General features: G+C 67.0%; 44 protein-coding genes (1 of these 44 running past the window's edge). 23 read left to right on the top strand and 21 right to left on the bottom strand.

Features of this window, described 5'->3' with window-relative positions; genetic code table 11:
- Window positions 1–782 precede the first annotated feature (782 nt).
- Window positions 783–1,664, bottom strand: coding sequence for an energy transducer TonB (locus CEK66_RS12810; protein WP_017910261.1), 882 nt, complete (start codon window positions 1,662–1,664; stop codon window positions 783–785).
- Window positions 1,661–2,611 carry a glutathione synthase gene (gshB, locus tag CEK66_RS12815; protein ID WP_017910262.1) on the bottom strand — a complete coding sequence of 317 codons (951 nt, stop codon included), beginning with the start codon at window positions 2,609–2,611 and terminating at the stop codon, window positions 1,661–1,663. Before gshB ends, CEK66_RS12810 begins: the two co-directional genes overlap by 4 nt.
- 242 nt (window positions 2,612–2,853) lie before the next feature.
- Here gshB and pilG point away from each other — a divergent pair, with 242 nt between their 5' ends.
- The 12 genes from pilG to CEK66_RS12875 all read left to right on the top strand — a co-directional run bounded on the left by pilG (window position 2,854) and on the right by CEK66_RS12875 (window position 23,142).
- The gene (gene pilG, locus CEK66_RS12820) at window positions 2,854–3,255 is read left to right on the top strand and encodes a twitching motility response regulator PilG (RefSeq protein ID WP_003472648.1); all 402 of its coding nucleotides are present in this window, start codon (window positions 2,854–2,856) and stop codon (window positions 3,253–3,255) included.
- 17 nt (window positions 3,256–3,272) lie between these two features.
- The gene (locus tag CEK66_RS12825; RefSeq protein ID WP_026143267.1) at window positions 3,273–3,635 is read left to right on the top strand and encodes a response regulator; all 363 of its coding nucleotides are present in this window, start codon (window positions 3,273–3,275) and stop codon (window positions 3,633–3,635) included.
- A gap of 1 nt (window position 3,636) precedes the next feature.
- The gene (locus tag CEK66_RS12830; protein WP_152237175.1) at window positions 3,637–4,167 is read left to right on the top strand and encodes a chemotaxis protein CheW; all 531 of its coding nucleotides are present in this window, start codon (window positions 3,637–3,639) and stop codon (window positions 4,165–4,167) included.
- A gap of 40 nt (window positions 4,168–4,207) precedes the next feature.
- Complete coding sequence (locus CEK66_RS12835; RefSeq protein ID WP_017910265.1) at window positions 4,208–6,244, top strand: methyl-accepting chemotaxis protein; 2,037 nt, start codon at window positions 4,208–4,210, stop codon at window positions 6,242–6,244.
- 111 nt (window positions 6,245–6,355) lie between these two features.
- A complete protein-coding gene (locus tag CEK66_RS12840) occupies window positions 6,356–13,636 on the top strand; it encodes an Hpt domain-containing protein (protein WP_152237176.1) in 7,281 nt (2,426 codons plus the stop codon).
- Window positions 13,623–14,960, top strand: a complete 1,338-nt coding sequence (locus tag CEK66_RS12845) for a chemotaxis protein CheB (RefSeq protein ID WP_152237177.1) — start codon at window positions 13,623–13,625, stop codon at window positions 14,958–14,960. The genes CEK66_RS12840 and CEK66_RS12845 overlap by 14 nt, the downstream gene beginning before the upstream one ends.
- 73 nt (window positions 14,961–15,033) lie before the next feature.
- Complete coding sequence (locus CEK66_RS12850) at window positions 15,034–15,513, top strand: chemotaxis protein CheW (protein WP_152237178.1); 480 nt, start codon at window positions 15,034–15,036, stop codon at window positions 15,511–15,513.
- A 521-nt stretch (window positions 15,514–16,034) separates the two neighbouring features.
- A complete protein-coding gene (locus tag CEK66_RS20640; RefSeq protein WP_226978597.1) occupies window positions 16,035–20,237 on the top strand; it encodes an RHS repeat-associated core domain-containing protein in 4,203 nt (1,400 codons plus the stop codon).
- The gene (locus tag CEK66_RS12860) at window positions 20,227–20,601 is read left to right on the top strand and encodes a hypothetical protein (protein ID WP_152237179.1); all 375 of its coding nucleotides are present in this window, start codon (window positions 20,227–20,229) and stop codon (window positions 20,599–20,601) included. The genes CEK66_RS20640 and CEK66_RS12860 overlap by 11 nt, the downstream gene beginning before the upstream one ends.
- Window positions 20,602–20,613: 12 nt before the next feature.
- Window positions 20,614–21,081: a hypothetical protein gene (locus tag CEK66_RS12865; protein WP_152237180.1), complete on the top strand. Its 468-nt coding sequence runs from the start codon at window positions 20,614–20,616 to the stop codon at window positions 21,079–21,081.
- Between the two features lie 211 nt (window positions 21,082–21,292).
- Window positions 21,293–22,357: a N(4)-(beta-N-acetylglucosaminyl)-L-asparaginase gene (locus CEK66_RS12870; RefSeq protein WP_152237181.1), complete on the top strand. Its 1,065-nt coding sequence runs from the start codon at window positions 21,293–21,295 to the stop codon at window positions 22,355–22,357.
- A 14-nt stretch (window positions 22,358–22,371) separates the two neighbouring features.
- Complete coding sequence (locus tag CEK66_RS12875) at window positions 22,372–23,142, top strand: copper homeostasis protein CutC (protein ID WP_152237216.1); 771 nt, start codon at window positions 22,372–22,374, stop codon at window positions 23,140–23,142.
- A gap of 69 nt (window positions 23,143–23,211) precedes the next feature.
- On the opposite strand, the gene CEK66_RS12880 is transcribed toward CEK66_RS12875, so the two are convergent.
- Complete coding sequence (locus CEK66_RS12880) at window positions 23,212–24,303, bottom strand: sialidase family protein (protein WP_152237182.1); 1,092 nt, start codon at window positions 24,301–24,303, stop codon at window positions 23,212–23,214.
- A 116-nt stretch (window positions 24,304–24,419) separates the two neighbouring features.
- Between CEK66_RS12880 and CEK66_RS12885 the strand changes: the two genes are divergently transcribed.
- The 5 genes from CEK66_RS12885 (at window position 24,420) to CEK66_RS12900 (ending at window position 27,383) form a co-directional block, all read left to right on the top strand.
- Window positions 24,420–24,989, top strand: coding sequence for an alpha-L-fucosidase (locus tag CEK66_RS12885; protein ID WP_226978598.1), 570 nt, complete (start codon window positions 24,420–24,422; stop codon window positions 24,987–24,989).
- Complete coding sequence (locus CEK66_RS20645) at window positions 24,986–25,231, top strand: hypothetical protein (RefSeq protein ID WP_226978599.1); 246 nt, start codon at window positions 24,986–24,988, stop codon at window positions 25,229–25,231. Before CEK66_RS12885 ends, CEK66_RS20645 begins: the two co-directional genes overlap by 4 nt.
- 679 nt (window positions 25,232–25,910) lie before the next feature.
- Window positions 25,911–26,180, top strand: a complete 270-nt coding sequence (locus tag CEK66_RS12890) for a hypothetical protein (protein WP_152237183.1) — start codon at window positions 25,911–25,913, stop codon at window positions 26,178–26,180.
- Between the two features lie 252 nt (window positions 26,181–26,432).
- The gene (locus CEK66_RS12895) at window positions 26,433–26,987 is read left to right on the top strand and encodes a sigma-70 family RNA polymerase sigma factor (RefSeq protein WP_152237184.1); all 555 of its coding nucleotides are present in this window, start codon (window positions 26,433–26,435) and stop codon (window positions 26,985–26,987) included.
- A 162-nt stretch (window positions 26,988–27,149) separates the two neighbouring features.
- Window positions 27,150–27,383, top strand: a complete 234-nt coding sequence (locus tag CEK66_RS12900) for a RebB family R body protein (RefSeq protein WP_010343225.1) — start codon at window positions 27,150–27,152, stop codon at window positions 27,381–27,383.
- A 52-nt stretch (window positions 27,384–27,435) separates the two neighbouring features.
- Here the strand turns inward: CEK66_RS12900 and CEK66_RS12905 are convergent, their stop codons facing one another.
- Window positions 27,436–27,891 (bottom strand): hypothetical protein, encoded by a 456-nt coding sequence (locus tag CEK66_RS12905; protein ID WP_152237185.1) that lies wholly within the window; start codon window positions 27,889–27,891, stop codon window positions 27,436–27,438.
- Here CEK66_RS12905 and CEK66_RS12910 point away from each other — a divergent pair.
- The 5 genes from CEK66_RS12910 to CEK66_RS12930 all read left to right on the top strand — a co-directional run bounded on the left by CEK66_RS12910 (window position 27,875) and on the right by CEK66_RS12930 (window position 31,255).
- Window positions 27,875–28,348: a hypothetical protein gene (locus CEK66_RS12910; protein WP_048492052.1), complete on the top strand. Its 474-nt coding sequence runs from the start codon at window positions 27,875–27,877 to the stop codon at window positions 28,346–28,348. The genes CEK66_RS12905 and CEK66_RS12910 overlap by 17 nt on opposite strands.
- Window positions 28,349–28,389: 41 nt before the next feature.
- Complete coding sequence (locus CEK66_RS12915) at window positions 28,390–28,953, top strand: hypothetical protein (protein WP_152237186.1); 564 nt, start codon at window positions 28,390–28,392, stop codon at window positions 28,951–28,953.
- A gap of 492 nt (window positions 28,954–29,445) precedes the next feature.
- Window positions 29,446–29,772: a RebB family R body protein gene (locus CEK66_RS12920; RefSeq protein ID WP_043091830.1), complete on the top strand. Its 327-nt coding sequence runs from the start codon at window positions 29,446–29,448 to the stop codon at window positions 29,770–29,772.
- Window positions 29,773–29,843: 71 nt separating this feature from the next.
- Window positions 29,844–30,185 (top strand): RebB family R body protein, encoded by a 342-nt coding sequence (locus CEK66_RS12925; protein WP_152237187.1) that lies wholly within the window; start codon window positions 29,844–29,846, stop codon window positions 30,183–30,185.
- Between the two features lie 215 nt (window positions 30,186–30,400).
- Window positions 30,401–31,255 (top strand): Crp/Fnr family transcriptional regulator, encoded by an 855-nt coding sequence (locus CEK66_RS12930; RefSeq protein WP_152237188.1) that lies wholly within the window; start codon window positions 30,401–30,403, stop codon window positions 31,253–31,255.
- Between the two features lie 224 nt (window positions 31,256–31,479).
- Here CEK66_RS12930 and CEK66_RS12935 read toward each other — a convergent pair whose 3' ends face one another.
- Window positions 31,480–31,866 (bottom strand): helix-turn-helix domain-containing protein, encoded by a 387-nt coding sequence (locus tag CEK66_RS12935; protein ID WP_152237189.1) that lies wholly within the window; start codon window positions 31,864–31,866, stop codon window positions 31,480–31,482.
- Window positions 31,867–32,016: 150 nt separating this feature from the next.
- Between CEK66_RS12935 and CEK66_RS12940 the strand changes: the two genes are divergently transcribed.
- Complete coding sequence (locus CEK66_RS12940) at window positions 32,017–33,024, top strand: NAD(P)-dependent alcohol dehydrogenase (protein WP_152237190.1); 1,008 nt, start codon at window positions 32,017–32,019, stop codon at window positions 33,022–33,024.
- A gap of 111 nt (window positions 33,025–33,135) precedes the next feature.
- Here CEK66_RS12940 and CEK66_RS12945 read toward each other — a convergent pair whose 3' ends face one another.
- The 16 genes from CEK66_RS12945 to CEK66_RS13035 form a co-directional block, all read right to left on the bottom strand.
- On the bottom strand, window positions 33,136–34,779 hold the full coding sequence (locus tag CEK66_RS12945; RefSeq protein WP_152237191.1) for an ATP-binding cassette domain-containing protein: 1,644 nt from the start codon (window positions 34,777–34,779) through the stop codon (window positions 33,136–33,138).
- 382 nt (window positions 34,780–35,161) lie between these two features.
- The gene (locus CEK66_RS12950) at window positions 35,162–35,497 is read right to left on the bottom strand and encodes a hypothetical protein (protein WP_226978600.1); all 336 of its coding nucleotides are present in this window, start codon (window positions 35,495–35,497) and stop codon (window positions 35,162–35,164) included.
- Between the two features lie 140 nt (window positions 35,498–35,637).
- On the bottom strand, window positions 35,638–36,168 hold the full coding sequence (locus CEK66_RS12955; protein ID WP_152237193.1) for a hypothetical protein: 531 nt from the start codon (window positions 36,166–36,168) through the stop codon (window positions 35,638–35,640).
- A 134-nt stretch (window positions 36,169–36,302) separates the two neighbouring features.
- Window positions 36,303–36,584 carry a hypothetical protein gene (locus CEK66_RS12960; RefSeq protein ID WP_152237194.1) on the bottom strand — a complete coding sequence of 94 codons (282 nt, stop codon included), beginning with the start codon at window positions 36,582–36,584 and terminating at the stop codon, window positions 36,303–36,305.
- A 354-nt stretch (window positions 36,585–36,938) separates the two neighbouring features.
- Window positions 36,939–37,289: a SymE family type I addiction module toxin gene (locus tag CEK66_RS12965; RefSeq protein ID WP_226978601.1), complete on the bottom strand. Its 351-nt coding sequence runs from the start codon at window positions 37,287–37,289 to the stop codon at window positions 36,939–36,941.
- A gap of 349 nt (window positions 37,290–37,638) precedes the next feature.
- Complete coding sequence (locus tag CEK66_RS12975; RefSeq protein WP_152237195.1) at window positions 37,639–39,174, bottom strand: ATP-binding protein; 1,536 nt, start codon at window positions 39,172–39,174, stop codon at window positions 37,639–37,641.
- Between the two features lie 88 nt (window positions 39,175–39,262).
- Entirely contained in the window at window positions 39,263–39,613 is a 351-nt protein-coding gene (locus CEK66_RS12980; protein ID WP_152237196.1) for a hypothetical protein, read from the bottom strand.
- Between the two features lie 1,132 nt (window positions 39,614–40,745).
- Window positions 40,746–42,596 (bottom strand): beta-galactosidase family protein, encoded by a 1,851-nt coding sequence (locus CEK66_RS12990; protein WP_152237197.1) that lies wholly within the window; start codon window positions 42,594–42,596, stop codon window positions 40,746–40,748.
- A 134-nt stretch (window positions 42,597–42,730) separates the two neighbouring features.
- On the bottom strand, window positions 42,731–45,073 hold the full coding sequence (locus CEK66_RS12995; RefSeq protein ID WP_152237198.1) for a GH92 family glycosyl hydrolase: 2,343 nt from the start codon (window positions 45,071–45,073) through the stop codon (window positions 42,731–42,733).
- 130 nt (window positions 45,074–45,203) lie between these two features.
- Complete coding sequence (locus tag CEK66_RS13000; RefSeq protein ID WP_152237199.1) at window positions 45,204–46,646, bottom strand: glycoside hydrolase family 125 protein; 1,443 nt, start codon at window positions 46,644–46,646, stop codon at window positions 45,204–45,206.
- Between the two features lie 170 nt (window positions 46,647–46,816).
- The gene (locus CEK66_RS13005) at window positions 46,817–48,259 is read right to left on the bottom strand and encodes a 6-phospho-beta-glucosidase (protein ID WP_152237200.1); all 1,443 of its coding nucleotides are present in this window, start codon (window positions 48,257–48,259) and stop codon (window positions 46,817–46,819) included.
- On the bottom strand, window positions 48,234–49,169 hold the full coding sequence (locus CEK66_RS13010; protein WP_152237201.1) for a carbohydrate kinase family protein: 936 nt from the start codon (window positions 49,167–49,169) through the stop codon (window positions 48,234–48,236). Before CEK66_RS13010 ends, CEK66_RS13005 begins: the two co-directional genes overlap by 26 nt.
- On the bottom strand, window positions 49,166–50,542 hold the full coding sequence (locus CEK66_RS13015) for an APC family permease (protein WP_152237218.1): 1,377 nt from the start codon (window positions 50,540–50,542) through the stop codon (window positions 49,166–49,168). Before CEK66_RS13015 ends, CEK66_RS13010 begins: the two co-directional genes overlap by 4 nt.
- The gene (locus tag CEK66_RS13020) at window positions 50,539–52,458 is read right to left on the bottom strand and encodes a beta-galactosidase (protein ID WP_152237202.1); all 1,920 of its coding nucleotides are present in this window, start codon (window positions 52,456–52,458) and stop codon (window positions 50,539–50,541) included. Before CEK66_RS13020 ends, CEK66_RS13015 begins: the two co-directional genes overlap by 4 nt.
- A 466-nt stretch (window positions 52,459–52,924) precedes the next feature.
- Window positions 52,925–55,897, bottom strand: a complete 2,973-nt coding sequence (locus CEK66_RS13030; protein ID WP_152237204.1) for a TonB-dependent receptor — start codon at window positions 55,895–55,897, stop codon at window positions 52,925–52,927.
- 632 nt (window positions 55,898–56,529) lie between these two features.
- On the bottom strand, window positions 56,530–57,671 hold the 3' end of the coding sequence (locus tag CEK66_RS13035) for a glycoside hydrolase family 3 C-terminal domain-containing protein (protein WP_226978602.1). Its footprint extends 1,387 nt past the window's final position; the window shows 1,142 of its 2,529 coding nt (coding positions 1,388–2,529); its start codon lies beyond the right edge, outside the window; it ends in the stop codon at window positions 56,530–56,532.

Raw genomic sequence — 57,671 nt, forward strand, 5'->3', positions numbered from 1 at the left:
TGTCGGGCTTCATGGCGGCCGTACCCTCACCCCAACCCCTCTCCCGAGGGGAGAGGGGCTAGTGCGCTTCCTTCTCCCCTCGGGAGAAGGTGCCCCGAAGGGGCGGATGAGGGTACGGGCGAAGCCTCGTGCGCCCAAACACCGCGAGACGCTGCACGCCGTACCCTCACCCCAACCCCTCTCCCGAGGGGAGAGGGGCTAGTGCGCTTCCTTCTCCCCTCGGGAGAAGGTGCCCCGAAGGGGCGGATGAGGGTACGGGCGAAGCCTCGACCTGTTGCGACCGGCAGGCGTTGTGGGCGGTCGTACCCTCACCCCAACCCCTCTCCCGGTGGGAGAGGGGCCATCGCTCTCCCTTCTCCCATCGGGAGAAGGTGCCCCGAAGGGGCGGATGAGGGTGCGGGCGAAGCCTCGACCTGTTGCGACCGGCAGGCGTTGCGGGCGGCCGGACCCTCACCCCAACCCCTCTCCCGGTGGGAGAGGGGCCATCGCTCTCCCTTCTCCCATCGGGAGAAGGTGCCCCGAAGGGGCGGATGAGGGTACGGGCGAAGCCTTGACCTGTTGCGACCGGCAGGCGTTGCGGGCGGCCGTACCCTCACCCCAACCCCTCTCCCGGTGGGAGAGGGGCCAGCGCTCTCCCTTCTCCCATCGGGAGAAGGTGCCCCGAAGGGGCGGATGAGGGTACGGGGCGAAGCTTCGACCTATTGCGACCGGCAGGCGTTGCGGGCGGTCGTACCCTCACCCCAACCCCTCTCCCGGGGGGAGAGGGGCGATCTGCGTGCCGCTCAGCGGTCGTCGACCAGGCTGCCGCCGGGCAGGAACACCCAGGTGCGGGTCACCTGCAGGATGTCGACGTTGTCGTCGGTGCGCGGCAGTGGGGGGAACGGCTGCGCCAGTTGCACGATCCGCAGCGCGGCGGCGTCGAGCATCGGCACGCCGCTGGAGCGCAGGATGCGGCTGCTCTCCAGGCTGCCGTCGCGGCGCACGCCGACGCTGATCACCACCTGGCCGCCGAGCCGGCGTCGCCGCGCTTCGTCGGGATAGTTGAGGTTGCCGACGCGCTCGGCGCGGTCGACCCAGGCGCGCAGATAGTTTGCGTAGGCGTATTCGCGGGTGCTGGCGGAGACGAACTTGCGGTTGGGGCGCTTGGCGTACTGCTCCGAGCGCAGGTGCACCTCTGCGGCCAGCCGTGCCATCTCGGCATCGCGCTGTTCGCGCTGCGCGTCCACCGGCCGCTGCGGGTCGTCGGTGCGCGGCTGGGTCTGCGCCACCGGCAGCGGCTGCTCGCCGCGCGCGCTGCTGACCACGCGCGGGGTCGGTTCCGGTGCCGCGGCCGCGGTCTGCGCACGCAACGCCTGCGGCGCCAACCCGTCCTGGCGTTGTGGCACCACGCCGGGCTGGCTGTCGCGCGGACGTTGCGGCGTGTCGTGGTCGCCGCCGCCCTGCTGGTTGGCCTGGGCCAGGAAGTCGGCCTGTTTCGGTGTCAGCGGTGTGCTGGTCTGGCTGAAGATCACGTCCAGCGTCGGCACCAACGGTGCGTCGTCGTCGATCGCGAAGCCCACGCCCAGGATCAGCAACCCGTGCACGATCAGCGACAGCACCAGGGTGGCGCTGAGCCGTTCGCGCTCGCCGATGCGCGGCGCGGGCGTCGCGGCGGCCGCGCTCATCGCGCCGGATAGGCCTCGATGGCGTCGAACAGCAGCCCGGCGATGTTGAGCCCGAACTGCGCGTCCAGCTCGCGCACGCAGGTGGGGCTGGTCACGTTGACCTCGGTGAGGTAGTCGCCGATCACGTCCAGGCCGACGAAGCGCATGCCGCGCCGTTTCATCTCCGGGCCGACCTGGGCGGCGATCCAGCGGTCGCGCTCGCTCAGCGGGCGGCCTTCGCCGCGGCCGCCGGCGGCCAGGTTGCCGCGGAACTCGTCGCCCTGCGGAATCCGCGCCAGGCAGTAGTCCACCGCCACGCCATCGACCAGCAGGATGCGCTTGTCGCCAGCGCTGATGTCCGGGATGAAGCGCTGCGCCAGGGCCAGCTTGCGGCCGCCGTCGGTCAGCGTCTCCAGGATCACGTTGAGGTTGGGGTCGCCGGTGCCGCTGCGGAAGATCGACCGCCCGCCCATGCCGTCCAGCGGCTTGAGCACCGCCTGGCCATGCTCCAGCACGAAGGCCTTGAGCGTGGCGGCGTCGCGGCTGACCAGCGTCGGCGGACAGCACTGCGGGAACAGCAGGGCGGCCAGCTTTTCGTTGAAGTCGCGCAGGCCCTGCGGGTCGTTGACCACCTGCGCGCCGGCGCGCTGGGCCACACTGAGCACGTGGGTGTCGTACAGGAACTCCGCATCGAACGGCGGATCCTTGCGCATCAGCACGACCTGGCCGGGACCGAAGGTCAGTTCGGCGAACGCGTCCAGCTCGAACCAGCCGGCCTTGTCGTCGCGCACCCGCAGCGGCGCGGCCTGGGCGGTTGCGCAGCCATCGCGCAGGGTCAACCCGCCGGGGCGCACATAGTGCAGCCGGTGCCCGCGGCGCTGCGCTTCCAGCAGCATCGCGAAGGTCGTGTCTTTGGCGATCTTGATGCTGGCGATGGGGTCCATCACCACGATGACATCGAACGGCATGGGGGCACCTGAGAGACTGAGCGGAAGATGGTAGCGGGTCGGCGGGGGCGCCGCGCATCGGGGGTCGGGCGCGGCTGCGCGGTGTCGCACGTTATCCGCCAAACTGTGACATAGTTTGTGCTGTTACGTGGTTCAACGCAGACCGGCAGCGGCGGCCTTGACAGTCGCAGCGGGTCTTGGGATACATGGCGTTTCGCAGCGAAGCCGGATCCGATGAAGCGTCGCGCGCTTGGGGGCAAGTGATGAGTGAAAACACGACTGCGGGTGGGGAACTCGCAGGCTTGCGGGTCATGGTGATCGACGATTCGAAAACGATCCGTCGTACTGCCGAAACGTTGCTGAAGCGCGAAGGGTGCGAAGTGGTGACGGCGACCGACGGCTTCGAGGCGCTGGCCAAGATCGCCGACCAGCAGCCGCAGATCATCTTCGTGGACATCATGATGCCGCGGCTGGACGGCTATCAGACCTGCGCGCTGATCAAGGGCAACCAGCTGTTCAAGGCCACGCCGGTGATCATGCTGTCCTCCAAGGACGGCCTGTTCGACAAGGCGCGCGGGCGCATCGTCGGGTCCGAGCAGTACCTCACCAAACCCTTTACACGCGAAGAGCTGCTGGGCGCGATCCGTACATACGTCAACGCCTGACCAGGGGGAAAGGCAGCATGGCCCGTATCTTGTTGATCGAGGACTCACCGACCGACCGGGCGGTGTTCACGCAATGGCTGGAAAAAGCCGGGCACCAGGTCCTGTCCACCGACAACGCGGAGGACGGGATCAAGCTGGTACGCGAGCAGGCGCCGAACCTGGTGCTGATGGACGTGGTGCTGCCGGGGATGAGCGGCTTCCAGGCCACCCGCGCGCTGTCGCGCGATGAGGCCACCCGGCACATCCCGGTGCTGATCATCAGCACCAAGAGCATGGAGACCGACAAGGTCTGGGGCATGCGCCAGGGCGCCACCGACTACATCGTCAAGCCGCCGCGGGAAGACGAGCTGATCGCCCGCATCAATCAACTGGTGGGCTGACATGCGCTCGCCCTTCGACATCCTCGAGGCCTACGAGCGGCGCAGCCTGGCGCACGCCGTGCAGATGCCCGAACGCGCCTTCGACGACGACGTCTGGCGCGGGGTCGGCTACCGCGTCGGCAAGCGCCACCTGGTCTCGGATTTCCGCGAAGTGGTGGAGATCGTGCGCATGCCGCCGGTCACCCCGGTGCCGGGCGCGCAGCCGTGGCTGTTGGGCGTGGGCAACCTGCGCGGCAACCTGTTCCCGGTGGTCGACCTGAAGCATTTCCTGGAAGGCGAGCGCACCGCGCTGCAGGAAGGCCAGCGCGTGCTGATCATGCGCCAGAGCGGCGGCGACGTGGCCTTGACCATCGACGAGCTGTTCGGCCAGCGCAGCTTCACCGAGACGCAGGCGGTGGAGCCGGGCGATCTGGCCCAGGGCCGCTACGCGCACTTCATCGACCGCGCCTTCCGCGGCGACGCCCAGGACTGGGGCGTGTTCTCGCTGTCGCTGCTGTCGCGCACTCCCGAATTCCGGCAAGCCGCCGCCTGAGCGCGCGCGCTGCCTCCGCATCGAAGACCGAGGTCGCATCATGAGTACTGCTCCGGACGCCCGCAAGGCCAGCAAGCTCGGCAGCGTGGGCACGAGTTTCTGGCTGGGCCTGCTGGCGTTGTCGCTGGTCGTGTTCGGCGCCAACACCGGCGTGGCCACCTGGCAGGGCAACCGCCTGGCCGGCGCCAGCACCGGCGCGGCCGACCTGCAGGTGCTGTCGCAACAGCTGGCCAACCAGGCCCGCGACGCAGTGTCCGGCAACGCCGAGACCTTCAAGCAATTCAAGCAGACCAAGGCGAAGGTGGAGAGCACCGTCGCCGAGCTCAACGCACGCTACGCCAACGAAGCCGGCGTGTCCGCGCCGCTGCAGACCCTCAACGGCACCTGGGCGCCGCTGGCCAAGAACGCGCAGCAGGTGGTGGACAGCGAACCGGCGGTGCTGGCGCTGGCCGGCAACGCCGACCGCTTCGTCGGCGGCGTACCGCAGCTGCAGGCGCAGTTGAACGAGGTGGTGCGCGCGATGACGGTCGGCGGCGCGCCCGCCGCGCAGATCTACAACACCCTGCAGCAGGTGGTGGTGGCCGGTACCATGGCCCGCCGCGTCACCGAAATGCGCGCCGGCGGCCGCGGCGCGGCCAGCGCCGGCGACGCGCTGGCGCGCGACGCGGTGGTGTTCGGGCAGATGCTCGAGGGCCTGCGCAACGGCAACGAGGAACTGGGCATCGCCCCAGTGCGCAACGCTGCCGCGCTGGCTGCACTGGAGCAGTCGCAGGCGCAGTGGGCGGAGATGAAGAAGGACCTGGACGCGCTGCAAGCCAGCTCGCGCAGCCTGTTCGCCGCGCAGTCCGCCGCCGCGGCGCTGACCGCCGGCTCGGGCAAGATGCTGGAGGACAGCAAGAAGCTGTTCGACGCGTTCTCCGCGTTCGGCTCGACCCGCGACACCCGCCTGTTCCCGAACTTCTGGCTGGGCGTGATCTCCGGCCTGCTGGCGCTGCTGTCGATCGTCGGCTTCGTCTGGACCACGGTGCGCAGCCGCAGCCGCGAGCAGGAAATCCGCCTGCAGACGCAGGTGGAATACAACAGCCGCAACCAGCAGGCGATCATGCGCCTGCTCGACGAAATCAGCTCGCTCGGCGAAGGCGACCTGACCGTCAAGGCCTCGGTCACCGAGGACATGACCGGCGCCATCGCCGACGCGATCAACTACGCCGTCGACGAACTGCGCCACCTGGTGACCACCATCAACGACACCTCGGCCAAGGTCGCCGTGTCCACCGAGGAAACCCAGGCCACCGCGCGCCAGCTGGCCGAGGCGGCGGGGCACCAGGCCGAGCAGATCGGCTCGGCTTCCGTGCGCATCAACGAAATCGCCGCCAGCATCGAGCAGGTCTCGCGCAACTCCACCGAGTCGGCGGAAGTGGCGCAGCGCTCGGTGGTGATCGCGGCCGAAGGCGCCGGCGTGGTCCGCGAGACCATCCAGGGCATGGACCAGATCCGCGACCAGATCCAGGAGACCTCCAAGCGCATCAAGCGCCTGGGCGAGTCGACCCAGGAGATCGGGTCGATCGTGGAACTGATCAACGACATTTCCGAGCAGACCAACATCCTGGCGCTCAACGCCGCGGTGCAGGCCGCCTCGGCCGGCGAGGCCGGCCGCGGTTTCGCGCTGGTCGCCGACGAAGTGCAGCGCCTGGCCGAACGTACCTCCGGCGCCACCCGCCGCATCGAAGGCCTGGTGCAGACCATTCAGGCCGATACCAACGAAGCGGTCAGCTCGATGGAGCAGACCACCTCCGAAGTGGTGTCCGGCGCGCGCCTGGCCGAGGACGCCGGCACCGCGCTGACCGAGATCGAACGCGTGTCCAACGCGCTCAACACCCTCATCAAGAACATCTCCATCGCCGCGCACCAGCAGTCGGCGGCGGCGATCGACATCACCCAGACGATGGACGTGATCCGGCAGATCACCGGACAGACCTCGCAAGGCGCGGGACAGACCGCCGAATCGATCGGCCGCCTGGCGCAACTGGCGGCGGACCTGCGGCGCTCGGTCGCCGACTTCAAGCTGCCGGCGTAAGCGGGCCGGAACCGGGTGGAAGGAAGCGCACATGACGTACCGTGAACAACTCCCGCATCCCGTCGCCGCGCTCGCGCGGCACGGCGCGTGCCCTGCCGCGGAGGCGCGGCGATGAGCGCGCTGCGCGATGCGATGAGCCATGCCGCGCTGGGCTGGGTCAAGCCGGAACTGGACGAGACCCTGCGCCAGGTCCGCGGCGAGATCGAGGCCTTCGTCGAGGAACCGGCCGACACCGGCCGCATGCGTTTCTGCGCCGGCTACCTGCACCAGGTGCAGGGCACCTTGCGCATGGTCGAGCTGTACGCGCCGGCGATGGTCGCCGAGGAACTGGAACTGCTGGCCACGGCGGTGCAGAACGGCCAGGCGGCCGACCGCGACGAGGCCTGCGCCACGCTGATGCGCGGCACCGTGCTGCTGCCGGACTACCTGGAACGCCTGCAGGACGGCCATCGCGACATTCCGATCGTGCTGCTGCCCTTGCTCAACGAGATCCGCGCCGCGCGCGGCGAAGCCGGCCTCAGCGAGGGCGCGCTGTTCGCGCTGGCGCCTGACGCGGCCGCCGCCACCGAGGCCGAACTGGACCATGCGCGTGGCAGTCTCGCCGGGCGCAACCGCGAGCTGCTCGACACCGTCGGCACCGCGATCAAGGAAGAACTGCTGCGGGTCAAGGACGCGCTGGACCTGCATCTGCGCACCGGCGGCGACGTCGCCGCGCTGCAGACCCAGGTCGACGAACTGGGCAGCGTCGCCGATACCCTGGGCGTGATGGGCCTGGGCGTGGCGCGCAGTGTGGTGGTGCAGCAGCGCGACGCGCTGCGCAGCATCGTCGATGGCGCCCGCGCGGCCGACGAAGGCCTGCTGCTGGATATCGCCGGTGCGCTGCTGTACGTGGACGCCTCGCTCGACGACCAGGTCGCCTATCTCGGCGCCGGCGGCGACGTGCACGACGACGCCAGCGCCGCCGAGGCGCGGCGCACGGTGGAAGTGCTGGCGCACGAGGCCATCGCCAATTTCGGCAGCGCCCGCGAGCACTTCGTCGCCTTCATCGAGACCAACTGGGACCATGCGCGCCTGGACGAGGTGCCGCGCCTGCTCGCTGAGGTCGCCGGTGCCCTGCGCATGCTGGAACTGCCGCAGCCGGCCGATTACCTGGAAGGCGTGCGCCGTTACGTCGGCACCGAGCTGATCGGCAAGCGCCGTGTGCCCAGCGGCCGCCAGCTCGACACCCTGGCCGACGCGATGGCCAGCCTCGAGTACTACCTGGAAGCGCTGCGCGAGCGCCGCCCCGGGCGCGAGGAGATCCTCGACATCACCCGCAGCAGCCTGGAAGCGCTGCGCTACTGGCCGCTGCCCGACACCGCGCCGGCTGCGCCGGGTGTGTTGCCGAGCGCAAGCGACTCTGCTGAGTCGACCAAGGCCGCCCCGCCGGTGGTTGCCGATCGCATGGCCGAACCTGCGTCGCCACCGTCCATCGCCGCACCGGCCGTGCCGGCCTGGGATCTGGCGCCGGCCGAGGCCGCGCCGGAGACGACGTCGCGCACGCAGGACACGCCTTCCGCACCGCAGGCACCGCAGGCACCGCAGTGGAGCCTGGCGACGGACGAGCCCGACACCGCCACCGAACATGCCCTCGCGCCAGCTGACGCTGGCGCTGGCGCTGGCGCTGCGGGCGACGCGCACGAGCAGGAGCCTGTCGCGCCATCGCAGGCGCTCAGCTTCGATCCGGTCGCGGCCGAACAGGACAGCTGGGCCGGCACCGCCGAGCCGCTGCACATCAGCCTCGATTCCCTGGTGCTGGAGCAGGACGCACTGCGGCCGCAGACGCCGTCCACGCTCGCCCAGGAAGACGATGCCGCAGCCGCTTCCGCGCCGTCCGCCTCCGATGTCGCCGATTTCGATCCGGTGGCCGCCGAGTATCCGGAGCAGGCGCAGGCCGATGTGCCGGCTGCGTTCGCTGGCCTGGACGAACACGACGATCCCAACCTGATCATCGTCGACACGCCGACTGCTGCAGAACACGCCGACGCCTCCACGCCGCCGCTAGTCATCGAACTGGAAGACGCGCCGGCGTTCGCCGACGCGCCTGGCGGGTCCGCCGACGAGGTGCATACGCTCGACTGGCACGCCGCCCCGGACGCGCAGGACGAGCAGGCCGCGTCCGCGCTGTCGCCGGATGCGGCCGCGCTGGCCGACGCTGGCGCCCATATCGCACACGGCGAACGCCTCGACGCGGCAGGGGAGGGCGAGCCAACAGACGCCGACGCCGAAGACGCCGCCCACGCGATCCCGTCGGAGGCCGCGGAGGCCACCGACGCCGCACGCGAGACCGAGTCGCACGCGCCCATGGATGACTCGGCGCAGACCGATGCCGGCCTTGCCGCCATCGGCGAGGCCGCGCACACCGATGCCGTGGCCGATGCGCCATCGGCGCCGGAGCATGCCGCGCTGGAATCCGAGGAGCATGCGACGCCCGAGCCGGTACAGGCACACGCTGCACCGGTGTCGGACGCCGAAGCCGCGTTCCTGGCCGACCTGGAAGCTGCTGCCGCGCAGTTCGACGTGACCGCATCCGCCCACAGCGGCGAGCCTGCGGCCGCAGCACCCGCCAGCGCGGAGGCGAGTGCCGCGCCTGCCGCCGCTCCGCCTGCCGCCGAGACCGGCTTCATCGACGGCGATGGCGAGATCGACGAAGAGATCCGCGCGGTGTTCCTCGAGGAATTCGACGAGGAACTGGTCAATCTCGGTGCGCTGCTGCCGGCCTGGCGCGCCGCGCCTGCCCACACCGAAAGCCTGCGGCCGATCCGCCGCGTGTTCCACACCCTGAAGGGCAGCGGCCGCCTGGTTGGCGCGCGCGTGCTCGGCGAGTTCAGCTGGAAGATCGAGAGCATGCTCAACCGCGTGCTCGACGGCTCGCGCCCGGCCAGTCCGGCGGTGGTGGCCATGGTCGAGCAGGCCTACGCGGTGCTGCCGCAGCTCAATGCCGCGCTGCGCGGCAACGGCACGGTGCAGGCCGATCTGGACGCGATCCAGACGGTGGCCGAACGCATTGCCGCCGGCGAGGAGGCGTTCTATTTCGCCACCCCGCAGGCAGCCGTCGCGCCGCGCGCGGGGACGCCGGCCTCGGTGGACAGCGTGCTGCGCGAGATCCTCGAAGCCGAGGTCGCCACCCATCTGGAGACCGTGCACGCCTGGCTGCAGCACGCACCGCAGCCGGCGACCGAAGCGCTGCTGCGCGCGGTGCACACCATGAGCGGCGCGTTCGCGATGACCGACGTGCCGGAGATCACTGCGGTCACCGGCCCGGCCGAGAGCTACGTCAAGCGCGCCTTGGCGTCCGGCAGCGTTCCGAGCGCCGACGGCGTGCGTGCGCTCGAGGACGCGGCGCGCGCCATCGCCGCCACCATCGCGGAACTGCAGGCACCGTCGCCGGTGATTCCGCCGTTCACCGAGCTGTCGCAGCGCCTGCGCGCGCTGGTGGAGACCCTGCCGGAAGTGCAGTGGCCGCCGATCGCGCACGACGAGGACGACGAAGACCTGTCCGCGTCGGCACCGGCCGAGGCTGGCCTGGATGAGCAGGCCGTGCAGGCGGTGGAACTCACCGCGGCCGACGATCTGTCGGCGTTCCTTGGCGATGCCGCGCATCTGCACGAAGCGCTGCCGGTGGATGACGTTGCCGGGCAGTCCGACGCGGTCGACGCCGACCAGCATCGCATCGATGTCCACACCGACGCCGCGTCCGCGCAGTCCTCGGACGGGGCGGCGGCGTCCACGCCGGCAGACAGCGACGCCACCACCGACACGGATGTGGGCACGCTGGCGTCGGCGAGCGAGGACGAGCCGCTTGCTGTTGAGCCGGCGGCCGCACAGGACCATGCGCAGTCCCATGACGCAGCGCCGGGCGACGAGGCGGCCGCACCGCATGACGAACGCGATGCCGACGAACAGGCGGCCCTTGCGCAGGACGGCCAGCTCGACGAGTTGACGGTCGAGGCGCCGCTGAGCGCCGAGCAGGTGTCGGACCCGGTTCCAGAAGCGTTGGATCCGGCGGCGCAGGACGCGACGGTCGATGCGGTCATCGCCGATGCTGCGACCGATACCCCGATGGACGCGCAGGAACTGCAGGCGCCGGAGCATGCTGGCGAGGCGCAGGGCTCCGAGGCTCACGCAATCGAAGCGCAGGACGGGGAAGCCCGGGATGCGTCCGTGCATGCGCCGGAGTCGCAGGTGTCGGATCATTCGGCGGCCGACCGCGACGCCGACGCCGACGCGACCGAAGCGCAGGCAACGGATCATTCGGCAGCGGACCACGCTGTCGAAGACCATGCGACCGACGCGCAGGCGAGCGACAGCCAGGACGCGTCCGCACACGGACAGGATGCGCAGGCATCGGAGCACGATGCGACGCATGGCGACGCCGATGCGCCCATTGACGACACCGCTGAAGCGCACGAGCAGCAGCTCAACGAGGACGCCCCTGCGATCGGCCTGCGCCAGCACCCGTTGGCGCCGTCGAGCGGCTGGCGCCACGATGGCGTGGCCTCGGCCAACGACGATACCGGGTCCGCCGCCGAGCACGGCGACGCGACGCCGGATGCCGCAGCGCATCCGGAGGACGCAACGCACGAGGGCGATGCGGCGTCTCTCGCCACCGACACGGTGGGCGAACACACCGACGCCGAAGCGGATGCGGAACACGTCGCGCCGACCGGTGATGCGGGTGATGGCGCGCCGCACGACGACGCCGCCGAAGCGGAGCACGCCGCACACGCGACGCCGTCCGACGGCGAAGCGGCGTCGGACGCGCATCACGCCGCGTTCGACGAAGCGCACCATGCGCCCGAGGACGCCGTCGGTCAGAACGACACGACCAAGGCGGCCGATGCCGACACGGCGTCCGCCGGCGATATCCACGAAGAACACCACCAGCACGCGCCGGAGGCCACCGCATCCGCGCCGGCCGACACCGACGCCGCGCAGGCCGCGGCCGATGCCGCGCGGACCGATCTGTCGGCCGTCGATCTGGGGCCGCTGGACTTCGCCGACCTCGATCGCGAGCTGGTCGATATCTTCGTCGACGAAGGCAAGGACCTGCTCGACCACTGCGATCGCCTGATCGCCGAGCTGCGTGCCGCGCCGCAGGACCGCGACGTGCTCGGCGGCCTGCAGCGCGACCTGCATACGCTGAAGGGCGGCGCGCGCATGGCCGGCATCAACGCCATCGGCGACCTCGGCCATGGCATCGAGTCCTTGCTGGAGGCGGTTGCCGCCCATCGCACCGAGCTCGACCGCCAGGACGTGCAGTTGCTGGAGCGCGGCTTCGATCGCCTGCACCAGTTGTTGACCCTGACCGGCAACCACCGCGCGGTGGCGATGCCGCAGGACCTGATCGGCGCGTTCGACGCGCGCACGCACGGGCAACGGCTCGCCGCCGCCAGCGATGCCGAGACTACCGTCGCGGCGCCGCTTGCGGCGGCCGACGGCGCGCTGGCTGCCGCGGCACTGGCCGCCGTGGCGGCGCCGTTGTCGGCACCGCTGCCGGTGGAGGGCACGCCCGACGAAGAGGCGACGATCGCGCGGCCCATGCAGGAACAGGTACGCGTGCGTGCCGACCTGCTCGATCGCCTGGTCAACCACGCCGGCGAAGTGGCGATCTACCGCTCGCGTCTGGAGCAGCAGTTGGGCGCGTTCCGCGGCGCGATGGCCGAACTGGACCGCACCAACGCGCGTCTGCGCGACCAGCTGCGGCGCCTGGATCTGGAAACCGAGGCGCAGATCGTCGCCCGCTACCAGCGCGAACAGGACCAGACCGAGCAGAGCTTCGATCCGCTGGAACTGGACCGCTTCTCCACGCTGCAACAGCTCAGCCGCGCGCTCAACGAGTCCGCGGCCGACCTGGGCGGCCTGCAGGGTGTGCTCGACGACCTGGCGCGGCAGTACGACGGTCTGCTGCAGCAGCAGTCGCGCGTCAGTTCGGAATTGCAGGACGGGCTGATGCGTGCGCGCATGGTGCCGTTCGACGGCCTGGTGCCGCGGCTGCGGCGCGTGGTGCGCCAGGCCGCCAGCGAAACCGGCAAGCAGGTGCACCTGAGCCTGGAAGGCACCCACGGCGAACTCGACCGCAACGTGCTCGACCGCATGGTCGCGCCGCTGGAACACATGCTGCGCAACTCGGTCGCGCATGGCCTGGAGGCGCCGGAGCAACGGCGTGCCGCGGGCAAGGCGGAGGAGGGCAACATCGCCATCCGCCTGCGCCGCGAGGGATCGGAAATCGTGCTGGAAGTGGCCGACGACGGCGCCGGACTCGATCGCGAGGCGATCCGCCGCCGCGCCGAGCAGCGCGGGCTGATCGCCGCCGACGCGGTGCTGTCCGACGACGAACTGGATGCCCTGATCTTCGCGCCCGGGTTCAGCACCTACGACCAGGTCAGCCAGCTGGCCGGCCGCGGCGTCGGCATGGACGTGGTGCGCAACGAAGTGCGCCAGCTCGGCGGCTCGGTGGACATCCACTCGGTGCGCGGCCAGGGCGTCACCTTCACCCTGCGCCTGCCGCAGACCCTGGCGGTCACCCAGGCGGTGTTCGTGCAGATCGGCGAGACCACCTTCGCGGTGCCGGTGGCCTCGGTCAGCGGCATCGGCCGCATCGGCCGCGAGCGCTTCGAGGCCGGCACCGGCGGCTACCGTTACAGCGGCGAGGAATACGCGCTGCACGACCTCGGCTCGCTGGTCGGGCAGGCGCCGGCACGGGCCGAAGGCCAGGCGCAGGTGCCGCTGCTGCTGGTGCGCGCGGGCGACCTGCGTGCGGCGGTGGCGATCGACCAAGTGCTCGGCAACCGCGAAATCGTGGTCAAGCCGGTCGGCCTGCAGATCGCCTCGGTGCCCGGCATCTACGGCGCCACCATCACCGGCGACGGCCGCGTGGTGGTGATCCTCGACATCGCCCCGTTGGTGCGCCGCTTCCTGGCGCAGCCGCAGCGGCCGGTGGTGGAGGCCGCGCCGACCGAACAGCGCCGCGTGCCGCTGGTGATGGTGGTCGACGACTCGCTGACCATGCGCAAGGTCACCGGCCGCGTGCTGGAGCGGCACAACTTCGACGTGGTGTCCGCGCGCGACGGCGTCGAGGCGCTGGAGCGCCTGGAAGAGCGCGTGCCCGACCTGATGCTGCTGGACATCGAGATGCCGCGCATGGACGGCTACGAACTGGCGACGGCGATGCGTGCCGATCCGCGTTACGCCGCCGTGCCGATCGTGATGATCACCTCGCGCAGCGGCGAGAAGCACCGCCAGCGCGCCTTCGAACTGGGCGTGCAGCGCTATCTCGGCAAGCCTTACCAAGAGTTGGATCTGATGCGCAACGTCTACGACCTGCTGGGGATCGCCCGTGTTCGCGAATGACGGCGACGCCACCTCCACGCCGATCGCATTGCTGGCCCGTCCCGGCAAGGCGCGCGAGCGCCTGCGCGAAGCGCTGCACCTCGTCGGCGCGGCGATCGTGCTGGAGGACGACCCGGGCGCGATCGACGCGCAGACCCTGGCCGATGCCGCCCCCAGCGCGGTGCTGATAGCGCTGGAGCCGGCGATCGAGGACGCACTGGAGCGGCTGGATGCGGCGCTGGCGCTGCCCGGCGTCACCGTGATCTTCGACGAGGCCGAGCTGGCCGCGCGCCGCGAGGGTTGGGAAGCGCAGCGCTGGGCGCGGCATCTGGCGGCCAAGCTGCAAGGCCATCAGGACGTGCTGCCGCCCGGCCGCGAGACCGAGACCGGCCTGCAGCCGGAGCCGGGCCTGCCGGCGACGCCGGCGCAGCTGCACGAGGACGCGCCGATCGGCCTGCATGTCGACGAAGCTGCCGGCTTTGCTGAGGCCGCGCCGGAAGACGGCATGTATGCCTGGCAGCCGCCGGCGGACGTCGCGCCCGGTTTCGAGGAGCTGCAGTTCGCGCGCGCCGAGGCCGCTGCCAGCGAAGCGTCTGCCGCGCCGGCTGCACCGCAGGCCGAGGCCACACCGGCTGCGCCCACAACCGCACCCGCGGCGCTGCCGGCCAGTGCCTGGTCGCTGGTCGACGACGATGCGCCCCTGCTTGCCGCTGCGCCGCGCGCGTCGCAACCCATCCCGCAGTTCGCCACCGAAGGTCTGTCGCTGGTCGCGCTGGAGTCCGAAGAACCCGCGGCCACGAGCGGCGCCGGTGCAGGCGCCGCCGCGCGCGGTGCGGTGCTGGTGATGGCCGGCATCGGCGGCCCCGACGCGATCCGCCGCCTGCTCGCCGCACTGCCGGAGAACTTCCCGCTGCCGCTGCTGGTGCAGTTGCGCCTGGACGGCGGCCGCTACGGCAACCTGGTCAAGCAGATCGCCCGCGTGTCCGCGCTGCCGGTGCTGCTGGCCGAGGCCGGCGAGCCGGTCGTTCCCGGCAACGTCTACATCCTGCCCGACGACGTCGGCGTGCACGGCACGGCCGGCCTGCGCTTCGTCGCCCAGGACGCCGGGGCCTCCGTGGTCGCCGGCCTGCCGGCCGCGCACAGCGCGGTGCTGCTGCTCAGCGGCAGCGACCCGCAACAGGTGGAGGCCGTGCTGGCGCTGGCCGCGCAGGGCGCCTGGGTGGCCGGGCAATCCGGCGACGGCTGCTACGACCCCGCCGCCGGCGCTCACCTGATCCTGCAGGGCCATCCTGGCGGTGATCCGGCGCAACTGGCCCAGGCCTTGACCGCGCGGTGGAGCGGCTGAGCGAGGCGGCACACGCCATTCACCGCCGCGCCCGCACCGCGCGTTTTTTCCGCTTTCAGGACGAAGTCACTCCATGAGCAGCTACGCCAGCAACGACGAAATCCGCGGTGTCCTCATCCTGGCCGGCAGCGAGCGCGTGCTGCTGCCCAACGCCACCATTGCCGAAGTGATGTCGCGCGTGCCGGTCGAACCGCTGCCCGACGCCCCGCACTGGCTGCTCGGCCAGATCGCCTGGTACGGCTGGAAAGTGCCGCTGGTCTCCTTCGCCCGCCTGACCGGCCTGGGCGCCGAGATCGTGGCCGCCAACAACAAGATCGTCGTGCTCAAGGCCCTGGGCGGCAACCCCGACCTGCCGTACGTGGCACTGCTCACCCAATCCTTCCCGCAACTGATCTCCGTCCCCCGCGACGGCCTGCTCGCCGACGCCTCCGAAGAAACCCTCCCGCCCGGCGTGCACATGCGCGTGCTGCTGGGCGAGCAGAGCGCGTTGCTGCCGGATCTGGAGGCGATTGAGGGGATGGTGGCGGAGCGGTTTGCTGTTGCGGGTGTGTAAGAAGATTTCGCTTTGCCTCGAAATGCAGTTAAGTTTTGAAAGAAACAAAACTTGAATGATTAAATTTGGCGAAGTTAACATTTATTTATTTTATGCCAGGGTGCTTCATGTCGAGCTTTTTGGTTTTTCTTGAGCGATTTCGTTGTCTCGAGCGCAAGAGCAGCTGGATGGTGAAATTTGCTTTTTCCCTCTTAGTTGTATTTGCATTCAGCGGCATCGCAAAGGCTGATGGCCCTGATGCAAGCTGCGCCAGCAGAACGGATGACTGTTCATATGCTCGAGCGAGTGCGGTTACGGACGGTTGGGTGAAATATTATAGTGACCCGGACCGCTACCCGCCTAGCATCCAGCCTTATGTTGTTGAAATTCCTGCGCCTCCCGGCGATGAATTCGCTTCGCAATGTGTTCGATGGAAAAATTATGGCGATAGTTGTTGGTGGATTTCTTATTACAGGGCTCGGACATTTCCTCCGTATCCTGGGGATGTCTGCAATAGTCCTGTGACAAAATGCACTCGTGCAATGGCTATGGCTTTTGCTGAAAGGGCGGTCGACTATCACCAGCAAAGAATGCCACAGGTGGGTGCATATTTTAAGGAATACAAGGAGAATGGTAAGGTTGTAGGGTATTGCTCCCAATGGAGCAATCCAGATGGATGCTTCTATCTAGCTTATTTTTCTATAGGCAATCCAGATTATGATCCATCATTAAATCAGGGTCCGCCATCATGTCAGTCGCCAGCGTTGAGTTGCGGTAATCCAATCAATGTGGGTACAGGAAATAAATATCAGGTAGAGACTGATTGGTTCGGAGGCAATCAGCCAGAGTTCGTGCGTTACTACAACAGTGACCGAGCTGGTTCGGCAAATAGCGACCTGGGCGCTTTTTGGACGCATACTTATAGCCGGAGCATTGAAAATTTCAATGAAGATGGTCTGTCCAAGGCTAGGGTTTACCGGCCTGACGGTAAGATTGAAGAATTTTCTCTTTCTGCGGAGAAGTGGCTGCCTGTTTCGGGTGTTTTGAGCACGCTCGTTTCTAGTGTCGATACATCAGGGAGTATAACTGGTTGGACATATACGGCGTCCGTGAATGCTGATGTCGAGAAATACGACGAATTTGGTAGATTGATCGAGATTTCCAAGAAAAATGGCCGTCATTTGGCGGTTGATTACGCATTTCCAGGTGGCGATCAGCTTGGAAAGAGAATATTGCAAGTTAGGTCTGACAATGGAAGGCAGCTTTCGTTTCAGTACGATACGCGTGGGATGATTCTGAGCATCAGCGACGCATCTGGGGAATCTGCCCTTTACTCTTATGATAGTTCAAATTTTCTTGCGTCCGTTGCCAGATCTGAAGGCGTGATTGGCTACGAATACAATAATCCTGACTATACCGGCGGGGTCGATCTTCCAGGTGCATTGACTGGCATCTTTGACGCGTCTGGAGCCAGGTTTGCAACTTATTCCTACGATGGGGCGGGTAGGGCTGTTTCTACTCAGCACGCCGCTGGCACTGATAAATTCTCTGTTCAATATGGCAGTGATGGGGTTGTGTCGGTACAAACAGTGCTGGGTGCCTCGGAGAAAAGAATTGTTACCTCTCTAAATGGCGTGAAGAAAGTAACGTCTTTGACTGTGGATTGCACGGGCTGCCCACAGCGTAATGAGACATATACATACGATGATCTCGGAAATCTTGACAGGGTCTCGCGTCTTGGTGGCAATTTTGTCGATTATGATTACGACTCGCGCGGAGTGTTGACTAAGAGGGCTGAAGGGGCGGCGACCACTGGCGAAGAATTGCGAACCTCGATCTACCAGATCGATGCCAATCTTGGTTTGCCGTTCACCTATCAACTCATGGAGCGCGGAAAGCTTCTTCTGACAAAAAATTGGACTTACAACGCGCGCGGTCAAGTGATCTCGGCGTCGGGCACCGATCCGACCACTGGTGCTACACGAACCTCTACTTCAAGTTATTGCGAACAGGCTGATATCGACGCGGGCGATTGCCCGTTGTTGGGGCTAGTGACCTCGGTCGATGGCGCGCGCGCCGACGTCAACGACATCACCCGTTTCACTTATTACCCCACCGACGACAGCACCTGCGCCACCTCCCCGACCACCTGCCCGCACCGCAAGGGCGACCTGTGGAAGGTGACCAACGCGCTGGGTCAGGTCACCGAATACTTGGCCTACGACGGCGCCGGCCGCATGCTGTCGGCGAAGGACGCCAATGGCGTGATCACCGACTATTCGTATCACCCACGCGGCTGGCTGACCGCCAGCAAGGTGCGCGGAGCCGACGACAGCAGCGAGAGCGACGACCGCATCACCGCGATCGACTACTGGCCGACCGGGCTGGTCAAGCAGGTGACCCAGCCCGATGGCGCGTTCACCCGCTTCACCTACGACGCGGCGCATCGGCTGACCGATATCGCCGACAGCGCCGGCAACACCATCCACTACACCCTGGACAATGCCGGCAACCGGCTCAAGGAAGACACCAAGGACGCATCGGGCGCGCTCAAGCGCACGCTTTCGCGCGTGTACAACCAGCTCGGCCAACTGGCGACGCAGGCCACCGCCCAAGGCGATCCGACCGACTTCGGCTACGACGGCAACGGCAACACCAAGACCATCACCGACGCGCTCGGGCATGCCACCCAGAACGACTACGACCCGCTCAACCGCCTGGCGCGCACGCTGCAGGACGTGGGCGGCATCGCCGCAGAAACCAAGTTCGGCTACGACGCCCTGGACAACCTGATCAAGGTCACCGACCCCAAGGGCCTGGACACCACCTACGCCTACAACGGCCTGGGCGACCTGACCAAGCTCACCAGCCCGGACACCGGCAGCACCACGTACACCTACGACAGCGCCGGCAACCGCGCGACGCAGACCGATGCGCGCAACATCAAGACCAGCTACGGCTATGACGCGCTGAACCGCCTGACCCAGGTCACCTATCCGACCACCAGCCTCAACGTCAGCTATACCTACGACGTCAGTCAGACGACCTGCGCCAGCGGCGAGACCTACGCCGTGGGCCGCCTGACCCGGATGCAGGACGGCAGCGGCAGCACCGACTACTGCTACGATCGCTTCGGCGAGTTGGTGCGCAAGGTGCAGACCACCAACGGCAAGGTGTTCGTGGTGCGCTACGCTTACACCAAGGCCGGGCAGTTGAGCCGCCTGACTTACCCGGATGGGGCGGTGGTGGACTACGTGCGCAACGCCCAGGGCCAGACCACCGAGGTCGGCGTGACCCCACCCGGCGGCTCCCGTCAGGTGCTGCTGAACCAGGCCACCTACTATCCGTTCGGCCCGGTGGCCGGGTGGACCTACGGCAACGGCCGTCCGATGCAGCGCGTGCTGGACCAGGACTATCGCCCGTTGGCGGTCAACGACACCCGCAGCGATGGCCTGGCGGTGGGCTTCGCTTTCGACCCGGTCGGCAACCTCAGCGCGCTGACCACACCCGGCAACACCGCGCCGGTCATCAAACTGGATTACGACCCGCTGGGCCGGCTGACCGCGTTCAAGGACGGCCCGACCGATACGGTGATCGACGGCTATACCTACGACGCCACCGGCAACCGCCTCAGCGCCAAGGTCAACACCACTACCCAGACCTACAGCTATCCGACCACCAGCCATCGCCTCAGCAGTGTGGCCGGTACCGCACGCGGCTATGACGCAGCCGGCAACACCACCGCGGTCGGTGGCACGGCCGTGCAGTACGTGTATGGCGCCAATGGCCGGCTGACACAGGTCAAGCGCAGCGGCACCACCGTGGCGAACTATGCCTACAACGGCCGTGGCGAGCAGGTGCGGCGGGTTGGCAAGACCAACACCTATACGCTGTATGACGAGAGCGGCCACTGGCTGGGCGACTACGACAACAACGGCGCCGTCGTACAGCAGGCGATCTGGCTGGACGACCTACCGGTGGGCGTGCTGGCCAAGACCACGCTGCGCTACGTGCAGCCGGACCACTTGGGCACGCCGCGCGCGGTGATCGACCCGGTCCGCGACGTGGCGATCTGGCGCTGGGATCTGAAGGGCGAAGCCTTTGGCGCCACCTCGCCGGACCAGGATCCGGACAAGGATGGCACTGCCTTCGTGTTCGACATGCGCTTTCCTGGGCAGCGCTACGATGCGTTGAGTGGGCTCAATCAGAACTACTTCCGTGACTACGAGGCCGGTACGGGGCGGTATGTGCAGAGTGATCCGATTGGATTTTTGGGTGGAGTAAGCCTATACGGGTATTCGCTCCAAAATCCCGCTGCTGAAATTGATATATATGGTCTGCAAGCCTACTCGCCGGGAATGACTCCGCCAAATAATATCCCCGGCGGCCCGTGGACGCCAGCTCCTGGGCAGCCGCCTGGAACATTTTTTGGTCCAAAAAATGGCGCCGACCGAGCAATATGTAGATATGTGCCGGATGGAAATAATGGTGGCCCCAAAACCGCGCCAAAGGCGTACTGGAAAACCAAGACTCCAGGCACGTCTTGGCAACGTTATAAGCTTAACGGGATACCTCAGACTGCACAGCAGGCTCATCCTGCACCCGCAACCAAAATCCCATGGATTCGCTTGCTCGGAATCACGTCTAGGTGGGGTATGGGTGCATTCTTTGCAACTTATTCGGATTCGCTTAATGCTACCGAAGAGCAAGATATAGCGATAAGGAACGAAGATAATGAAAGATGAGTTCGAAATTAGACAAGGTTCGCGGGATGACTCGGGGATCTCTGTTGAAGAATCATTGTTGCAATGCCTTTTGTATTTTGATGAGGTTGTATCTTCTTTCTGTCTTGGTGTTGACTATTTGCACAAAATATTTGGTGATCATCCGGGTGTAGCTTGGGAAGTTAAGCAGGAATTTCTATCCGGTAAACCACTCATTGCATGGGAGGGAATTCCAAAATCAAAACGTGAAGCGATAAAAAAAATAGTCGTGGCGGCCGAAGGTATTCCGGATGCAGCTGTTGATGGGGTTTCGGATTTTAGCTACGCTGCATGGAATGATGTCCGTAATGCGGCTGTTGAATATCAAGCCTTCAATGACTCCTGAGGTGCACAGTATATGGTGCGCGCTGCCAGGATCTCTATTTTATTTTTCTCGTTAATTATTTATGTTTCAGGATGTGTGAATAATTCTTCAAAATTCTATGCGTCTCATGCTGATGCGGTGGCGAATAATACTATCGCAAAAGGATGGGTTCCGGATTTTTTGCCGCAGGATGCTACCGATATCTATGAACGGCATAGTGTTGATGCTGGCGGGGTTGCAGTTATCTTTTCTGCGCCTAGTGACAACTTCCTCAAGGGTTTTTCTACACTCGACCATTCGTATTTTTCATCTGCTGAAGAAGCTTTTTCTTTGGTGCCCTCGCCTGCAAAGTATACTCTGGGGACGAATAGTTATTATTATAGATGTAGCGGAGAGGGGCTCGGTCTGCTGAAGGCGCATGATGGAAAAAAATTCTATTATATTGAGCCGGTTTCTAGTGGGGGGCTTGAAGTTTTATGCAAAGTGCGAACTAGGTTGTAGTGGCTGGATGATTGACCTCTAGCGTTGACACTCTTCTAAGTGCGCGATGAGCTTGATAACGCTCAGACATGCTTCGATGCAATCCTGGCGGAGCAAGCGGCCAAGCCAACTCTGTAACGCCGAGCAGGCCGTTTAATCCCATCCCACTCTGCCGCATGATGTAAGGCCACGCGCCCCCCTCCCGCGCGCCCTCCCAACGCCGGAGCCTTCCATGCCGCAACGCCGTCACTTCCTGAAAACCGCCGCCTTCGGCGCCCTGGCCGCCGGGTTGGGCAGTGTGCTTCCTGGCGCGCGCGCCGCCGTGGCCAAGGCGCAGGCCAAGGCCGGCGTCGGCCCCTTGCCACACGGCGCAGCACGGGTGATCTCCACTTGGGACTTCGGCGTCGCCGCGAACCAAGCTGCTTGGCAGGTGCTGTCGCGCGGCGGCGCGGCGCTGGATGCGGTGGAGGCTGGGGTGCGGGTGCCGGAGGCGGATCCGGACAATCACACGGTGGGGCTGGGCGGGTATCCGGACCGCGATGGGCGGGTCACGCTGGATGCCTGCATCATGGATCACACCGGTGGCTGCGGGTCGGTCGCGGCGCTGGAGGACATCGTGCATGCGATCTCGGTGGCGCGGCGGGTGATGGAGAAGACGCCGCATGTGATGCTGGTCGGCGATGGCGCGCTGCAGTTCGCGCTGGCGCAGGGCTTCGAGCGCACCAAGCTGCTGACGCCCGAATCGGAGCAGGCGTGGAAGGAGTGGCTGAAGACCTCCCACTACGCGCCCGAGGCCAATATCGAGAACCGTGCGTATCGCCGTGGCACGCTGCCCGGCGGCAAGGACAACCACGACACCATCGGCATGCTGGCGCTGGATGCGCACGGCAATCTGTCCGGTGCCTGCACCACCAGCGGCATGGCCTGGAAGATGCACGGGCGGGTCGGCGACAGCCCGATCATCGGGGCGGGGCTGTACGTGGACAACGAGGTGGGCGGGGCGACCTCCACCGGCGTCGGCGAGGAGGTGATCCGCAACGTCGGCAGCTTCGCGGTGGTGGAGATGATGCGGCAGGGCAAGAGCCCGGCCGAGGCCTGCCGCGAGGTGGTGATGCGCATCGTGCGGCGCAAGCCGCAGCTCACCCGCGACCTGCAGGTGGGGTTCCTGGCGATGAACAAGCGCGGCGAGGTCGGTGCGTTCGCGATCCAGCCCGGTTTCAGTTATGCGGTCTGCGATGCGCAGCGGCAGGATCTGCTGCTGCCTGGGCGGAGCCATTTCGCGGCGCCGGCGGCATGAGCGGGAGCGTGCCGATGGGCTTGGAAGTGGCCGCCGATGCGATCGGCTCGGCGCTGGCCGCGCAGGATGGCGGGGCGATGCGGGTGGAGTTGTGCGGCGGCCTGGATGGCGGCGGGCTGACGCCGTCGTTCGGTACGCTGGCGGCGGTGCGCGATCGGTTGCGCATTCCGCTGTACGTGCTGATCCGTCCGCGGGTCGGCGATTTCGTGTTCGACGCGGCGGAAGTGGAGGCGATGCGGCGCGACGTGGAGCAGTGCGTGCGCCTGGGATGTGACGGCGTGGTGCTCGGCGCGCTGACCGCGGACGGCGAGGTGGACACGGCAACGATGCGCGAGCTGATCGCCGCGGCCGGGCCGCTCGGCGTCACCTTCCATCGCGCCTTCGATGTCAGTGCCGATCCGCGGCGTGCGTTGGAGGACGTGATCGCGCTGGGCTGCGAGCGGCTCCTGACCTCCGGTGCGCGCGAGACCGCGGAAGAGGGCGCCGACCTGATTGCCGAGCTGGTGCAGCAGGCCGGCACGCGCCTGAGCGTGATGCCGGGGTCTGGCGTTACCGAAGTCAACCTGGCGCAGTTGCGCGCGCGCACCGGTGCGCGCGAGTTCCATGGCTCGGCGCGCGGGCCGCTGGCGTCGCGGGCGACGTCGCCGCATCCGCATGTGCGCAGCCTGGGAGGCGATCGCATGCAGACCGATGTGGCGCGGGTGCGGCGGATGGTGGCGTTGCTGGAAGAGCCGGGACCGGGGACCCGGGGCCCGGGACCCGGAACGCCGCATCCCGCAGCCTGATCTGTCTCTGCTACGGCAGCGCTTTGCTCTTGCTTTCCCGGGTCCCCGGTCCCGGGCCCCTAGCAAGATTCACCCGCCGCCGGCAGGCGCCGCTGACCCCGTGCCCAGCCGCTTCGGATCCAGCACCACATGCTTGATGCGCGTGCGCTTCCAGGTGTAGCTGATGTGCACCTTGCCGTCGCGGGTCTGGATCACCGCGGGGTAGGAGAACTCGTCCTTGGGGCTGTCTTCCAGGGTCAGCACGCGGGTCCAGTGCTGGCCGTCGTCGGACAGGGCCACGGCGAGCACGCCGCGGCCGTCCCACCAGTCCTTGCCGGCCTCGGTCGGGTTGTAGACCAGTAGCGAGCGGCCGTCGGCCAGGACCACGGCGTCGGTGCCGGAATTGGGATTGGCCAGGTCGAGCAGGGTCATCGGTTCCCAGGTGCGGCCCTGGTCGCGCGACCAGGTGCTGAACACGTGGTTCTGCTGGCTGCGGCCCACCGCCTGCAGGCGGCCGTCCTTGTGCAGCAGCACACTGGGCTGGATCGCGCCGATCCTGGCCGGGTCGTTCATCGCCGGGCCGCGGGTCCAGTGCGCGCCGTTGTCGTCGGACCATTCCATGTGCGCCACCCAGCCGGCGTCCTCGCTGCTGCTGGGGCTGAGGATGCGTCCGCTTGGCAACTGCACCGGCTTGTTCTTGATCGGGCCGAGGATGCCGTCTGGCAGGCGCTCGGGTGTGGACCAGTGGTGGCCGCCGTCGCTGGACGTGGTCTGCATGCCCCACCAGCGCTTCGGGTCCGGACCTACTTTGTAGAACAGCCGCAGCGGCCCTTGCGCAGGCTGGAACAGCACCGGATTCCAGGTCGGCAACGGCTTGCCCTGCGGCTGCGCGCCGTCGGCCACCCGCTGCGCCGGTTGCCAGCCGTGCGCGTCGCGACGCGCGACCCAAATGGCGACGTCGTCGGCGCCCTCGTGGCGGCCTCCGAACCAGGCCGCAAGCAGGCCGTCGCGGGTTTCCACCAGGGTCGAGGCGTGGCACTGCGCGGTCGGCGCCTGCGCGTTGACGAATTCGCTGTAGACGATGGGCGAGGGCGGTGCCTGTGGCGGGGCGACGGCGGCCGGGCCGGCGATGGCGCGCACCGCAAACAGCGACAGCAGGGGAAACAGCGAAGGCGACATCATGTGGTACGGTCCTGGCCCGCAAATGGGGATACCTATTTATCATCAATTAAATACCACATGCTGACACCACCGGTAGCGCCGCCTGTCTGCCCGACCGACGATTGCGCGGAATCGCAATGCCGGACCGTCCGCTCTCTCCGCTCCGCCGGCTGGCCGCATTCGGCCTGAATGTTCTGGCCGCGCCGCCGCTGCTCGCCGAGAACTTCGCCGACACCGCGTTGTTCGAGTACGGCGACGTGCGCTGGGTCGGCAACGGGGCGGGCGTGATCGAGGGCGAGAACTGGAACGCTATCGATCGCCACGGCGACCTGCGCTGGCGTCCGGTCGAGGTGGATACGCCGCTGCACAAGCTGCAGTGGTTCTGGCACCCGAACAGCGACCAGACGCTGAAGAGCGTCGACGAGCTGGTGCAGATATGGGAAGACAGCGTCGGCCGCGGCGGGCAACTGGTGCTGGGCATCGCCCCGGGCAAGCGTGGCCTGCCGCCCGAAGCCGACGTCAAGCGGCTGGAGGAAATGGGCCAGGCGCTGCAGGCGCGCTACGGCGCCGATCGCAACCTGGTGCGCGGCCGGCTCAAGAGCGACGACAGTATCGCCGCGGCGGTGGACGGCGACCGCGATACTTTTTGGCGCGCGCCGGACGGCTCGCACCACGCCACCCTGGAACTGCATTCAAGCAGCCGGTGACCTTCGACACTGCGTTGTCGATGGAATGGCTCAACGACGGCCAACTGGTGCAGAAATACGCGGTGGAAGTGTTCCGCGACGGCGCCTGGGTCAAGGTGGCGCAGGCGATCGGCCACATGAAGATCGATCACTTCCCTGCGGTCACCGTCTCGCGCGTGCGCCTGAACATCCTGTCCAGCGTCGACGCCGCACAGATCCGCGAGTTCCAGTTGTTCAACGTGGGTGCTGCCGCTGCGCGCTGATCCCTGCCTGCGGCCTGCAACCGAAGCCGTGCCGGGCGATGCCGGGTGCGGCTTTTTTCATTGGCGCGATGCGCTGCCTTTGCGGCGAGAGCGTCGTCGTGCAGGACAGTGGTTCCGGACGCGGCGGCGACGCACCTCCCCTCTCCCCCCGGGAGAGGGGTTGGGGGTGAGGGTACGGCAGCACCTGGTCCTGAAGCACGAGCGCAGCCGCGCCGATCTGCAGGCGTGCACCGCGTGCGCATGCCGCGTTTTGTAGTTCGTCGCCAGTTACGACCATTGGCTGCAGCTTGCGCTCGCAGAAGAACAACAGGTCCGAATGCAGCAGCGCCTGCGTGGAGCCGGGTGCGGCGGAGGGGCCACGTCGCGCTCGCCTGATCCGGAAGCCACCGAGTGGCGCGCGTCTTTCCGACGATCGCCTGCACTGCACAACTTCGTTCGATGGTGTGACATCGCATGCTATCGCCGGCGCAGCTGCAGCGCGGCGGCCTTCGAAGCGGCCTCGGCGAGAAGAGGACACACCCGCTGGATCGCGCAAGCAGCGGCATGCGGCGCCATCCGCGTTCACGGCACCGCCGCCGCCACGTTTACACGGTCGTCGCCCTCCATCCGAGCTTTGCGCCGTCTCGCTGACGCGGCGTGGCCAGGTGGCCGGGGTGTTCCGTCATCGTGGAGCAAGGCCATGCCCGACAGCGCAGAGGCATCCGGATTCCGCTCGGTGCGGTTCGAACGGCGCAGGCGGCTGCGACGGTGGGAGCGCCTGCGTCAGGGCCTCTGCGTCACCCTGGCGTGCCTCGCGGTGGCCCTGGCGCCATCGTGGGATGCCCGCAGCGCGCCGCCAGCACGGGTGCCGCCACCTCGGGCAGCGGATGCCACGGCGGACATCCAGCAGGCGCCGCACGCGCTGCGCGACAACACGGTGCCGGAGGCGCAGGTCGCGCTGCTGCGCTGAGCCGATTGCAGGACACGAACCGGGCCCGCTGTCTGTGCAGCGGGCCCGTTTTTTTGCGCGACTGGCGCACACAACCGCCGCACAACCGCTTTTTCCGTATGCGTGCGTAGACAAAGCACAGGCGCACGCCACCTGCCGCGCGGTTGTGCGTGCCTCGTCGCCGCCGTTGTCACCCAGGGAACAGCTATTGCCGCCGACCCACACAGAGACTCGCCGCACAAGGGGATTTCGGAGCATGCGATGGAGATGGCAATGGAAAAGGCAGGCGTGACCGCCGCGCGATTCGCCGAGGCCGACGAGATGTTCACCCGCGCCTGGCGCGCCACCTTGCCGGATCTGCGGCGGCGCGCGCTACGTCTGGCCAACGGGCGCGCGGACGCGGCCGAGGACCTGCTCTCGGATACCGCGGTGAAGGCGCTACTGTTCATGCGCCGCTCGCCGGAAGCGATGACCGACCCGCAGGGATTCCTGTTCGTGGTGCTGCGCCACGTGTTCCTGGACCTGGTGCGGCGCCGCCGCGGCGGCGGCGAGCCGCTGGACCGCCCCTCCGAGGCTAAGGAAGTGGACGCCGTGGCCGATCAAGCAATGACCGCCCTGCAACGCGCCGAACTGGAGGAGCAGATGGAGCGCGTGGTGACGGCGGTGGCGGCGCTGAGTCGGGAGCAGCGCCGGCTGTTCGCCTATCGCTTCGTCGAGGAGTTGCCGTATCCGGCCATCGCCAACTTGCTGCACATCAACCAGCCGCTGGCGCGCAAGCGTGTGGAACTGCTGCGCAAGCGGCTGCGGCTGGCGCTGGTGGCCGAATGAGCCGGCCGGCTGCCGCGGTTTCACAAGCCGCCCACGGCGGCGTTTTCCCTCCACGCCGGGCCGCACAGGGCCGCGGCATCGCGGGCGCCGCGGCGGGGCGCGGCACAGGCCACCCCCGTCGCGGCGCCTCCCCGGCAGGCGACATACCAAGGAACCAGGCTCATGGCAGACAACACGCTCGTCAATTCGCAGATCACCGACGCGGTCACCCAGACCAACGTCAAGGTGGTGGCCGAGGCGCCCGCCCAGGCGATCGCCTCGCTGTACCAGGTCTCCAGCCACTCCACCGGGCTGGCGCTGCAGAACGCGGTGCACAGCCAGCAGGCGCTGAACCAGGTCTCCAACGCCGTGGTGTCCAAGGCGGTGGCCCTGATCATGGCGATCGGCGAGAAGTGATGCAGTGCCGTGGCCCGCGCCGCGGCGGCTGACGCGGGCACCGATCCATCCATCAGGAGAGTGGCATGTGGCCTTTCGCAAGCAAGAAGACCCCGGGATCCCCGACGGCCGCCGCGACGCCGGCCGGCACGGCATCGGCGCCTGCATCCGCCGCGGCTGCGGCGCAGACGCCTGACGTGCCCGCGACGGCACCGTCGACGGCGCCGGTGACCACGGATGCATCGCCATCGGCAGCGGCCGGTGACACCACGGCTGCCGCACCGGCTGCGGCGAGTTCCGCGTCGGCAACGGCGCCGGCGCGCAGCGAGGCCGGCGAGGGTGACAGCGCGCCCGCCGCTGCAGCAGGCGCAGCGGCGCCCAGCGCCGCCGCTTCCGCCGCGTCCGCCGCCGACGCCGCGCCAGCGACAGGTGGCGATGGCGCAGGCGCCTCGCCGCCGTCCGCACCGCCCGCCGCGCCGGTGTCGCCGCCACCGCCACCGCCACCGCCGTCCATGCTGAAGACGCTCAACACGCACATGCTCGCGCAGGCCTCGGCGGCGCGGCCGGCCAGCGACGCGCTCAACAGCAAGATCGTGCAGGCGGTGCAGCTCAGCAACGCCGAGACCATGGCCTATGCGCCGTCGCAGATCGTGGTCGGCTCGAACATGCTGATCAGCCAGGCCTCGGGCCTGATCGCGCAATCGGCGGCGGTGTACTTCGACGGCGTCAGCAAGATGGCGCTGGCCAGCCAGGGCGTGCTGCTCAAGCAGATGACCGAGAACCTGGCCGAGAACAAGCTGGAGCAAGCCGCCGAGGATGCGCTGGGCGTGCTGGCCACCGACGTGCTGGTCGGTGCCGCTGCGGCGGTCGCGGCCGCCGCCGGCGCGCTGGAGGCCGAATCGGCCGGCTTCGCCATCGACAAGATCGACCAGAGCATCGCCAAGTACGCGGACCTGATGCGCGGCCGCAAGTCCGCGTCCACGTAGGCCGTTCGCACCACCGGTTTCACCACGCACAGGGGAGCACCATGCAAGACAACCAAGCATCCGATTTCGCCACGCTGCGCCAGTTCGCCGAGAGCTGGTTGTGTCGCCCACTACTTCCTCTCGAGGAGGAGCAACTGCGGCGCTTCGCGTCGGAAACGGCCGCACCGCCGGCCGTGCCTGCCGCCGAAACGGCTGGCGCTTCGCCGTCGTTGATCGATGCCGAGCGCGAGCGCGTGAAAGGCCTGATCCAGCAGATGCAGCAGACGATGCAGAACAGCCGGGGGGCGCTGAACGGCGCCACCGCGGCCAGCGAAGCGGCGGTGCTCAAGGCGATCGAGTCCGCCAACGCGCTCGATCAACTGCGACCGGGGCAGTTGCGGCCACCGCAGAGCGGCGAGGGCGGCAGCAACCACATGGTGATGGCGCAGATCGCCGATCGCCTGGCCAATCTCGTGCAGGCCGAAGTGCGCGCGTGCTTCGAGCGCGAGTTCGGCAGCCTGGCGCAGCAGATGCAGGCGGTGGTCGAGGCGGCGCGCGCGCAGGGACTCATCGCGGATGCGCCGGCGGCGGAGCCGGGAGCGCCATCGCCGCCTCCCGCTGCCTGAGCCGTTCCGTCGCACGGCGGCGTCTTCGCGTGTCCCCGCGAAGTTGCGCCGCCGTGCGCGTGTCGTTGCACGCGCACGCGTGCGTGGCACAGCATCGCGGCCGTGGCGTGCGGTCGCGTGCGTGGTGCGTTCGGTACGCGCATGGTGTGCTTGCGGCGCGCGCCAAGGGCTGCGTCGTGCCGATGCAGGGCGCGAGTGGCTGTGTGCCATCAGTGAGACAGCCTGATGCCACGTCGAGGACAGGAGCGCGTTCGCCTGCTGTGCTGGTGGAGCGCATTGCATGGCGGCGGATGTCGCGAGAGAACACACCCCACAGCAGTCGCAACACGCATCGGCCGAGGTCGCGGCGCATCGTGGCTGATGTTCCCTCGTCGCGCGCACATCGCGGCGAGGTTGGCGAGACAAACGCCGCACACGGTTTCACAGGTTCTGCACTGTCCCGTTTTCAGAGATCGTACGGCGTGGGCCGTACCCCAACCCAGGAGCGAACACATGGCATTTCCCACCGCGGTCAACGACCAGATCACCGATGCGGTCACCCAGTCCAACGTCAAGGTCATCGGCGAAGCGCCGGCCTTCGCGATGGCGTCGATCTACCAGAGCATGGCGCACTCGACCGGCATCCTGTTCGAGAACGCCGTCTCCGCGCAGCAGCAGCAGAACACCCTGGCGCAGGCGGCGGCCAACCAGGGCGTCATGCAGATCTACAGCCTGGACACCACCGCCGCTGCCGGCGCCACCGAGAAGGTCGCGCAGACCGGCGTCTCCGACAACCTCACCAGCCTGCTGACCGTGCTCAACGCGTTCAAGCAGTCCTGAGCCACGCGCGCTAACGCCGCTGCAGGGCAGCGGCGCTAGCCACGCCCTTCCTTCCCAACGAGGACCGTTCCATGGCCTATCCCACCGCAGTCAACAACCAGATCACCGACGCCGTCACCCAGTCCAACGTCAAGGTCATCGGCGAGGCGCCGGCCTTCGCGATGGGCTCGATCTACCAGAGCCTGGCGCACTCCAGCGGCATCCTGTACGAGAACGCGGTCGCCTCGCAGCAGCAGCAGAACACGCTGGCGCAGGCGGCGAACAACCAGGGCGTCATGCAGATCTACAGCCTGGATACCACCGCCGCCGCGGGCGCGTCGGAGAAGATCGCCCAGACCGGCGTGTCGGACAACCTGACCAGCCTGATGACCGTGCTGCAGGCCTTCCGCAGCGGCAAGCCGGCCGGCCTCTGAGTCGCGCACCGGTCCGGAACGGCGAACCCGTCGGGTCTCGCCGTTCCTCGTTGCGACGGTCGATGCCATCATTCGCTTCACCCCGCAGGCCGCGCGTTGCGCGCGCCTCGCCTGCACCATTGCCCACCCGTGCCTGGCGTACGCACCGGTCCTCCATCCTGGCCTGGCGCGTTCGACGCCCGGCGTCGTACGTCCTGCGTCCGAGAAGAGGGAGTATGGAGGTTCCAGCCAGCGTCCAACCGGAGGCGATCGAGCGTATCGTGCGCGACCACGATGGCGACGCTGCCTGCGCGGACAACGCCGGCCAGGCGCATCGGCGCCTGCTCGAGTGCGCGCCGCTGTTCCAGGGCCTGCCGGACTCGGTGCTGGACGACCTGCTGGCCCATGCCAGCGAATGCGCACTCGGCGCGGGCAGCGTGCTGTTCTTCAAGCACGACCCCAGCAGCTTCGTCGGCGTGGTCGTGCGCGGTCGCGTGTACAAGGTGCTGTACGGCCCGGACGGGCAGGAACTGATCGTCGGCGCGGTCGAGCCCGGCGGGCTGGTCGACGAGGCCGCGCTGCTGGAACCGCACGGGCGCAGCTTCACCGCCATCGCCTTCGGCGCCAGCGTGGTGCTGAAATTGCCGCGGCGCCACTTCAACGTCCTGCTGGACCCGCCGCTGCTGCAGCAGCGCATCCACGCCCTGCTGCGCCTGCGCCTGCGGCAGACCCTGGACAGCCTGGAAAGCATCTGCCTGCACCGCCTGGAAGTGCGCCTGGCGCGCTACGTGCTGCGCCAGCTCGAACTGCAGGCGTCGCAACACGGGAGCGATGGCGCGATCGCCCTGCCGCCGAACCAGAGCATCCTCGCCGCCATGCTCAACGCCAGCCGCTCCAAGCTCAACGCCCAGTTGCAGCGCTGGGTGCGCAGCGGCCTGGTCAGCCGCCGCCGCCACCTGTTGCGCGTGCACGATCGCGGCGCGCTGTATGCCAAGGCCAACCTGCAGGGGCCGGCGATGCCGTCACCGGACGGCGAGGACCTGCCATCGCGCGCTGCGTATGCGGCGTGGACGGATCGCCGCGCCGAGTGACGTGCGTGCTGCAGCGTAGGGATTGCGTGCATGCATCTGCCGATGCGCGCCGCACTTGCTCTCAACTGATCGAACGTTCTGTCCGCGCCTCGCAACGCGGTGGCTGGCAGACGCCACGCACCCCGGTCAGGAGTGCGCATTGATTCCGATGGCTGCCGATCTCGACATGCAAGAAGGCCGCGATGCGGCTGCTCGCCAGCTTTGCTAGGTGTGCATGCGTAGCGTCACGTCGCCATTGCCTCGCTATGCGCGCATTCCGCAGCGTCAGCCGGCGCGCGCGACTGCTCGCGGGTGCGATACGACTCGCCCCATTCGCGCAAACTGATCAGCACCGGTGCGAGGGAGTGGCCAAGCGGCGTCAGCGCATATTCGACCTTGGGCGGCACCTGCGGATAGACGTGGCGCACGATGACGCCGTCCTCCTCAAGCTCGCGCAACTGCAGGGTCAGCATGCGCTGCGTGGCGTTGGGCACCAGGCGCGTCAATTCCATGAAGCGCTTCTTGCCGGAGAGCAGGTGGAACAGGATCACCGGCTTCCACACCCCGCCGATCACCGACAGCGTGACTTCGACCGCGCAGCCGCTCTTGCCATCCAGACGTTTCAGACGCATGGTCGTTGTACCTACAAAATTGATAGTACCTGCGAAAATTGTACGTTCTTGCGATGCAGGAAGTGCATCCCGACAATGCCTGCAATGCGGTTTCGCTGCAACTGATGCGGCGCTGCCCCTCGCCACTTTTTCGCTAAGGATGTCGTGCCCATGAAAGCCATCACCCTGCACCAGCCCGCTGGCCTCGAGAACCTCCGCCTCGTCGATTTGCCCGATCCCGGCCAGCCGGGCGCCGGCGAACTCCGCGTGCGCGTGCATGCCAGCTCGCTCAACTTCCACGACCTGGGCGTGGTGACCGGGCGCATGCCCAGTGCTGACGGCCGCATCCCGATGTCCGATGGTGCCGGCGTGGTCGAGGCGGTGGGCGAGGGCGTGGACGAGTTCGCCGTGGGCGATGCGGTCGTTTCGACCTTCTTCCCGACCTGGCTGGAGGGCGGCCCGACCATCGCCGATTTCGCCACCGTACCCGGCGATGGCGTCGACGGCTATGCACGCGAATACGTCGTTCGTCCCGCGCACTGGTTCACGCACGCCCCGCGCGGCTACAGCCACGCCGAGGCGGCAACGTTGACGACCGCGGGGCTCACCGCTTGGCGCGCACTGGTGGTGGACGCGCACCTGAAGGCCGGCGACACCGTGCTGGTGCTCGGCACCGGTGGCGTGTCGATCTTCGCCCTGCAGTTCGCCAAGCACATGGGCGCCAGTGTGATCGCCACTTCGTCCTCCGACGAAAAACTCGCGCGTGCGCAGGCGCTGGGCGCCGATTTCACCATCAACTACCGCCGCGACACCGACTGGGCGGCCAAGGTGCTCGACTACACCAACGGCCGCGGCGTCGACGTGGTGATCGAAGTGGGCGGACCGGACACGCTGGGCCAGTCCATCCGCGCCTGCCGCATCGGCGGCCACATCGCCTTGATCGGCGTATTGACCGGCATTGCCGGCCAGGTGCCGACCGTGGCGCTGATGCAACGCCACCAGACCCTGCAGGGCCTGATCGTCGGCAGCCGCCACCACCAGCGCGACATGGTCCGCGCCCTCGAGGCGACCGGCATCAAGCCGGTGGTCGACCAGACCTTCGCGCTGGAAGACATCGCCGATGCGTTTGCGCATCAGGCGGCGGGGAAGCATTTTGGGAAGTTGTGCTTGTCGATTTAGGCGACCCTTGGCCGCTTGCGCTCACCACGCGCCACTCGCATGCATGTCTCTGTAGGAGCGGCTTCAGCCGCGACGGATGCTTCCGGTGAAGCCCATTGCGGCTGGATACACTCATGCGGTGGGCCCGTAACGCCATCCCTGGGCGCTCCAGCGCATCGTATGTGTCGGTGCCAGTGCTTCAACGAATGCGTCGTCGTGCGAGACGACGACCAGCGCGCCCGTATAGCCGCGCAACGCAGCCTCCATCGCCTGCACAGAGGCCAAGTCGAGGTGATTGGTGGGTTCATCCAATAGCAACAGCTGCGCAGGCGTCCCTCGCCACGCTGCGCAGGCAAGGGCGGCCTTCAGCCGCTCCCCGCCGCTTAGCAGCCCGCTGGGCTGGGTCGCGCGCTGCGCGTCCAGCTGCAGCAGCGCGAGCCGGCTACGCAGCTCTCCCTCTGCCAGCGGTGTGTCGAGCAGGCCCAACTGCTCCACCACCGAGCGCTCGGGATCCAGCAGAGCCAGCGCCTGATCGAGGTAGGCAACCGGAACGTGCGTTCGACATAGGCCTGTCACCGGCGCCAATGTGCCGGCGAGCAAGCGCAGCAGCGTCGACTTGCCGCATCCGTTCGGGCCCGTCAAGGCGATCCGAACCGGACCGCGGGCGCTCCAGGTCACGGTGGCGGCCGGGTCGCCAACGGCGAGCCAGGGCAGGCGCGCACGATCGAGCGTCCACAGCCGCCGGTGCGCGACAGGCGCGCTGCCGGGCAGCGATAGCAGGACGGGCGGCGTGTCTTCCACGCGTGCCGCCGCATCGCCGACGCGGGCGGATAGCGCTTGTTTCGCCTCGCGTTGTTGCTGGCGAACATGCCCCATCGCTTCCACCGCCGCCTGCTTCAGTCCGACCTTCGCCGCGGTGGTGAGGTTTGCCGTTTCCGCATAGCGGCGCGTCCCGGCCGCATGCCGTTGAATCGTGTCATGCGCGCGTTCCAGTCGGCGGCGCGCACGGTCGCGTTCGGTCCGTGCATGCTCCAGCGCGGCGCGGGCTGCCGCCTGCTCGGCCTCGCGTTGCGCCACGTGCAGCGCCAGAGTGCCGCCGGTCGTGCGCAGCCCGTACGGCGTCACTTCGACGATCCGGCGCATGTCCGCCAGCAACGCCCGGTCGTGGCTGACCAGCACCAGCCCGCCGCGCCAGGCTGCGAGCTGACGTTGCAGCCAGAGCCGTCCATCGCGATCCAGGTGATTGCTGGGTTCGTCGAGCACCAGCAGCCCGGCAGCGGACAGGAAGGCGCCGATCAGCGCGACGCGCGCCCGCTGGCCACCGCTGAGTGTCCGTGCGGGGCGTGCTGGATCGAGCGGCCCCAAGCCCGCGGCCATGAAGGCGTCCTGCAGCCGCTCTGCCAGATCCCAGCGCTCGCCGATGCGGTCGAAGTCGGCTTCGTTGGCGCAACCGGCCGCAAGGCGCGACAACGCCGCCAGTTGTGCAGAGAGCCCGGTCACCTGCGCGACGTTGGTCCCGTCACTGGGAGCATCGATTGGCTGTTGCGCAACGTAGGCGACGGTGGTGTGCCGCACCACCGCGCCACCAGTGGGCGTACGCTGGCCAGCGATCAGTTGCGCGAGGATGCTCTTGCCGGCGCCATTGCGGCCGACGATGCCGGTTGGCGTGCCGTCGATGACGAGATCGAGCGATTCGAATAGGGGCGTGCCGTCGGCAAAGCGAACAGCGACCTGTTGCAAGGCGACAAGCGTCGCCCGTGACGTGGTGGCGGCCATATGACCCTCCGAAAATGCATGACAACTTCCGCGCCGTGCGTGGCACGACAGCGGCGACATTTCTGGAAGGCTTACAGATCCACGGCGGCGGGCATCCTCAGGGTGCGTGCGCCGGACTGTAGCAAAGCGTTTCGAGGAGCCACAAGCGAGAGGTGCCGTTCTATTCACGCTGCAGTCGCCGCTGTGCAGCTCCTGAGGGGCAAAGCCGCTCTCCTGCGACCATGCGATTTACTGATATCCACATGAAGCGAAAACTGCGGGGGAGTCCTTGGGCGATCGAGGCTGGAGGAGTAAGTGGACAGCACCGCCTGCCGTTCGATGACTTATGTTGAATGTGATCTGCGCCGAACAGTCAGCTGCTACCTTTCTGCTTTGCGCTTCGTCATGGTTTCGCTAGTGCAGCGCCGCACTTCCGGCATTCCGTGCGCGCCTGCCGATGGCCTTGTGGCGCGTTGAGCGCGGCACAGGCGTCGCAGAAGCGTATCAAGTGAATGGTCTGCCAGAGCCCGTATGCCATGAAGCAGACGGCAGCGGCCAGGAAAAGAGGCGGCGCGTCAGCCACCCAGAAGAAGACCAGCAGCATCATATCCGTGGCGATGCTGCCAACAATGAACACCCGCCGCTTCAGCGGCGTATTCTTGTTGAAGTTGAAGAACGCCAGCGCCACAAGCCCAATCGCGGCCCAGAACCCGAAGAGGTAGGGATAGAGTTCGTTCAACTGTTGGGGTGTGAGGTGCATGGATGTCCTGTCCGGATGCAGATGTGCTGGTCGAAGTCTAGGGCCTGGCGAAATCGGGCGCGCGACAGCCTGCGATGCCCTGGTGTCATCGCGTGGAGGCCGCTGGCCCGGGCGCGCAATCAGACCCCTGCATCGCGCTGCGAAAGTGCGGCACCGCAGGACGAGCAGAAACGATCCGCGTGGTTCACGTGGTGGCCCGACGGGCACTTGGCGACGCTGAGCAGCCACGGCTTGCGGTACACGGAATACAGCATCGAGAAGGCCATGCCATAGAAGAACATCCAATGCCCGGAGAATCCGCGCAGGAGGGTGGGGGGCACGCCTGGCGCTTTCGGTTGGTCGCCCGTCAGGTGGGCGACGATTAAGAAGTTCACGCTGGCGTAGGCGAACAGGCCGTAAGTGGCGTAGCGCATCCAGCGTGGAGATCCCGCCAGCAAGCGCTTCCAGCGATGGCGGGATTTCAGGGTGTGGTTGAGCCGCAGGGAAAGCAGCACGGTCGGTAACCAGACGACGAAGACGCCGAAGTGCATGGCGAAGACGGCCTCTCCGCCTGGCGGCACATACCCGGCAAGCGCCATCACGTGGACGATGAGGCTGAGGACGAAGCCGAGGGCGGCGAGCACCAACAGGGGAAGCAAGAGCGCGATCATGTGGTGGCTGCGATGCGATGTGGGTGTGGTGCGTTAGGGAGGCGGCCCTGGCTCATTCACCTGAGCGGCCGAGCCGCCGATGACTTTACGCCACAAGCCGAGCGCCGCGTGGCCGTTTTTTTGCTAGATGGCGGCTAGACATCGCACCAGATTTCGGATTTCGGCGGGATATCATCGATATCTATTTCGGCGGGCAAGAGGATGCCGAAATTGCGAGGATTGTGGGGTGACCAAGCATTTCTAAAGACCTCAAAGCCTAAGGCAATAGATTGAATGTCTGAGAGATTTGGTCGTTTGATTGTAATGGTCGCACCTACTGGGATTGCTAGGGAGTCGTCGTGCGTTATGCCGGTTAACGCAGTGCCCTTGCCCTCGATTGAAAAGCGATCAATGACGATAAAAATGATTTGGAACATGACCTGTCATTGATGTTCGAGAGAGGAGGGGTGTAGAACTGGTGTGTAGCTTAGCTATTCCGCGCCTTCTTTGTGAGATGCGAGCTATCTAGCATTGTCCCGGCCGGCCAGCGCGCAGACCACTATCGCCGCTGCGTGCTGGACGCGATCGACCCGGACGAGACAGTGGCCATCCGCCTCAACTTGCAGCGGCAACACGTGCTGGGCAACGACTGCTTTCGAGAGGCGGTTGAAGGCTAGCTTGGCCATCGAACTGGCCCTGCACATAGGGGCCGGCCGCGGAAGGTCAGAGCGGTAGTAGAAGCAGAAGAGGGAAGTGCACGCTGCCCCAGTTTTCCGTTGGCGACGGCCGTATCAGTCCTTGCTGGCCAAGCTCACCACCAGTTCGCCGTCGCGCACCTGCACGCGCAGCGTACTGCCGATGGTGAAGCCCAGTTCTTCCATCCAGCGGCCGCCCAGGCGCAGCGCGGGCGTGCGCTTGCCGTTGGCGGAGTGGCCGCAGCCGACGGTGCACTGCTGTGGCGGGCGTGGGCGGCGGGGCGGGCGCGAGGCGCGGGCAAGATCGGCGGCATTGGCGGCGGCGACCTGTTCGGGCGTCAGCATGGGGGTGAGCGACGACTCGACGATCGTCCACTGCGGGCAGTGGCGATGCTTGTGCGACTTGCGCTTGCAGGGAGCGGCGGGGCGGGGTGACGGTTGACGCATGGCACAGCCTCCTTGGCAGACAGAAACCCGCGCCGAAAGGCGACGGGATGTCGGGAGGTTAGAAACCGCACGTAGCCGGCGGGCTTATTTCCCCGAAGGGTGTTGTATTCGCCGCCCTCCCGACGCAGACAGCGCGTCGGAGTGTGCCTGCGAACAGGCACAAAAAACCCACCGGTTTGACGGAGGTGGGTGCCGCTACGTGAGGAGTTTCTACGCTCCTTGGAGAAGATGGTGCTACCGTTTTTTAGGTATGTCAACTGGTTTTGGGTTGCAGACTATAGTGCGATTTCTAAGTGAACCTGACGCCGTTATGGTGGATTAGCTCTCATCTTCCGTTTTATTTTCTTAGCTAATGACCGCAGTCCGACTGAGCCTTGATGAAGGCGCGCATGGCTGATATCGAATTGTAGAGGTCGGTGGGGGAAAATCGCGGGTTGTGTGGATTTTCAGGGTGATGAATTTGGTGGCGAATGAAATCAGTGCTACTGATCTGCTCCGTTAACGTAGAGCCATTTCTCTGTAAGCGAATGTAGTTGACGAGTGGCCTAGTGGCCCGGAATGCGGGGAGATCACCAGACGACTCGATATGCGCATATAGCTCGTCGTGGTACTCGCACGTCGGTTCGCCGAATGCCGAGAAGCTGACTTCATTGAGACTTGGGTAGGGCAATTCACTGGGCAGAACGCGAGATACGCGCTCCTGTGGCCCGTGGGACACAAGTCTTAGGCATTCAAAGCTCAGGTGTTTGACAATTTCTGGGCTATGCGTGGTCAGGAGAACCTGGGTTGCCGGTGCAGTTGAAAGCGCCTTCAGTGCGGCTGTCAGACCGCGCTGGTGTTCGGGGTGCTGCGAGGTTTCTGGCTCTTCGATTGCATAGATGACATGCCGATTTCCTGCCTCTGCCAGTCTTCGCTCAGCCTCAGCACGAAAGAAGCTAATCAAGACAAGGCGTTTGACTCCACTGCCTCGCTTATTGATTGGTATGCCGTGCTCGCCTGAAATTCCAACGCTTTTAAAAACATCTGGCCATTTGAGCGCGTCCGAGTCAGGTATTTGTGGTTCTAGTGAAGCAGCGAGTTGGGGGTTCAGTTCATGTAGCTTCTCGAGCGTCCGACTTGCAACCTCCTCCAAGCGTAGGCGAACTTTATCTGCAACCTCCCGAAGGTGTGTGCGTATAGTTGGATCTCCGAGTATTTCCCGAACAGCTACTCGCATTGGATCCTGTACTTCATCGTCGGACTCGGTGTTTTTGCGGTCCGACTGAAACAGAGTAAACAATGGCATCTTCGCCTTAATCTGGTCCCAGATCGCCTTCGTGTCTTCCTTGGCGATTTCAATCTCGCACTCGCTGAGTGCGAGGCCGGCGTGGCCGGCCCAGATCGCCTTTCTAAGCTCGGCGCTCCGTGTCTTGTCAGAGCAAGAGAAGCCGTTATCTTCCACAGCCTTACGCAGTTCAGTGATCTTCTTTTGGTGCAGATCGCGGCATCCCTCAGCAGTGGGATGGTTGGCGCGTATAAAGACGCGCTCTCTCCCGGATGGAGAGAATCGCTTGACGACGTGCAAAGTGCCATCTGCCGTAGTCAGGTACTCACCCGCTAAGGTCGTGAAATTCGTGGAATCGATAACAATCTCGGCAGGGAGTTCGGCGAACTCGACGCTGACCTCGATTTGGTCTTCGCCGCGAGCGAGGCAAGACTTGTTGATGTCCTCTTTGTCAATCTTTATGCACCCCTTACCTTCGTTGAAGAAGAAATCTAGGGCCTCGAGAATTGTCGATTTCCCAATGTCGTTTCGACCAACTAATACGCACAGATCGTCGAGCTCCACAACAACCGGCTCGGCGTATCCGCGAAAGCGATTCACAGTAACAGTTTTGATCTTCATGCGCTGCGAAATTCCTATCACCAGCTTACGCGAGAGTTGAGCGGCGCGCGGCTTTCGGTGCGACCGCTAGGGCGAGTGACTAGTCTGATTACTCCCCAACTAGCTCGCGGATCTTTTGAACGATTGCTGCGTAGTCAGGGCCTTGTACCGCAAAGCGGTCTGCTAGTGACTTATCTGTTTGTTGACCTGGCGTAAGAACGTTGTCGATCATTTGACCGACAGGCGTGCCACGTTTGTACAGTCGTACTTGTTCGTGCTGATAATTCGGGAGCTCTACCGGGACGTGGCCAAGACCGATGCCGGCGAGGGTTTGGCTAATCTCAGCGCGCACATTGACACCTAGCTTTGCCACACCGTGAGCGTCACGTAGAACATCCATTGTGAATGTGTGTACGCTCCCGTTCTTTTCGACTTCTTCCTTAATCTGTTCCCAATTCATATCGCGATCCTTGATGGTTTATGCGCGCGCTTTGTTTTTCTTTGCCGTGCATTGCTTCGAAAGCGTTGAAGGGTTCACCCTAAATAATGCTAGAGAAAAGATGTGCGGAATAAACATGTGGTGATAAAATAAAAATGACCAGGGGGTATTCATGTGAAGCGCATATTTATTCCGCCCCCTTTGTTGGCCGACGTTATTGAGGGCGTGTCCTGATGTCTGGCCTCGGCGCTTAACTCTTTTTCTTCGGGTTGTGAATTGGTAGCGTTGGATGTTTAGGGGCTGTGGGCGGATCTACGCGACGCCTTCTGTCGTCTTGGCCATCTTCTCGTTTCGGCTTTGGTCCTGGTTTGATGTTGAGCATAAAAAATCCTATTTCATTGATGTGTGAGTATTTTATTCAGTCTGACGGCGGTGCATTAAAGAAATTCACGAATAACGCGGTCAGATCACTTATCAGTCGATCTGGATGCTTTGCATGTGCGGTAGGGCCTGATGCGAAGCACCGAGTGCTGGCTTGGACCGTGTAACGAGTCAGGTGCACTTAGGAAGTCAACATGACGCGCTTCTAGTAATGAAGTCGCGCCGCGAGGCGGCGTCGGTTTTTGTTGCGTGTTTCTTAGCGGGTGTGGCAGTCCCTAGAGCACCAGAAGCAACCATCTACATTGTTGTAGTATCGCTTTGCAGCAACTATTGCATCTTTACAGTTAAAAAATGCTCCTAGATACGTTCTGTTAGGTGGGAGATATGTGCATGTATCCTTGTGTACCTCATGCTCTCCCGTTGGCTGAGGATTGTTATTCACGTAGTAAGAGGTCATCTCTTTGTCCCCGTGGATTGATTATGGTTAATTGATGGCAAGCGCTTGTATAAAGGCAGCTGGCAGAAATAATCCGCCACCTTGTGGTAATGAACGCTTTTGCTTCTGTCTAATGAATTCCCACTTTCGCGTATCCCTGCGCCTGATCCTAAAGCCAAGCCTCGGTGCCCTTCCGCACAAGATCGACGCTATCACTTGTTGACGGCCGTCACAAGTTAAAGGCCGCTCGGCGAACCGCCGGCGGCCTTAATTTGTAGACAAGTTGTTTGACCCCGCGCCATCCGGATTTACCGGACGGCGCGCTCCGCGAGTAACTCAATTACTGGGCGTACTCCAAACCTGCCCCTTAACCCCTCGCACGCTCGCATCCGCCGCACCATCCAAATCAAACACGATCACGCTGTTCTCGCCCTTTCGCTGCCAAGGCGCCGGAAAATACAACGCCCGCTGCGGCCCGATATTCCAGTGCCTTCCCAGGTTATGGCCGTTGGCCCAGGCGAAGCCTTTGCCGAAGGCGCGCATGTCCAGGAACGTATCGGCAGGCGTGCCGATCTTCACCGTGCCGCGGTGGAAGGCGGGGCCGTCGACCTTGGCGGTGGTCCAGCCGGTGAGCTTGCTCGGGTCGTCCATCGGCAGGGGGAAGGTCTGCCAGCCGGTGAGTGGCTTGCCGTCGAGCAGCACGGGGTCGACCAGGCCGGCGTGGCCGTCGGCCAGGTGGGCGCCGTAGTTGATGCGGCCGGTGTTCTCCACCAGCACGTCGAGGGTGTGGGGGCCGGCGGGGATGTCCACGTCCACGGCCACTTGCTGCAGGCGGCGCTCGGCGCTGCCTGCCAGCTTCCGGTCGACGTAGACGCTGGCGTAGTCGCGCACGTCGCCCAGGTACAGGCTGCCCTTGCGCGGGCCGGTGACGGTGGTGCGGTAGAGGATGTAGCCGTAGGCCTGGCCGTAGCGCTCCATCGGCTGCGGGGTGTCGGTGGTGGCGGCCGGGGCGGGCAGGTTGTCCCAGAGCGAAGCGGATTCGCGCAGCGGCGTGGCGGGGAGTTCGGCGAAGCGGATCGGCTTGGGTAGCGCCGGCGGGGCGATGCCGGTGACGCGCTGGATGGCGTCGCGGAACAGGGTGAACTTGGGAGTGGGGCGGCCGGCTTCGTCGAGCACGGCGTCGTAGTCGTAGCTGGTGGTCTGCGGGGCGTAGTGGTCGCTGGGGTTCTTCTGGAAGTTGGCGCCATTCATGAAGCCGAAGCTGGTGCCGCCGACGAACATGTAGAGGTTCGCGGAGTGGCCCTGGCGCAGGATCCATTCGAATTCGCTGGCCTGCTTGGTGGCATCGGTGGCCGCGTGCTTCTCGCCCCACTGGTCGAACCAGCCGGCCCAGTATTCGCCGACCATCTGCGGTTGCCCGGGGCGGAACTTGGCCAGGGTCTCGAAGGCGTTCTTGGCGTCGCCGGGGGCGAAGTTCACCACGGCCAGGGTGTCGGGCAGGGTGCCGTTGGCGAGTACGTCGGGGCCGTCGGCGGTGAACAGCAGGGCCTTATCGAAGCCGGCCTGGACGAACATGGCGCGGTTGCGGCGCATGTAGGCGTGGTCGTCGCCGTAGGAGCCGTATTCGTTCTCCACCTGCACGGCGACGATGGGGCCGCCGTTGCCGTTGAGCCGCGGTTTGACCTGGGCGGCGAGGGCGTCCAGGTAGGCCTGGCTGGCGGCGAGGAAGCGCGGGTCCTGGCTGCGCACGCGCATGCCGGGCTCGGCGAACAGCCAGGCGGGATAGCCGCCTGCTTCCCACTCGGCGCACACGTAGGGGCCGGGTCGCAGGATCACGTTGAGGCCCTGCTTGGCGGCTTCGTCGACGAAGGCGGCGATGTCGTTGTTGCCGCTGAAGTCGAACTGGCCCGGCCGCGGTTCCACCAGGTTCCAGAACACGTAGGTCTCCACCGTGTTCAGGCCCATCGCGCGCGCTTTCTGCAGGCGGTCTTTCCAATAAGCGCGCGGGATGCGCTGGAAGTGGATGGCGCCGGAAATGACCTGGTACGGCTTGCCGTCACGGATGAAGTGATCGCCCTGGGTGGCGAAGGCGGGCCAGGCGGTGCCACTGTCGGCCGCGCGCACGTGGGTGGCGGGCAGGGCGAACGCCAGGGCGAGGGCGAGAGCGGCGAGGGTCTTACGCGGCATGGGGGATTCTCGAAAAAAGCGATGCGATTGCGACAGTAGGACGACCGGAGCGCGCGCCGCAGTGCATCGGGTCACGCACAGGCGCGGATGTGGGGAACCACCAATCCCGATTCCCCAATCCCGATTCCCGGCCGTCAGCTAAACGATGGCGGCAGATCGTCCCTGCCCGCACCGAACGCGGTATTGGGCTTGGGCCCCATCTCCAGTTCCAGCGTGCCGCCGGCGGCGAGGTCGGCATGGCGCAGCCAGCTGCGGGTGTAGGGCTTGCCGTTCCAGCGGGCGCTCTGGATGTAGACGTTGGCCGCGCTGTTGCCGTGGGCGACGATGCGCAGGGTGCGGCCGTTGCCCACGTCCAGTTCGGCGCGCTTGAACAGCGGGCTGCCCAGCACGTAGTTGGCGCTGACCGGGTCCACCGCGTACAGGCCCAGTGCGCTGAGCACGAACCAGGCGCTCATCTGCCCGCAGTCCTCGTTGCCGGACAGGCCGTTGCGCGCGTCGTGGTACTGCTCGCGCAGCAGGCGCCGCACCATCGCCTGGGTCTTGTACGGCTGCCCGGCGTAGGCGTAGAGGTAGGCGACGTGGTGGCTGGGTTCGTTGCCGTGCGCGTACTGGCCGACCATGCCGTCGATGTCCGGCGGCGCGTCTGCCGGCAGTTCGGAGCTGGTGGTGAACAGTTCGTCGAGCTTGGCGACGAAGTGGTCGCGGCCGCCGAACAGGTCCATGTAGCCGTACAGGTCGTGCTGGTTGAGGAAGGTGGCCTGCCAGGCGTTGGACTCGGTGAAGTCGCGCCACTGCGCGCTGTGGCCCATCGCACGCGGATCGAACGGGGTGGCCCACTGGCCGTCGCTCAGGCGCGGCTGCACGAAGTTACTCTCGCGGTTGAACACGTTGCGGTACTGGCGCGAGCGTTCGCGCAGGTGCTTGGCATCGTCGTCGGCGCCGACCGCCTGCGCCAGGTGCGCCACCGCCCAGTCGTCGTAGGCGAATTCCAGGGTGCGGCTGACCGATTCGTCGACCTTGTCGCAGGGGATGTAGCCCATCTTCCGGTACAGCGCCAGGCCGTGCACGTCGTCGTCCATCGCGCGCTTGCGCCAGGCCGGGTAGGCGGCCTTCCAGTCGATGCCGGTGAAGCCCTTGGCGTGCGCCTCGGCCAGCACCACGGCGGAGTGGTAGCCGATCATGCAGTCGGTCTCCACGCCCTGCAGCGGCCAGATGGCGACGCCCTGCGGGCATTCGTGGGCGCCGCGCACCAGGCACTGCACCAGGTCGGGCACGCGCTCGGGCTGCACCAGGGTCAGCAAGGGATGCAGGGCGCGGTAGGTGTCCCACAGCGAGTAGGTGCTGTAGTTGTGGTAGCCGGCCGGCGCCTGGTGCACCTGCAGGTCCATGCCGCGATAGCGGCCGTCGGTATCGCTGAACAGGGTCGGCGCGATCAGGCTGTGGTACAGCGCGGTGTAGAAGATGCGGCGCTGCGCTTCGTCGTCGCTGTCGATGCGCACACGGCCCAGTTCCTTTTCCCATTCCGCCACGGCGGCGGCGTGCACGCGGGCGAAGTCGAAGTCGGGCAACTCCGCATCCAGATTGGCCAGGGCGTTCTCGGCGCTGACCGCGGAAATGCCGACCTTGACCAGCAGCGGCGCGTCGGCGGCATCGGGGTAGTGCAGGGCCAGTTTCAGCCGGTTGCCGTCGGCGCTGCGCGCGCTCGCGGCCAGCGGCTGGTCGTCGGCATACAGCTGCGCGCTGGCGAACGGCCGCGACAGGCGCATGGCGAAGTAGATGTAGCGGCCCTTGGCCCATTGGTAGACGCGGCGGCCGCCGGTGACGGTCTGCGCGTCGACCAGGCGCAGGCTGGCGTCTTCGACGCGGGCGGGGATCTCCGGCTTGTCCTGCATGCCGTGGCACAGGTCCAGCAGCAGGTGCGCTGGCTTGCCCTTGGGGAAGTGGTAGCGGTGCAGGCCGGCGCGCGCGGTGGCGGTGAGTTCGGCATGCACGCCGCTGTCCTTCAGGCGCACGCGGTAGTAGCCGGGCGAGGCGGCTTCGTCGGCGTGGTCGTAGCGCGAGCGGTAGCCGGTCTCGGGGTGCTCGCGCGTGCCGGGCTGCAGCTTCACCGCGCCGGTGGCCGGCACCACCAGGAAATCGAGCATGTCGCCGATGCCGGTGCCGGACAGGTGGGTGTGCGAGAAGCCCATGATCGAGCCGTCGTCGGCGTGGTAGCCGGAGCAGGCGTCCCAGTCGGCGTTGTAGGTGTCCGGGCTCAGTTGCACCATGCCGAACGGCAGCGTGGCGCCGGGGAAGGTGTGGCCGTGGCCGCCGGTGCCGATGAACACGTCGACGTTGCGGGTGAGCTCGGCCTTGGCGCGCGCATCGGCCGGCAGCGCGTAGCTGCCGGCGCGTGCCTGCGCCAGGCGCGCGATGCCGCTGCTGCCGAACAGGGCCAGGGCGATGGCGCCCTGCAGGAAACCGCGTCGTGTGGCCATGGTGCTGTCCTCGGGGTGTGCGGCGGTGCGGTGGGGGTGTGTTTGCTGTTGTGGGAGGCACTTCCGTCCCGACGCGTTGTCGGTCAGGCCCGTCGGGACTGAAGTCCCTCCCACACATGCAGTGATCGCGTCAGGCCTTCAGCAACTGCGGCTTGCGCTGGTGCAGGTCGATGATCAGCTCGCCGAACAAGGTGTTGGCCCAGGCGAACCAGTCGCGGGTGAAGGTGCTCGGGTTGTCCTTGTCGAAGGCTTCGTGCATGAAGCCGCTGCCGGCGTCGGTGGTCTTGAGCCACTGCAGGCACTGGCGGATCTGCGCGTCGTCGTCGCTGGCCAGGGCGTACTGCATCAGCGACATCGGCCAGATCGTGCCCAGGCCGCTGTGCGGGCTGCCCACGCCGTCGGCCGCACGGCCGCGATAGAAATAGGGGTTGCGCTCGCTCCAGGCCAGTTGCCGGGTGCGCAGGAACACGGGATCGCGGCGATCGCAGCAGCCCAAGTAGGCCAGGCTCAGCAGGCCGGGCGCGTTGGCGTCGTCGATGAACAACTGGTTGCCGTAGCCGTCCACCTCGTAAGCCCAGAACGGCTGACCGTCGGCGTCGCGCATCTGCCCGAACTTTCGGGTGGCCGTCTCGACCTCGTCGGCCAGGGCGCGGCATTCGCCGGCGAAGGCGGCGTCGTGATGCAGCGCCTCGCTCATCGTCGCCAGTTGCCGCAGCGAGGTCACCGCGAACAGGTTGGCGGGGACGAACAGCGGGTACAGGCAGGCGTCGTCGGACGGGCGGAACATCGAGTGGATCATGCCGTTGGGCCGGGTCGGCTGCCCGTAGCCGTCCAGCACCAGGGTTTCGGTGGCCAGCGGCGAGGGCCGCTGGAAACTGTACGGGCCGCGGCCGTGCAGGCGCTGCTGCTCGCGGAAGGTGCGCACCACCACGTGCATGGCCTCGCGCCAGTCGTCGTCGAATGGCGCGGTATCGCCGCTGGCGCGCCAGTACTCGTGCGCCAGGCGGATCGGGTAGCACAGCGAATCCACTTCCCATTTGCGCTCGCCGACGCCGGGCTTCATCTCGGTGATGTCGGCCACCGACCACTTCAGGCGCTGGCTGGTGCCGTCGGGCAGGAACGCGTTGGCGTAGGGATCCAGGCGGATGCAGGCGGCCTGGCGCTGGATCAGCCCATGGAACATGCGCCGCAGCGCCGGGTCGCGCCTGGCCAGCGGCACGTAGGGATGCACCTGCGCGGAGGAGTCGCGCAGCCACATCGCCTCGATGTCGCCGGTGATGACGAAGGTGTCCGGCTTGCCGTTGCGGGTGCCGGTCTCGACGGTGGTGTCGAGGGTGTTGGGGTAGCAGTTCTCGAACAGCCAGGCCAGGCGCGGATCGGCGATGCCGGCCTTGACCGTGCGCAACTGGCGCTCGACCGCGGCGCTGACGAAGCGGCGCTTGCCCGGCGGCGGCCGCTTGCTGGGCAGCGCGGTGGAAGCCGAGGCCGCGGCGGCGGCCGGCAGCGCCCCGCTCAGCAGCGCGGCGCCGGCGCTGGCGCCGAGGAGGTGGAGGATGTCGCGGCGGGTGGGCATGGCCTGGAACGCTCCGTGGAATCGACGAACGCTCCCCGCGCGGGCCGGCACCGGGGAGGCGCCGGCCGCGGCCGGGAGGGCAGGTTGATGGTACCTATGACGGACCAATTTGCGACGACCTTACAACGTGTGGCCGTCCGTTGCATCCTGCGACCGCACAACCGGCCGGCTCAGTGGTGGTGATGCGCGCCGTGCCAGTGCATCGGTCCCGAGCACACGCACTCGCCGTCGTCGTCGCCGTTGCCGGCATGGCCGAACAAGGCCTCCAGCAGTCGCCGCGACGGGCTCCACTCGCCGATGGCCGGGTGGATCAGCATCGCCTTGCAGGCGTCCAGGTGGCTGCCGCTGAGCGCGGCGTCGATGGCGGCGTGTTCGTAGGCCTTGACCGTGCGCACCAGGCCCTGGATCGCCTCGGGCATCGGCCGCGCCGGCAGCGGGGTGATGCGGTCGCGCTCGATGGTGGAGGAGATCTCGACGATGTCGTCGTCGGCCAGTTCCGGCATGCAGCCCTGGTTGCGCACGTTGACCACGTGCCGCCCCGGCAGCGCGCCGGTCAGTGAACTCATCACGTCCACGGCGATGCGGTGGTAGCCGGTGCTGGCGCGGAACGGGTCCGGCTGCGGCGCGAGGTCGTCGGCGAAGGCCGAGCCGGCCTCGGCCTCCAGCCGCATGTACGAGCCGGAGCGCTGCTGCAGGTAGGCGGCGTAGGTCTGCACCGCGCCGCTGCCGTCGCCGGCGTTGAGGCGGCTGCGCAGGTCGGCGATCAGGGTGTGGTTGAGCCGTTCGATCTCGCTGCCGCGGCTGGCGCCGCTGGCGCGCTGGTTCTCCAGGGCGCGACTGCGCTCGTAGTAGAAGTACAGGTACTCGGTGGGGATCAGCCGCAGCGTGCGCAGCATGTCGAAGTCGAACAGCGGCGCCAGGTACAGCTGGCGCAGGATCGCGTCGTCGGCCAGGATGCGGTCGAGCACGTCCTCGCCGCGCACGCGCACCGCGCGGATCCAGCCCAGGTGGTTGAGGCCGACGTATTCGCAGTCCACGTCCGCGGGCGGCTCGCCGAGCGCGCGCGCGATGTTGTGGAACAGCTCCACCGGCGTGTCGCAGATGCCCACCACGCGCGCACGGGTGTGGCGGCTGATGGCCTGGGTGATCAGCCCGGCCGGGTTGGTGAAGCTGACCAGCCAGGCGTCGGGGCTGAGCCGCTCCACCATCCGCGCCTGTTCGATCGCCACCGGCACCGTGCGCAGCGCCTTGGCGACGCCGCCGGGGCCGGTGGTCTCCTGCCCGGCGTAGCCGTGGCGGATGATGGTGTGCTCGTCGGTGGCGCGCTGGCGGATGCCGCCGATGCGGATGCTGTTGAGCACGAAGTGCGCGCCGTCGATCGCCGCTTCCGCCGAACTGGCCGCGTTGACCTGCAGATCGCCGCCGAACTCGGCGACCACCGCGCGGCCCAGCGCGACCATCAGCGCCAGCCGCTCCTGGTCGGGATCGTAGAGCACGATCTCGCGCGCACCGAGCGCTTCGGCGGCATCGTTGACGCCGTACACCACCAGCGGCGCACGCACGCCGCCGCCGCCGATCAGGGCGAGTTTACGGTTGGGAAAGGAACTGCTCATGGAGACTCCTGAGACGTGGGGGATCGGGAAGGCCGTCGAGCGCGCCGAGCGCGGTGCAGCAGGCGGCGCCGCACAGGCAGCCGCGCTGCGCGCAGGCGTCGAGGGAAAGGTGGTCCAGCAGCGCATCGATGAAGCCGGCATCGAAGGCATCGCCGGCGCCGGTGGTGTCCTGCACGGCGACGACGGGCGCGGCAACCAATCGCGCGCCGGCCGCATCCACCACGCAGGCGCCGGCGCCGCCGAGTTTGATCGTCACCTGCGCCAGCCCCAGCGCCTGCGCCCAGGCGGCGCAGGACGCGGCGTCGTCGCCCATGCAACCGGCCAGTGCCGCCTCCTTCTGATTGGGCAGGAAGTGATCGACCGCGCGGCAGGTGGCGTGGTTGTCCGGATCGGCCAGCCAGGGCGGGTTGAAGCCCACGTCCAGCGAGGTGCTGCAGCCGGCCGCGCGCAACGCCGGCAGCAGCGTGCGCGCCAGCGTCGCCGGCAGCGGTAGGGCGAAGTGCACATGGCGCGCGGCGCACATCGCCTCCAGCGCAGCCGCGCTGCGCAACAGCGGTTCCAGCTCGGCGTTGGCGCCGTGGTAGGTGAAGAACGAGCGGTCGTCGTGCAGCGACACGCTGGCGGTGACGCCGGTGCCGGCGGGGTGGTCGACCAGGCCTTCGGTGCCGACGCCGAACGCGCCCAGGCGCTGCGCGAACCAGTCGCGGTCGCCGGCGCCGATCGCGCCGATCAGCGTGACCGTGCGTCCGAGCCGCGCCAGCCCGCAGGCGGTATTGACGGTGCCGCCGCCGAGGTCGCGATGGTAGTGCCGCGCCATTGCCTCCTCGCCCGGCCCGGGCCAGCTGGCGAAGCCGCTGAAGATGTGGTCGAGATAGACCTCGCCGACCACCGCGACGTCATGGGTTTTCATTGCTGGAAGGGCCATGCTGCCTCGCGTTTGGCCTGGATGAGATAGAGCGCGGTACCCGCGCACAGCGCCAGCACCGCCGCCAGCAGCCGCGGCAGCGGGCTGGTGGCCAGCAGCGCCAGCCAGCCGCCGACGCTGATCAGCAGCGGCCACGGATACAGCGGCATGGCGAAGCGCGCACGGCGCCGCGGCTGCCGCCGCAGCAGCACCACCGCGAGGCATTGCGCCAGGAACTGGAACAGGATCTGGATGATCATCAGCGTGGCGATCAGATCGTCCAGCGACAGCGGGCAGGCCAGTGCCGAGGTGATGCCGACGAACAGCAGCGACACGGTGGGGAAGCGCCCGCGCGGATGCAGCCGCGCGAACACGCCGAAGAACTGGCCGGACGCGGCCGCGGCATACGGCACCCGCGAGTAGCCCAGCAGCACCACCAGCGCCGAGCCCCAACTGGCGAGCACGATCAGCGCCACCGCCACGGTGCTGCCCACCGGGCCGTAGATGGCCTGCATGAAGTCGGCCACCACCGCCTTGGACTGCGCCGCCTGTTGCCACGGCAGCACGCCGAGCAGGGTCACGTTCAAACCCAGGTACAGCACTGCCACGATCGGGATCGACCACAGCACCGCGCGCGGAATCGTGCGGCGCGGCTTGCGGATCTCGCCGCCGAGCATGCACACGTTGTTGTAGCCGCCGTAGTCGTACACCGCGATCAGTGCCACCGCGCCGAAGCCCAGCCAGAAGCCGTGCGGCGAGGCCGGCCGCGCCTGCAGGAACTCCCGCGCCAGCGCCATGTCGAAATGCAGCGCGCCGCTGAGCACGATCCACACGCAGGCGGCGATCACCATCGCACTGACCAGCAGCGACAGCAACTGCACCGAGCGCACCTGCCGGTACAGCAGCGCGGTGTTGAACAGGCACAGCGCCATGGCGATGCCGGTGAGCGCGGTGTGGCTCAGCCCGGGCATCAGGTAGGCCAGGTACTGCGCGCAGCCGACTGCCGCCGCCGCCACCGACAGCGGCGCGGTCAGCAGCGTCTGCCACAGGTACAGGAAACCGAACAGGCGCCCGGCGCGATCGCGGCCATAGGCCTCGCGCAGGTAGTGGTACGGCCCGCCCGAGCGCGGGATCGCCGAGCCGAGTTCGGCCCACACCAGGCCGTCGCACAGGCACAGCAGCGCGCCCACCACCCAGCCCAGCAGCACCGCCGGCCCGGCCAGCGCCGACAGCGCCAGCGGGATGGTGATGAACGGGCCGATCCCGATCATGTTGAGCAGGTTGGCCGACAGCGCGCTCCAGAACCCCAGCGTGCGCGGCGGCGCGCCCTGGTCCGCGGCGGACGGGGAGGACGCGACGGGTGCGGCGAGCGATGTCATATGCATGCGCGATCCTGCGGGGAGGGAAGGGATGCGACGGGCTGCGTGGCAGGGGTGGGGACGAGACCGTCGGCGCACCGCACCAGGCCCGGTTGCAGGCGATGCAGATCGAGGATCAGCACCTGGTTGGCCCCGGCGCGCAGCCAGGCGCCGGGGCAGTACAGGCATTGCTGCGGGCCGATGTCCCAGTAGCGGCCGAGCAGGCGCCCGTTGACCCACAGATAGCCCTTGCGCCAATCGCGCATGTCCAGGTGCACGTCGCCGTGCTGGTCGAGGGTGAACTCGGTGGCGAAGAACAGGCCCGGGCGCTGCGGCGGCGCCTGCAGCGGGCGCAGCGACGGCGTCGGGTCCGCGTCCAGTGCCAGCCCGCGCACCTCCCAACGGTGCAGCTCCTGGCCATCGAGCCGCACCGGACCGAGCAGCCCCTTGCGATCGCCCAGCGCCGGGCCGAAGTTGATGTGGCCGAAGCTGTCGACCAGCACCTCCAGATCGCGCGTGTCCTGCGCTGCATCGGGCAGGCGCAACTGCAGCGCGCTGTGCAGGCGCGGATGCCGCACGCGCGACACGTGGTCCAGTTCGCGCCCGTCCAGATGCACCACCGCGTAGTCGTGGACCTGTCCCAGGTGCAGCGCTTGGCCCGCGCCGATCCGCCGCCGATACAGCACCAGGCCCTGGTCCTGGCCGAGCAGGCGCTGGTTGTCGATGGGCGTATCGGTCTGCAACGCGGGGCCGAGGTTGTCCCACAGCGCGGCCACGGGCGTGGCCTGTACCGCAGCGAACTGCGCGCGCCGCGGTGCGGCCGGTACCGGCGGCGGTGGCGTGTCGGCTTGCGCGGCGATGATCGTGCGCAGCGCGAAATACGCCGGTGTGGCGCGGCCTGCCTCGTCGATCGGCGCGCCGTAGTCGTAGCTGGTCAGCGCCGGCTGGAACTGCGAGCCGTCGTCCTCGGCATTGGCGCCGGCGCTGAGGCCGAAGTTGGTGCCGCCGTGCACCACGTACAGATTGAACGAATAGCCGGCGGCGGCGATGCGGCGCAGCAGCGGCGCATAGTCGCGGCGCGCAAACTGCGGCTCGCCCCAATGCGTGAGCCAGCCCGGATAGCCCTCGGACACCCACACCGGCGCCTGCCCGGCAAAGGCGGTGGCCGCCTGCAGATCGTGCAGATCGGGACCATCGAGCCCCAGCGCGGCGCCGGGCAGCATCGCCTGGCGCCGACGCAGATCCTTGAGCCCTTCGGCCAGCGAGAACGGCCCATCGACCCCATGCGAACGCCACAGCGCGGCCAGCGCCTGCAGATAGCCGACGTCGCTGCCGTGCATCGAATACTCGTTCTCGATCTGCAGCATCAGCACCGGCCCCCCGGCACTGGCCATCAACGGCGCGATGCGCGGCGCGATCGCCCCGATGTAGCGCTCCACCGCCGCCATGTAGCGCACATCGTGGCGATCGCGCAGACGGACGTTCGCCTCGCGCAGCAGATACGGCGGCAACCCGCCCAGCGTCCACTCCGCGCAGACATACGGACCGGGGCGCAGATACACCCACAGCCCCTCCTGCTGGCACAGCCGGATGAAACCGACGAAATCGCGCTCGCCGCTGTCCAGATCGAACTGCCCCGGCGCTGTTTCCAGCGCATTCCACATCAGGTACAGCGCGATGGTATTCAGTCCCATCGCCTTGGCCATGCGGATGCGATGCAGCCAATCCGCCTTTGCGATTCGCAGCGGATGCAGTTCCCCGCTGCGGATCTGCCATGGTTGCCCGTCCAGCGTGAAGCGGCCCTGCGCGAAGCCGAACGCGTGCGGCCGTCCATCCGGCACCGGCGCTGATGCCGGCACCGCCGCGCGCAGCATCGGCATCGCCGCCAAGCCCAACGGCGCCAGCAACCCGAACCGACAGAATGCGCGGCGTTTCATTGCGGGCTCCAGCCGGAGCGTTGCCGTTGCAGTTGCCTTGGTTGTTGCTGTTGCTCTTCAGCTTTTGCTCTTCCCGGGTCCCCTCCGCAGCGGCGGAGCTGGCGGGTAAAACCCCCCGCAGGGGGGCGGCGCACAAGGATGTGCGCCGTTTTCGGTCGGGGCACGATGCCCCGTCCGAAAATCCCGCTAGCGGAGCGGACCCGCGTAGCGGGCGCTGCGGCGGGGTGTGCTTTCTTTTGGTTACTTTTCTTTGCACAAGCAAAGAAAAGTGACTCGCCGTCAGGCGAAAGCTTTTGCTCTTGCTTGCCTACCCACGCAGTACCGGTAAAGCCCGTCGGGACTGAAGTCCCTCCCACAAAAAGCGTGGCCGAGGCGAAGTCGATAAGTCCCGTCGGGACTGAAGAAGCTCCCGCAGAGACCCTGGCACCGCTCCGCCATGGCATCCCAGTGCGCACGCCGCCGCGGCCTAGAACGCGTACTTGACGGTCAACAACGTCATCATGCCGGCATCCACGATGTCCGACACCGCCAGATTGTGCCGGCCCACATGGCCCCAGTAACTGTATTCCTTGGTGAGATTGGAGATCGACAGATCCACATTCACCCCGTTGTCGAACCGATAGCCCGCATGCAGATCTACCCGCCGCGTCGGCCGCGCCCATAGATCGTCCCACGGCGCGTTCTGGTGCAGGAAATCGTAGTTCAGCAGATACGAACTGCTGAAGTGATAGCTCAGGTTCACCGAGAACTTCGAGCGCTCGTAGAACAACTCCAGATTGGCCATCGCATTCGGCGCCGACTGCATCTGCTCGTCCTCGAAGCCGACCATCCCCAGATCCGCGTGCGCATGCTGGCGCGTGGCGTTGGCGCTGACGCCCAGCCCGTCGAACGGCGCCGGCAGATCCTGGAAGCGCTGTCGCGCGCTGACTTCCACGCCGTAGACGCGGCCGTCGCCGCCGTTGGTCGGCATCTGGTAGAACACCGTGCCGCTGCCGCTGGTGCCCGAATTGGCCTGGCCGGAACCCGCATCGTAGATGTAGTGGTGCAGGCGCTTGTAGAAGCCGGCCACCGAGAAGAACCCGCCATGGTCGGTCGCCCACTCGCCGGACAGGTCCAGGTTGGTCGAGGTGATCGCCTTCAGGTCCGGGTTGCCCTGGCTGATGGTGGTGATGCCGTTGGAGATGTTGATCTGGCTGCCGCCGCCCAACTGCACGAACGCCGGCCGCGTGTAGCTGGTCCACAGCGCCGCGCGGTAGGTGGTGGCGCTGTCCGGGCGCCAGGTCAGGAACACGCTCGGCAGCGGCTGGTCGTAGTGCGTGCTGTTGGCGGCGAAATAGCCGACCTGCTGGTTGCCGTCGCTGTCGGTGGGCGTGGTCCAGAAGGTGTTGTGGATGCTGGTGTGCTCGAAGCGCACGCCGGGCACCACTTCCAGACTGCCGAAGGAGAAGGTCGCCATCGCGTAGGCGGCGCTGACCGCCTCGGTGCCGCGCATGGTGTTGCAGTTCCAGTTGTTGACGTAGAACGCGCTGCCGCAGGTATCCAGGTCGTCGTCGGTGAGGTGGTTGGCGATGACCTGCGCCACCGCGCCCTCGCTGACCCGCGGCGTGGCCCAGTGGTACTTGCCGGGGAAGATCGCCGCGTAGCCGCCGTTGAAGATGCCCAGGTCGCCGAGCGTGCTGGTGTCGGGCACCGGGCCGGTCCACCAGTCGCGGTTGCTGTAGTGGCGGCTGCTCTTGCTGTACTTCACGCCAAACTGCAGCGCCGTGAGTGCGCCGTCGGCGAAGTCGTAGCGTGCGTCGAACTTGGCACCGCCCTTCTTCTGCCCGGAGTAGATCTTGGTCGACTCGCCGTAGCTGCTGGCGTACAGCGACGGAATGTTGTTGACCTGCGCCAGCAGCGCCGGGGTCAGCTGCGGGTAGGGGAAGGCGCCGCTGCCGTAGCGCATCAGGCTGCTGCCGGAGTAGGCGAAATTGGCCTGGCTGAACTTGTCCTCGCGCCCGTCGATCTCGATGTGGTCGGGGCGGTCGTTGTCGCCGAAGCTGTAGAACAGGTTCGGCGACAGCGTCCAGTTGCCGGCGGTCTTGCGCGCGCCCACCTGGAAGGTGGCCAGATCGGCGATTTCCGGGTTGGTCTCGTACCAGAAGCGCGCGGCGATGCGGTTGATGTTGGGCGAATACACGCCGGGCGTGGCGGTCGGCACGAAGCTGACGTCCTGCGGCAGCAACTGTACGAAGGTGGTGCCCTGGTCGGTCTTGGCGTAGGCGTAGGTGGCGCGTGCGTACACCGACAGGGTGTCGTCCACGTTCCAGTCGAAGGCGGCGTTGCCGCCGTAGCGGCGCTCCCAGCCGGCGACCACGCCGACGTTCATGCCGGTGCTGGTCAGGTTGTCCTGCGGCGCGTAGCCGGCGGCGTTGCTGCCGTCGGCATTGGCATGCAGGAATTTCCATGAGCCGTCGTTGAGCGCGCTGGTGGCCGCGGCCACCTCGCTGTTGGTCGAGGTGCGGTAGTCGTAATAGGCGCTGGCGTAGAAGCCGAACTGCTGCTCGTCGCCGAACTTGTGCTGGAACTCGCCGGCCAGGCCGCCACCAAGGCCGTCGCCGCCGTAGTCGCGGGCGCGGCTCTCGACGCGGCCGCTGACGGTGACGCTGCCGCTGGTGGCGTCCTTGTAGTCGTAGGCGGTGGGCGTGCGGAAATCCAGGGTGCCGCCGATCGCGTCGCCGTCCATGTCGGCGGTGGAGGTCTTGTTGGCGACGATGGTCTGCAGGCCGGAAGGCGGCAGCAGGCTCAACTGCACGCTGCGGCTGTACGGCATGCCCTGGGCGACGGTGACGCCGTCGATCAGGTTGACGTTGTACTCGGAGGGCAGGCCGCGCACCGAGGCGAACATGCCTTCGCCGCGCGCGGCGCCGTCGACGCCGCCGAAGTAGCCCGAGCCGCTGTAGGTGATGTTGATGCCGGCGATCAGGCCCAGCGCCTCGGCGACGTTGTGCACGGCGGTGTGCTCGAGATCGTTGGCCGAGAGCACGTCCACCGTGTTCGAGGAATTCATCTTCAGCGTGCTGGCGTCGTAGCGGTTGGCCGCCACGCTGATGGTCTGCAATTGCTTGGCCTCGTCCAGCGCGATCGACACCGTGGCGGCGCCGCTGTCGGCGACCTGCACGGTGGTTTCCGGCGCGCTGAAACCGGGATAGTCCAGTTGCAGTGCGTACTGCCCGGCCGGCACGTCGGCGATGACGAAGCGGCCCTGGGCGTCGGTGACGGCGCTGAGCGCGGTGCCGGCGATGGCCACCTTCGCATGGCCGGCAGGCTTGCCGCTGCTGCGCTCCTTGAGTTCGCCCTGCACGGTGCCGGCCAGCGCCGGTGCGGTGGCGGCAAGGCCGGTGATGGCCAGAATGGCGGCGCACAGCGCCTTGCGCTTGCAATGGGGATGGGTTGCCACGTGACACCTCGCTGATCGTGATCGGTGCGGGCACGCGCCCAAGGCGACGCGCCGCTGCGTTCCTGGATGGCAGACACGGTGGACGGAAGACGCGCGCGCTCGAACCGCACGCCGGAGGGCGTGCGAACAGGACAGAGCGAACGGCGACCGACGCGAGGCGTCTGCCGGCTGGGCGGACCGTTAAACGGCGATCAGTGGCGTGGCGGCGAGTAGCCGGCGATGCACTTGGAGCGCGAACGCAGCGCGCTCAGCTTGTAGCGACGGGTCATGCGCAGCGGCCCCCATGCGTGCCCGCGCGGAACGCGGACGACAGGCAGGGCGCCGGAACTCCGGCGAGGCATCGATCCTGGCTGCGACGACTGCATGACATGGCACATCACCCCTGGAACTGCCCTGGAAAACGCCGCAAGTGCTGCGGCGTTCGGCGCGTCTGGCATCGTCGATGCGTGGCACCGACGTGTTATCGATACCTCTGTCCCGGAAGACTGTCAATAGGTCGTGAAAAATAAATTAGCAGGACGCTGCAACGTGCGGGGATGGCGCCCGGCGGCGGCAGCGCGCCGGGCCGTTACGCTGCACCGCCGCATGCGCTGGCGCATTTCGTAGACAGGGGCCGTGGGCGGCCCCGTCGCTCACTTCGGCAGGGCCATGCGCCCGCTGATCGAGAACGCCGCGTCCTCGCCAGGTGCGCCGGTGCCCGGCTGACCACCCCCGACGAACAGCCGGTAGTCGCCGGCCTCGACCGCGCGCTGTCCGCTGCGGTCGACATCGCTGAGTTGGCGCGCATCCAATGCGAAGCTCAGCGTGCGCGCCTCGCCCGGCTGCAGGTGCACGCGCTGGAAGCCGACCAGGCTGCGCAGCGGCGACTGCGCGCGCTGCGGGTACTGCAGGTACACCTGCACCACCTCGTCGCCGGCGCGCGCGCCGGTGTTGCGCACGGTGGCGCTCACCTGCAGCGGCTGGCCGGCCTGCAGCGTCGCGGTCGACAGCTGCGGCGCGTCGTAGGCGAACTGGGTGTAGCTCAGCCCGTAGCCGAACGGGAATAGCGGCTCGCCCTTGAAGTAGCGGTAGGTGCGGCCCTTCATGTCGTAGCTGACGTAGGGCGGCAGGTCCTTGGTCGAGCGGTAGAAGGTCACCGGCAGGCGCCCGCCGGGGTTGATGTCGCCGGCCAGTGCCTGGGCGATCGCGGTGCCGCCGGACTGGCCGGGATACCAGGCGGCGATGATCGCGTCGGCATGCTGCTTGGCCCAGTTCAACGCCACCGCGCTGCCGCTCATCAGCACCACCACCAGCGGTTTGCCGCTGGCCTTGGCCCGTTCCAGCAACGCCTGCTGCGCGGCTGGCAGGGCCAGGTCGTTGCGGTCGCCGCCGTCGAAGCCGGGCACGTCGATGCGCAGTTCCTCGCCTTCCACGTCCGGCGACAGGCCGACGAAGGCCACCACCGCGTCGGCCTGTGCCACCGCGCGTTCGGCCTCGGCCAGCTGCAGCGCCGGCGGCGCCAGCCACTCCAGGCGCAGGCCCTGGTCCTGGCCGCGGTGTTCCAGCTCCAGGCGGATCCGCCGCGGCCGCGCGTCGTCGAAATGCAGCACGGTCTCGACGTTGCGGCCGTCGGCGTTGTGCATGCCGGCCGGCACGTGCTTGTCCTCGGCGTTGCCGGCGACCACCAGTTGATCGTCGATGTACAGGCGCACCGGGTCGTGGCCGGCGCAGTCGAAGCAGCGCGCCACCCGCACCGCCAGGGTGTAGTCGCCCGGGCCGGGCGGCAGCAGTTCGC

Origin of the sequence: Xanthomonas sp. LMG 12460 (assembly GCF_009192895.1) — a bacterium.
Taxonomy (GTDB): domain Bacteria; phylum Pseudomonadota; class Gammaproteobacteria; order Xanthomonadales; family Xanthomonadaceae; genus Xanthomonas_A; species Xanthomonas_A sontii.

Coding starts and splice junctions, on each gene's coding strand:
- CEK66_RS12810 (WP_017910261.1), bottom strand. CDS start 1,664: ATGAGCGCGGCCGCCGCGACGCCCGCGCCGCGCATCGGCGAGCGCGAA.
- gshB (WP_017910262.1), bottom strand. CDS start 2,611: ATGCCGTTCGATGTCATCGTGGTGATGGACCCCATCGCCAGCATCAAG.
- pilG (WP_003472648.1), top strand. CDS start 2,854: ATGAGTGAAAACACGACTGCGGGTGGGGAACTCGCAGGCTTGCGGGTC.
- CEK66_RS12825 (WP_026143267.1), top strand. CDS start 3,273: ATGGCCCGTATCTTGTTGATCGAGGACTCACCGACCGACCGGGCGGTG.
- CEK66_RS12830 (WP_152237175.1), top strand. CDS start 3,637: ATGCGCTCGCCCTTCGACATCCTCGAGGCCTACGAGCGGCGCAGCCTG.
- CEK66_RS12835 (WP_017910265.1), top strand. CDS start 4,208: ATGAGTACTGCTCCGGACGCCCGCAAGGCCAGCAAGCTCGGCAGCGTG.
- CEK66_RS12840 (WP_152237176.1), top strand. CDS start 6,356: ATGAGCGCGCTGCGCGATGCGATGAGCCATGCCGCGCTGGGCTGGGTC.
- CEK66_RS12850 (WP_152237178.1), top strand. CDS start 15,034: ATGAGCAGCTACGCCAGCAACGACGAAATCCGCGGTGTCCTCATCCTG.
- CEK66_RS20640 (WP_226978597.1), top strand. CDS start 16,035: ATGGCTATGGCTTTTGCTGAAAGGGCGGTCGACTATCACCAGCAAAGA.
- CEK66_RS12860 (WP_152237179.1), top strand. CDS start 20,227: ATGAAAGATGAGTTCGAAATTAGACAAGGTTCGCGGGATGACTCGGGG.
- CEK66_RS12865 (WP_152237180.1), top strand. CDS start 20,614: ATGGTGCGCGCTGCCAGGATCTCTATTTTATTTTTCTCGTTAATTATT.
- CEK66_RS12870 (WP_152237181.1), top strand. CDS start 21,293: ATGCCGCAACGCCGTCACTTCCTGAAAACCGCCGCCTTCGGCGCCCTG.
- CEK66_RS12875 (WP_152237216.1), top strand. CDS start 22,372: ATGGGCTTGGAAGTGGCCGCCGATGCGATCGGCTCGGCGCTGGCCGCG.
- CEK66_RS12880 (WP_152237182.1), bottom strand. CDS start 24,303: ATGATGTCGCCTTCGCTGTTTCCCCTGCTGTCGCTGTTTGCGGTGCGC.
- CEK66_RS12885 (WP_226978598.1), top strand. CDS start 24,420: ATGCCGGACCGTCCGCTCTCTCCGCTCCGCCGGCTGGCCGCATTCGGC.
- CEK66_RS12890 (WP_152237183.1), top strand. CDS start 25,911: ATGCCCGACAGCGCAGAGGCATCCGGATTCCGCTCGGTGCGGTTCGAA.
- CEK66_RS12895 (WP_152237184.1), top strand. CDS start 26,433: ATGGAAAAGGCAGGCGTGACCGCCGCGCGATTCGCCGAGGCCGACGAG.
- CEK66_RS12900 (WP_010343225.1), top strand. CDS start 27,150: ATGGCAGACAACACGCTCGTCAATTCGCAGATCACCGACGCGGTCACC.
- CEK66_RS12910 (WP_048492052.1), top strand. CDS start 27,875: ATGCTGAAGACGCTCAACACGCACATGCTCGCGCAGGCCTCGGCGGCG.
- CEK66_RS12915 (WP_152237186.1), top strand. CDS start 28,390: ATGCAAGACAACCAAGCATCCGATTTCGCCACGCTGCGCCAGTTCGCC.
- CEK66_RS12920 (WP_043091830.1), top strand. CDS start 29,446: ATGGCATTTCCCACCGCGGTCAACGACCAGATCACCGATGCGGTCACC.
- CEK66_RS12925 (WP_152237187.1), top strand. CDS start 29,844: ATGGCCTATCCCACCGCAGTCAACAACCAGATCACCGACGCCGTCACC.
- CEK66_RS12930 (WP_152237188.1), top strand. CDS start 30,401: ATGGAGGTTCCAGCCAGCGTCCAACCGGAGGCGATCGAGCGTATCGTG.
- CEK66_RS12935 (WP_152237189.1), bottom strand. CDS start 31,866: ATGCGTCTGAAACGTCTGGATGGCAAGAGCGGCTGCGCGGTCGAAGTC.
- CEK66_RS12940 (WP_152237190.1), top strand. CDS start 32,017: ATGAAAGCCATCACCCTGCACCAGCCCGCTGGCCTCGAGAACCTCCGC.
- CEK66_RS12945 (WP_152237191.1), bottom strand. CDS start 34,779: ATGGCCGCCACCACGTCACGGGCGACGCTTGTCGCCTTGCAACAGGTC.
- CEK66_RS12955 (WP_152237193.1), bottom strand. CDS start 36,168: ATGATCGCGCTCTTGCTTCCCCTGTTGGTGCTCGCCGCCCTCGGCTTC.
- CEK66_RS12960 (WP_152237194.1), bottom strand. CDS start 36,584: ATGTTCCAAATCATTTTTATCGTCATTGATCGCTTTTCAATCGAGGGC.
- CEK66_RS12965 (WP_226978601.1), bottom strand. CDS start 37,289: ATGCGTCAACCGTCACCCCGCCCCGCCGCTCCCTGCAAGCGCAAGTCG.
- CEK66_RS12975 (WP_152237195.1), bottom strand. CDS start 39,174: ATGAAGATCAAAACTGTTACTGTGAATCGCTTTCGCGGATACGCCGAG.
- CEK66_RS12980 (WP_152237196.1), bottom strand. CDS start 39,613: ATGAATTGGGAACAGATTAAGGAAGAAGTCGAAAAGAACGGGAGCGTA.
- CEK66_RS12990 (WP_152237197.1), bottom strand. CDS start 42,596: ATGCCGCGTAAGACCCTCGCCGCTCTCGCCCTCGCCCTGGCGTTCGCC.
- CEK66_RS12995 (WP_152237198.1), bottom strand. CDS start 45,073: ATGGCCACACGACGCGGTTTCCTGCAGGGCGCCATCGCCCTGGCCCTG.
- CEK66_RS13000 (WP_152237199.1), bottom strand. CDS start 46,646: ATGCCCACCCGCCGCGACATCCTCCACCTCCTCGGCGCCAGCGCCGGC.
- CEK66_RS13005 (WP_152237200.1), bottom strand. CDS start 48,259: ATGAGCAGTTCCTTTCCCAACCGTAAACTCGCCCTGATCGGCGGCGGC.
- CEK66_RS13010 (WP_152237201.1), bottom strand. CDS start 49,169: ATGAAAACCCATGACGTCGCGGTGGTCGGCGAGGTCTATCTCGACCAC.
- CEK66_RS13015 (WP_152237218.1), bottom strand. CDS start 50,542: ATGACATCGCTCGCCGCACCCGTCGCGTCCTCCCCGTCCGCCGCGGAC.
- CEK66_RS13020 (WP_152237202.1), bottom strand. CDS start 52,458: ATGAAACGCCGCGCATTCTGTCGGTTCGGGTTGCTGGCGCCGTTGGGC.